This is a genomic window from Yeosuana marina, assembly GCF_011762485.1.
Classification (GTDB): Bacteria; Bacteroidota; Bacteroidia; order Flavobacteriales; family Flavobacteriaceae; genus Yeosuana; species Yeosuana marina.
Genome location: NZ_JAAKGI010000001.1, coordinates 461370 through 519040, shown reverse-complemented (window position 1 = coordinate 519040; position 57671 = coordinate 461370). Strand labels below are relative to the sequence as shown.

At 32.6% G+C, this 57671-nt stretch carries 49 protein-coding genes (2 of these 49 cut by a window edge); 24 read left to right on the top strand and 25 right to left on the bottom strand.

The genetic code is table 11. The annotated features are described in order from the left end of the window. Together G5V56_RS02200 and G5V56_RS02195 are read right to left on the bottom strand one after the other, a co-directional pair. Positions 1-942, bottom strand: partial view of an OmpA family protein gene (locus G5V56_RS02200; protein WP_166960629.1) — the 5' portion only. Its footprint begins 18 nt before the window's first position; only the first 942 of its 960 coding nucleotides appear in the window; its start codon is at positions 940-942; the stop codon falls past the left edge of the window. Positions 943-973: 31 nt separating this feature from the next. Then, entirely contained in the window at positions 974-1738 is a 765-nt protein-coding gene (locus G5V56_RS02195; protein WP_166960626.1) for an exodeoxyribonuclease III, read from the bottom strand. Between the two features lie 177 nt (positions 1739-1915). On the opposite strand from G5V56_RS02195, the gene G5V56_RS02190 reads away from it, so the two are divergent. After that, complete coding sequence (locus G5V56_RS02190) at positions 1916-5326, top strand: DUF2460 domain-containing protein (protein ID WP_166960623.1); 3411 nt, start codon at positions 1916-1918, stop codon at positions 5324-5326. Here the strand turns inward: G5V56_RS02190 and G5V56_RS02185 are convergent. From G5V56_RS02185 to G5V56_RS02170, 4 genes are all read right to left on the bottom strand, one after another. After that, a complete protein-coding gene (locus tag G5V56_RS02185) occupies positions 5323-6261 on the bottom strand; it encodes a M28 family peptidase (protein ID WP_166960620.1) in 939 nt (312 codons plus the stop codon). The genes G5V56_RS02190 and G5V56_RS02185 overlap by 4 nt on opposite strands. Positions 6262-6354: 93 nt before the next feature. Beyond that, positions 6355-7095: a succinate dehydrogenase/fumarate reductase iron-sulfur subunit gene (locus tag G5V56_RS02180; RefSeq protein ID WP_166960617.1), complete on the bottom strand. Its 741-nt coding sequence runs from the start codon at positions 7093-7095 to the stop codon at positions 6355-6357. A 10-nt stretch (positions 7096-7105) separates the two neighbouring features. After that, positions 7106-9103, bottom strand: coding sequence for a fumarate reductase/succinate dehydrogenase flavoprotein subunit (locus tag G5V56_RS02175; protein ID WP_166960614.1), 1998 nt, complete (start codon positions 9101-9103; stop codon positions 7106-7108). 12 nt (positions 9104-9115) lie between these two features. After that, a complete protein-coding gene (locus G5V56_RS02170) occupies positions 9116-9775 on the bottom strand; it encodes a succinate dehydrogenase cytochrome b subunit (protein ID WP_166960611.1) in 660 nt (219 codons plus the stop codon). A gap of 375 nt (positions 9776-10150) precedes the next feature. Here G5V56_RS02170 and G5V56_RS02165 point away from each other — a divergent pair, with 375 nt between their 5' ends. Continuing rightward, positions 10151-11443: an aminopeptidase P family protein gene (locus G5V56_RS02165; protein WP_166960608.1), complete on the top strand. Its 1293-nt coding sequence runs from the start codon at positions 10151-10153 to the stop codon at positions 11441-11443. A 59-nt stretch (positions 11444-11502) separates the two neighbouring features. Here G5V56_RS02165 and G5V56_RS02160 read toward each other — a convergent pair whose 3' ends face one another. Further along, complete coding sequence (locus G5V56_RS02160) at positions 11503-12825, bottom strand: aspartate kinase (protein ID WP_166960605.1); 1323 nt, start codon at positions 12823-12825, stop codon at positions 11503-11505. 98 nt (positions 12826-12923) lie between these two features. Between G5V56_RS02160 and G5V56_RS02155 the strand changes: the two genes are divergently transcribed. Further along, the gene (locus G5V56_RS02155) at positions 12924-13580 is read left to right on the top strand and encodes a hypothetical protein (protein WP_166960602.1); all 657 of its coding nucleotides are present in this window, start codon (positions 12924-12926) and stop codon (positions 13578-13580) included. Between the two features lie 2 nt (positions 13581-13582). On the opposite strand, the gene G5V56_RS02150 is transcribed toward G5V56_RS02155, so the two are convergent. Further along, positions 13583-14833, bottom strand: a complete 1251-nt coding sequence (locus tag G5V56_RS02150; RefSeq protein WP_166960599.1) for an AbiH family protein — start codon at positions 14831-14833, stop codon at positions 13583-13585. A gap of 163 nt (positions 14834-14996) precedes the next feature. After that, positions 14997-16688, bottom strand: coding sequence for an FAD-dependent oxidoreductase (locus tag G5V56_RS02145; protein WP_166960596.1), 1692 nt, complete (start codon positions 16686-16688; stop codon positions 14997-14999). 302 nt (positions 16689-16990) lie between these two features. On the opposite strand from G5V56_RS02145, the gene G5V56_RS02140 reads away from it, so the two are divergent. The 3 genes from G5V56_RS02140 to G5V56_RS02130 all read left to right on the top strand — a co-directional run bounded on the left by G5V56_RS02140 (position 16991) and on the right by G5V56_RS02130 (position 18428). Next, positions 16991-17770, top strand: a complete 780-nt coding sequence (locus G5V56_RS02140; RefSeq protein WP_166960593.1) for an alpha/beta fold hydrolase — start codon at positions 16991-16993, stop codon at positions 17768-17770. A gap of 60 nt (positions 17771-17830) precedes the next feature. Next, positions 17831-18094, top strand: coding sequence for a hypothetical protein (locus G5V56_RS02135; RefSeq protein WP_166960590.1), 264 nt, complete (start codon positions 17831-17833; stop codon positions 18092-18094). 85 nt (positions 18095-18179) lie between these two features. Then, on the top strand, positions 18180-18428 hold the full coding sequence (locus G5V56_RS02130; protein WP_166960587.1) for a hypothetical protein: 249 nt from the start codon (positions 18180-18182) through the stop codon (positions 18426-18428). Here G5V56_RS02130 and thiL read toward each other — a convergent pair. Further along, complete coding sequence (gene thiL / locus G5V56_RS02125; RefSeq protein WP_166960584.1) at positions 18418-19464, bottom strand: thiamine-phosphate kinase; 1047 nt, start codon at positions 19462-19464, stop codon at positions 18418-18420. The genes G5V56_RS02130 and thiL overlap by 11 nt on opposite strands. Positions 19465-19710: 246 nt before the next feature. Here thiL and G5V56_RS02120 point away from each other — a divergent pair, with 246 nt between their 5' ends. The 11 genes from G5V56_RS02120 (at position 19711) to G5V56_RS02070 (ending at position 29181) form a co-directional block, all read left to right on the top strand. After that, positions 19711-20040 carry a HesB/IscA family protein gene (locus G5V56_RS02120; protein WP_166960582.1) on the top strand — a complete coding sequence of 110 codons (330 nt, stop codon included), beginning with the start codon at positions 19711-19713 and terminating at the stop codon, positions 20038-20040. 26 nt (positions 20041-20066) lie between these two features. Then, the gene (gene sufB, locus G5V56_RS02115; RefSeq protein WP_166960579.1) at positions 20067-21515 is read left to right on the top strand and encodes a Fe-S cluster assembly protein SufB; all 1449 of its coding nucleotides are present in this window, start codon (positions 20067-20069) and stop codon (positions 21513-21515) included. A gap of 66 nt (positions 21516-21581) precedes the next feature. Then, on the top strand, positions 21582-22334 hold the full coding sequence (gene sufC / locus G5V56_RS02110) for a Fe-S cluster assembly ATPase SufC (protein ID WP_166960576.1): 753 nt from the start codon (positions 21582-21584) through the stop codon (positions 22332-22334). A 10-nt stretch (positions 22335-22344) separates the two neighbouring features. Further along, positions 22345-23658, top strand: coding sequence for a Fe-S cluster assembly protein SufD (gene sufD, locus G5V56_RS02105; RefSeq protein ID WP_166960572.1), 1314 nt, complete (start codon positions 22345-22347; stop codon positions 23656-23658). A 136-nt stretch (positions 23659-23794) separates the two neighbouring features. Next, entirely contained in the window at positions 23795-25009 is a 1215-nt protein-coding gene (locus G5V56_RS02100) for an aminotransferase class V-fold PLP-dependent enzyme (protein ID WP_166960569.1), read from the top strand. Between the two features lie 45 nt (positions 25010-25054). Continuing rightward, positions 25055-25843, top strand: a complete 789-nt coding sequence (locus G5V56_RS02095; protein ID WP_166960566.1) for an META domain-containing protein — start codon at positions 25055-25057, stop codon at positions 25841-25843. Between the two features lie 38 nt (positions 25844-25881). After that, positions 25882-26304 (top strand): SufE family protein, encoded by a 423-nt coding sequence (locus G5V56_RS02090; RefSeq protein ID WP_166960563.1) that lies wholly within the window; start codon positions 25882-25884, stop codon positions 26302-26304. A 10-nt stretch (positions 26305-26314) separates the two neighbouring features. Next, entirely contained in the window at positions 26315-26641 is a 327-nt protein-coding gene (locus tag G5V56_RS02085) for a DUF59 domain-containing protein (protein WP_166960560.1), read from the top strand. A gap of 15 nt (positions 26642-26656) precedes the next feature. Continuing rightward, positions 26657-27163 carry a DUF2480 family protein gene (locus tag G5V56_RS02080; RefSeq protein WP_166960557.1) on the top strand — a complete coding sequence of 169 codons (507 nt, stop codon included), beginning with the start codon at positions 26657-26659 and terminating at the stop codon, positions 27161-27163. 71 nt (positions 27164-27234) lie between these two features. Next, on the top strand, positions 27235-28176 hold the full coding sequence (locus tag G5V56_RS02075; protein WP_166960554.1) for a DUF3078 domain-containing protein: 942 nt from the start codon (positions 27235-27237) through the stop codon (positions 28174-28176). A gap of 57 nt (positions 28177-28233) precedes the next feature. Further along, on the top strand, positions 28234-29181 hold the full coding sequence (locus tag G5V56_RS02070) for a DUF3078 domain-containing protein (RefSeq protein WP_166960551.1): 948 nt from the start codon (positions 28234-28236) through the stop codon (positions 29179-29181). Positions 29182-29232: 51 nt separating this feature from the next. Here G5V56_RS02070 and hflX read toward each other — a convergent pair whose 3' ends face one another. Further along, positions 29233-30447 carry a GTPase HflX gene (gene hflX / locus G5V56_RS02065; protein WP_166960548.1) on the bottom strand — a complete coding sequence of 405 codons (1215 nt, stop codon included), beginning with the start codon at positions 30445-30447 and terminating at the stop codon, positions 29233-29235. 73 nt (positions 30448-30520) lie between these two features. On the opposite strand from hflX, the gene G5V56_RS02060 reads away from it, so the two are divergent. Then, complete coding sequence (locus G5V56_RS02060; RefSeq protein WP_166960543.1) at positions 30521-31489, top strand: endonuclease/exonuclease/phosphatase family protein; 969 nt, start codon at positions 30521-30523, stop codon at positions 31487-31489. A gap of 104 nt (positions 31490-31593) precedes the next feature. Next, entirely contained in the window at positions 31594-33141 is a 1548-nt protein-coding gene (locus tag G5V56_RS02055; protein ID WP_166960541.1) for a hypothetical protein, read from the top strand. Positions 33142-33155: 14 nt separating this feature from the next. Here G5V56_RS02055 and G5V56_RS02050 read toward each other — a convergent pair whose 3' ends face one another. Further along, positions 33156-34589 carry a DUF5689 domain-containing protein gene (locus tag G5V56_RS02050; RefSeq protein WP_166960538.1) on the bottom strand — a complete coding sequence of 478 codons (1434 nt, stop codon included), beginning with the start codon at positions 34587-34589 and terminating at the stop codon, positions 33156-33158. A gap of 12 nt (positions 34590-34601) precedes the next feature. Then, complete coding sequence (locus tag G5V56_RS02045; RefSeq protein ID WP_166960535.1) at positions 34602-37415, bottom strand: TonB-dependent receptor; 2814 nt, start codon at positions 37413-37415, stop codon at positions 34602-34604. A 136-nt stretch (positions 37416-37551) separates the two neighbouring features. Here G5V56_RS02045 and G5V56_RS02040 point away from each other — a divergent pair, with 136 nt between their 5' ends. Beyond that, positions 37552-38598: an endonuclease/exonuclease/phosphatase family protein gene (locus G5V56_RS02040; protein ID WP_166960532.1), complete on the top strand. Its 1047-nt coding sequence runs from the start codon at positions 37552-37554 to the stop codon at positions 38596-38598. 57 nt (positions 38599-38655) lie between these two features. On the opposite strand, the gene G5V56_RS02035 is transcribed toward G5V56_RS02040, so the two are convergent. The 12 genes from G5V56_RS02035 to uvrC all read right to left on the bottom strand — a co-directional run bounded on the left by G5V56_RS02035 (position 38656) and on the right by uvrC (position 55065). After that, entirely contained in the window at positions 38656-39093 is a 438-nt protein-coding gene (locus G5V56_RS02035) for a hypothetical protein (protein WP_166960529.1), read from the bottom strand. A 142-nt stretch (positions 39094-39235) separates the two neighbouring features. Continuing rightward, entirely contained in the window at positions 39236-41971 is a 2736-nt protein-coding gene (locus G5V56_RS02030; RefSeq protein ID WP_166960526.1) for a TonB-dependent receptor, read from the bottom strand. 170 nt (positions 41972-42141) lie between these two features. Next, positions 42142-43761 carry a glucose-6-phosphate isomerase gene (gene pgi / locus G5V56_RS02025; RefSeq protein WP_166960523.1) on the bottom strand — a complete coding sequence of 540 codons (1620 nt, stop codon included), beginning with the start codon at positions 43759-43761 and terminating at the stop codon, positions 42142-42144. Next, the gene (locus G5V56_RS02020; protein ID WP_166960520.1) at positions 43761-45092 is read right to left on the bottom strand and encodes a M23 family metallopeptidase; all 1332 of its coding nucleotides are present in this window, start codon (positions 45090-45092) and stop codon (positions 43761-43763) included. The genes pgi and G5V56_RS02020 overlap by 1 nt, the downstream gene beginning before the upstream one ends. Then, a complete protein-coding gene (locus G5V56_RS02015; protein ID WP_166960517.1) occupies positions 45050-45967 on the bottom strand; it encodes a tryptophan 2,3-dioxygenase family protein in 918 nt (305 codons plus the stop codon). The genes G5V56_RS02020 and G5V56_RS02015 overlap by 43 nt, the downstream gene beginning before the upstream one ends. Before the next feature lie 6 nt (positions 45968-45973). Continuing rightward, positions 45974-46756: a DUF3108 domain-containing protein gene (locus tag G5V56_RS02010; RefSeq protein WP_166960514.1), complete on the bottom strand. Its 783-nt coding sequence runs from the start codon at positions 46754-46756 to the stop codon at positions 45974-45976. 203 nt (positions 46757-46959) lie between these two features. Further along, positions 46960-48120: a 4-hydroxyphenylpyruvate dioxygenase gene (hppD, locus tag G5V56_RS02005; RefSeq protein WP_166960511.1), complete on the bottom strand. Its 1161-nt coding sequence runs from the start codon at positions 48118-48120 to the stop codon at positions 46960-46962. A 45-nt stretch (positions 48121-48165) separates the two neighbouring features. After that, complete coding sequence (locus G5V56_RS02000) at positions 48166-48525, bottom strand: four helix bundle protein (RefSeq protein WP_166960508.1); 360 nt, start codon at positions 48523-48525, stop codon at positions 48166-48168. Positions 48526-48562: 37 nt separating this feature from the next. Beyond that, a complete protein-coding gene (locus G5V56_RS01995) occupies positions 48563-49720 on the bottom strand; it encodes a homogentisate 1,2-dioxygenase (protein ID WP_166960505.1) in 1158 nt (385 codons plus the stop codon). Positions 49721-49902: 182 nt separating this feature from the next. Next, positions 49903-50949, bottom strand: coding sequence for a glycosyltransferase family 9 protein (locus tag G5V56_RS01990; RefSeq protein ID WP_166960502.1), 1047 nt, complete (start codon positions 50947-50949; stop codon positions 49903-49905). 91 nt (positions 50950-51040) lie between these two features. Beyond that, positions 51041-53275 (bottom strand): patatin-like phospholipase family protein, encoded by a 2235-nt coding sequence (locus G5V56_RS01985; protein ID WP_166960499.1) that lies wholly within the window; start codon positions 53273-53275, stop codon positions 51041-51043. Further along, a complete protein-coding gene (uvrC, locus tag G5V56_RS01980; protein WP_166960496.1) occupies positions 53272-55065 on the bottom strand; it encodes an excinuclease ABC subunit UvrC in 1794 nt (597 codons plus the stop codon). Before uvrC ends, G5V56_RS01985 begins: the two co-directional genes overlap by 4 nt. Before the next feature lie 108 nt (positions 55066-55173). On the opposite strand from uvrC, the gene G5V56_RS01975 reads away from it, so the two are divergent. The 4 genes in view from G5V56_RS01975 to G5V56_RS01960 are tightly spaced (at most 10 nt apart) and all read left to right on the top strand, a layout consistent with a single transcriptional unit that may run on beyond the window. Next, positions 55174-55608 (top strand): ATP-dependent zinc protease family protein, encoded by a 435-nt coding sequence (locus tag G5V56_RS01975; protein WP_166960493.1) that lies wholly within the window; start codon positions 55174-55176, stop codon positions 55606-55608. Continuing rightward, positions 55608-56480 (top strand): 30S ribosomal protein S6--L-glutamate ligase, encoded by an 873-nt coding sequence (rimK, locus tag G5V56_RS01970; RefSeq protein WP_166960489.1) that lies wholly within the window; start codon positions 55608-55610, stop codon positions 56478-56480. The genes G5V56_RS01975 and rimK overlap by 1 nt, the downstream gene beginning before the upstream one ends. A 9-nt stretch (positions 56481-56489) precedes the next feature. Next, the gene (locus G5V56_RS01965) at positions 56490-57464 is read left to right on the top strand and encodes a succinylglutamate desuccinylase/aspartoacylase family protein (RefSeq protein WP_166960486.1); all 975 of its coding nucleotides are present in this window, start codon (positions 56490-56492) and stop codon (positions 57462-57464) included. Positions 57465-57474: 10 nt separating this feature from the next. Continuing rightward, positions 57475-57671: the 5' portion of a 5-formyltetrahydrofolate cyclo-ligase gene (locus tag G5V56_RS01960; protein ID WP_166960483.1), read on the top strand. The gene runs 367 nt beyond the window's last position; 197 of the gene's 564 nt are visible here — the first part of the coding sequence; the start codon lies at positions 57475-57477; the stop codon falls past the right edge of the window.

The following is a 57671-nucleotide window of genomic DNA, read 5'->3' as shown; positions in this document are numbered from 1 at the left end:
TTTAGACAATTCATCTAACTTAGGTGTTAAAATAACTTCAATCCGTCTATTTTTAGCTCTACCCTCAGGAGTATCATTGGTAGCAACAGGAGCAAATTCACCTCGTCCTGCAGCCGTTAAGTTCTCAGGATTAATAGCTGGGTTTTCTTGTAAAATATTAACAATTGCTGTTGCTCTTTTGGTAGATAAATCCCAATTGCCACTTAATTGGGCATTCCCTTGGTATGGCACATTATCGGTATGGCCTTCAATTAAAACCGCTATATCAGGGTTTTGTCCTAATACACTTCCTAATTGTTTTACCGCACGTCTTCCTTCTGTTCCAACAGCCCAACTTCCTGAACTAAATAACAGTTTGTTTTCCATAGAAACATATACTTTACCATCACGTTGCTCAACAGTCAATCCTTTGCCTTCAAAATCTGTTAACGCTCTGGAAATAGCCTCTTTTAAAGCTGTCATTGCCGCATCTTTATCGGCTATTACTTTTTCTAAATCTGCCACACGATTCGATCGATCTTCCAATTCTTTTTTAAGTTTCTCTAGGCGTTGGTTCTCTGCTGCTAAGGCTTGCTCTTTAGCCTCCAACTGTGCTAACAATTCTCTGTTTTTTTGAGAATTGGCTGCAATGGCTGCCGAACTATTTTTTTCTAAAGCATCATAAGAATCCTTCAATGCGTCATAATTAGCTTTGGTGGCATTATAATCACTTTGAAGTTTGTCTCGTTCCGCAACCGCTTTATCATAAGCAGATTGAAGTTGATCTAATTCATTTTCAGCCGCTGTTTTAGCACTTAAAAGCATGTCGTTTTCATCGGAAAGCTTTCTGTTTTCTTGTTTTAAGTTATTATATTTTCCTTCTAACTCTTTATAAATTTTGGGAGATACACATGAACTAAGAAGTACAAATGTTAATACTAGTAATGAGATTTTTTTAATCATTTTAAACGTTCTGTTTTAAGGTTTGCTTTTTTTATTTTTCTATTTCTACTAAAATGGGGCAATGATCGCTATGCACTGCGTTAGATAGTATAACGGCTCTTTTAATGTTTTCTTGTAATGGATTTGCAACCATTGCATAATCTAATCGCCAACCTTTATTATTGGCTCTTGAATTAGCACGATAACTCCACCATGTATAATTATTTGGCTCTTTATTAAGATACCTAAACGAATCAATAAAACCACTATCAATAAAGTCTCCTATCCATTCGCGCTCTACAGGTAAAAAACCAGAAACGTTACTTAGTCCTTTAGGGTTATGGATATCAATTTCTTCATGACAGATATTGTAATCGCCACAAATAATTAAATTAGGTATGTCTTTTTTAAGTTTATTGATATAGTCTTGAAACATATCCATGTATTCCAGTTTATGATCTAAGCGCGCATCATTGGTTCCAGATGGCAAATACAAACTCATTACCGAGACCCCATCAAAATCTGCCCGAAGGTTTCTCCCTTCGAAATCCATTGACTCAATTCCCGTGCCATATTCAACATGATTAGGCTCAATTTTACTTAAAATAGCCACACCACTATACCCTTTTTTTTGAGCGCTGAACCAATAGTTGTATTTGTATCCTGCCTCAACAAAAAGATTTAAATCTAATTGTTCTTTTAAGGCTTTGATTTCTTGCAAGCAAACAACATCTGGATTGGCACTTTTTAACCAATCTAAAAATCCTTTGTTTATGGCTGCTCTGATACCATTGACGTTATATGAGATTATCTTCATTATTTGTAATACATTATTGTGCGTTCCCCCCTTTTATTGGTACAACTCACTTTTTACAAAAAGTGAGTTAATTTCAGCTAAAATAAATAATGCGTTACTTTTACACTATTATTTTAAAGCACTTTTAACGAAAACTATTAACAAAATATTTTAAACGATTTGTAGTTTAAGTATCAGATGAAATTTACCAGCTTCCTTGTTATCTTTTTTATGGGATTTTGTGCATTGGCTCAAAACCATAATTCTAATTATAGAACTAAAAAAGTTGCTGTAAATGATACCATTGCAATTGATAGTGTTAGTATTAACCCCAATTACTTTTCAATTAAAACAACAGATGGTTTATTTATTGATGAATCACATTATAGCGTTGATTTTCCTAAAGCAATTTTAACTTTTAAAAAACCAGTTGCAACAGATTCTATCATCATTAATTATCTTAAATTTCCCGATTTTTTAACCAAAACCTATCAACAGTTAGATGATAAAATTATCGTTAAAAATAATGATAATAGCCAAACACTATACAAACTATCTCAAAGCAATCAAGAATCAAATTTTGTTCCTTTTGATGGGTTGACCACCTCGGGAAGTATTTCGCGAGGAGTTACTATTGGTAATAATCAAAATTCTGTTTTAAATAGTCAATTAGATCTTCAAATTACAGGAAAATTAAATGATAAAGTATCCTTACGCGCCTCCATACAAGACGCTAATATTCCATTACAGGAAAGTGGGTATTCGCAACGTTTGGATGAATTTGACCAGGTGTTTATTGAGTTGTATAGTGACCAGTGGAATGTACGTGCAGGCGATATTGATTTAATAAAAACCAACTCTTATTTTGGCAATTTTTCAAAACGTGTTCAAGGACTTATGGTTAATGTCAATTTGGGAAATGAAGACACTAAAACCAATTTATTTGCTGCTGGAGCCTTGGTAAGAGGACAATTTACTCGAAGTCAGTTTACGGCTCAGGAAGGCAATCAAGGGCCTTACAAACTTCAAGGACAAAATGGCGAATTGTATGTGCTTATTGTTTCGGGAAGTGAAACGGTTTACGTTAATGGCGTTGCGTTAAAACGTGGTGAAGATGAAGATTATATTATTGATTACAATGCAGGTGAAATCATTTTTAATTCGACGTTTCCTATTACGTCTGAAATGCGAATTACAGTCGATTATCAATATAGCGAACGTAATTATTCACGTTTGGTGGCTTACGGCGGTGCCACTTATGAAAGCAATAAAATTGATTTGGGGGTTTCTGTTTATTCAGAAAATGATGCTAAAAACCAACCCTTACAACAAAATCTGTCTCAGGAACAAGTTCAAATACTCGCAAATGCCGGAGATAACACATCATTAATGGTAGCGCCTTCTGAAGTTCAAGAAACATTAAATGACAATCGGATTTTATACAAAAAAGAGCTCATTAATGGTAAAGAAGCCTTTGTGTTTTCTAATAATCCAGATGATGTTTTGTACCGTGTTACCTTTAGTTTGGTTGGTGCCAATCAAGGTAATTACATATTAAGTAGCATCAATGCCATTTCTAATATTTATGATTATATAGAACCTGTTGGAGGGATTCCGCAAGGAAATTACGCACCTATTGTTCAGTTGATTGCGCCAACAAAACTTCAACTTGCGGTGGTAAATGGGAGTTATCATCCAACTGAAAAAACAAGGCTTGATTTTGAAGCTGCAGGAAGCAAAAATGACCTCAACTTATTTTCTAATCTTGACGATGCTAATAACAATGGCTTCGCTGGAAAACTCAAAATAACACAAAGCATTGTAAAAAACGACAGCCTTTGGAACTTAAATGTATTCGCTGATATTGATTATATTCAAAAGAATTTTAAAACGATTGAACGCTTGTACAAGGCAGAATTCAATCGTGATTGGAATATTGAAAACCCTCTTGGAAATCAACAATTATTCACAACCGGGCTATTATTAAATCACTCTAAAAAAGGGAGTGTTTCATATGAATTTGAGCATTTGGGGTATTCGGAAAACTTTAATGGAAACAGGCAGGTTGCTACTATAAATTTACAATTAAACAAATTCAATATTCAATCATTCTCAAGTTTCCTAAAAGCTTCATCAGACATCAATAATTCATCATTTTTGAGATCCTATAACAGAATTACGTATAGTTTCAATAAAAGTTGGTTAGGTACTAAAATAGCTATTGAAGATAATGAACAAAAAAATCTTGTTACTTCGGAATTAACGCCTTTGAGCCAGAAATTTAAATCGTACGACGTCTTTTACGGTATTGGAGACAGCACGAATGTATTTGCTGAAATTGGCTATAAAAACAGAGTGAATGATAGTATAAGAAACAATCAATTACAAAAAGTAAATACCTCCAATACCTTTTATTTAAACTCTAAACTTATAAAGAACAAGAACACCAATCTGTCTATATATATTAATTATAGAACTCTTAATCATGAAGATCCAGATATTGCTGATGAACAATCGTTAAACTCAAGATTACAATACAACCAAAAGTTTTTTAAACAACTCATACAATGGAATACTGTTTTTGAAACCAATTCTGGTGCTCTAGCTCAACAAGATTTTACTTATGTAGAGGTTGAGCCTGGTCAAGGCACTTTCACATGGAATGATTATAACAACAATGGGATTCAAGAATTGGAAGAATTTGAAATAGCTCAATTTCAGGATCAGGGAAAATTTATAAGAGTCTTGTTACCTAATAGAATTTTTATAAAAACACACCAAAACAGGTTGAGTCAAAGTTTAACTATCAATCCTTCTTCATGGTCTGTTAGCAAGAATGTATCCCAGAAATTTTGGTCACACTTTTACAACCAAACCAGTTATTTAATTGATAGAAAAATCAAAAGAGACGGCAATAACTTTAACATTAATCCTTTTAAAACAAATTTAGATAATCAACTTGGACTACAATTAAACTTAAGAAACGTATTGTTTTTTAATAGAGGCAAGCAACATTATACAACATCTTACACCTTTTTATCCAACCAATCTCAAAACGTTCTATCGGTAGGATTTATTAAAAATAGCTTGAAAAGTCACCAATTAAATTTCAATCATAAAATTCAAGAATCTTGGTTGCTTGATCTCTCCGCTTATTTTGACACTAATAAAAGTGTAAGCGAGAACTATTCAAGTAAAAATTATAACTTTAATAAACAGCGTTATAACCCTAAGCTATCCTATTTGTTTAATGATAATAATCGTTTTGACGTGTTTTTTCAATATGCTTCAACCTCGAATACTATAGGTGATTTAGAGTCTTTAAAACAACAAAAATACGGGATGTCTTTCTCCTTTTCTAACAACCAAAAAGTGGCTATTAATGGTGAACTCAATTATTTTTTGAATGATTTTATTGGGAATCCAAATTCTCCTGTCTCGTATCAAATGTTAGAAGGTCTACAACCAGGAAAAAACTTTACGTGGAATTTATTGGCCCAAAAAAAACTCACTAAATTTCTAGATTTAAACTTAAGTTATTTTGGAAGAAAGACTGAAACGAGCAAAACTATTCATACTGGAACCATTCAGTTAAAAGCATACTTTTAAAAATTCAACACATCAATTTGTTTAAAAACTGATATGATATTTTTTACAGATTCTATATAAAATTTAGGTTGAATTCTCTCATAATCATCTGTTGGCATATGATAGTCTTCATGGTCATCAACACCAAAATATATAAAAGGAATTCTTTTTTTATAAAATGATGCATGATCAGATGAATAGGTCCAATTCTCTAAGTTATCTTGACCATCATGACCAGCAATCAGTTTTGCACCATCAGATTGTTTAAAATTTGAAATTAAATATTTAAGTGTTTTATTGTATCGTGTTCCAACGGCATACAATATATGTGTGTCACTTCTGCTAATCATGTCCATGTTTAAATTAACCATGATAGCTTTTAAAGAAATGTTGGGATGATTTACAAAATATTTTGAACCCTGTAAGCCTAATTCCTCTGCATCAAAAGCAGCTAAAATTATAGAGTGTTTTGGCGGGTTTAATTTAAAATATTCGGCAAAACTAAATAAGGCACTTACTCCCGAAGCATCATCATCGGCACCATTATAAATTTCTCCATTTTTTATGCCTTCATGATCATAGTGACCACTAATAACAATATATGTATTAGGATATTCTGTACCCTTTACCAAGCCCAAAATATTAACTCCTTGATAGCTTTTGCCTTTTTCTGAGAATGAGAATGGTTGTTCGTAATTCTCAATAAGGGGCAAAACTCCCAGGTTATTAAATTCATTAATAATATATTTCCTGGCCTTTAAAGCGCCTCTAGTTCCTGTGCGTCTTCCTTCAAACGTATCAGATGATAGTGTTTTAATATGATTTAATAAGGATGCTTCGCTAAATAACTGTCCTGAAACAGAATTTTTATGGGTATGAGAATTATTACTTTGTCCGTAGTTAAAAATAAACGTTAAACTAAATAATATTGTATAAAAGTTAATTTTCAATTGCATTTAAGGCTTGTTAAAAATGGACGGCAAATCTAAATAAAAATCCCATGAAAATACATGGGATTTTTTGATTATTATGTATTTTATAATGAATGCCTAAATACTTGCCTTCATTAATTCTCTGTTCATGCGAGCAATATTCTCTAATGTTATTCCTTTAGGACACTCTACTTCACAAGCTCCAGTATTGGTGCAATTACCAAAACCTTCCAAATCCATTTGAGCTACCATATTACGAACACGATCAGCAGCTTCAATTTGCCCTTGTGGCAACAATGCATATTGAGATACTTTTGCACCAACAAACAACATAGCACTTGAGTTTTTACATGTTGCTACGCAAGCACCACAGCCTATACATGTAGCGGCATCCATAGCCGTATCAGCTGCATGTTTTGAAATTAAAGTACCATTAGCATCTTGAGTATTTCCGGAGGTGTTAACCGATATAAAACCACCAGCTTGTTGTATGCGATCAAATGCGCTTCTATCGACAATTAAATCTTTAATTACAGGGAAAGCGGCAGCACGCCATGGCTCTATATAAATAGTATCTCCATCTTTAAAACTACGCATATGCAGTTGACAAACCGTAATACTTGTATCTGGGCCATGAGCACGTCCGTTGATATACATAGAACACATACCACAAATGCCTTCACGACAGTCGTGATCAAATGCTATAGGCTCTTCATTTTTATCTATAAGATCTTGATTTAATACATCAAGCATTTCAAGAAAAGACATATCTGGAGAAACATCATCAACTTTATAATCAACAATTTTTCCTTTATCGTTAGCGTTTTTTTGACGCCATATTTTTAATGTTAGTTTCATAACTAATCTGTTATTTATAACTTCTTTCTTTTACTTCAATATTTTCGTACTCTAATTCTTCTTTATGGAGAACAGCATCTTTAGGCTCACCTTTGTATTCCCATGCTGATACATACTGAAACTCTTTACGTCTCATAGCTTCTCCCTCTGGTGTTTGATATTCATCTCTAAAATGTCCACCAGCAGATTCTTCTCTTTGTAAAGCATCTTTTGCAAAAAGCTCTCCCAGTTCTAAGAAATCTGCAACTCGGCCAGCTTTAGCCAACTCTTCATTGTATTCATTTGCGCCTCCAGGAATTTTAACATCCTTCCAAAACTCTGCTCTAAGTTCTGCAATTTCTGAAATAGCTTCTTTTAAATCTTTTGCATTTCTTGACATTCCACATTTATTCCACATTATTTTTCCTAATTTCTTGTGGAAATAATCAACTGAATACTTACCGTTATTGTTTATTAACTTATCTAAGTTTGATTTCACTTGATTCTCCGCTTCGTCAAATTCTTTAGAATCTGTTGGTATTGGCCCTGTACGAATGTCATGAGACAAATAATCACCAATGGTGTACGGCAACACAAAATAGCCGTCGGCCAAACCTTGCATTAATGCCGAGGCACCTAGTCTATTAGCGCCGTGATCTGAGAAATTGGCTTCTCCTATAGCATATAATCCAGGAACAGTAGTCATTAAGTTGTAGTCAACCCAAATACCTCCCATTGTATAATGAACTGCAGGATAAATCATCATTGGTGTCTCATATGGGTTCTGATCTACGATTTTTTCATACATCTGGAATAAGTTACCATATTTAGCCTTGATAATATCTTTACCTAATTTAGTAACGACGGCTTTATCATTTTCATCAAGACCTTTAACGTGTGCTTGTTCTTTTCCGTAACGTTCTATAGCCGCTGCAAAATCTAAATACACAGCTTCTCCAGTTTTATTGACACCGTAACCTGCATCACAACGCTCTTTTGCTGCTCTTGATGCTACGTCTCTTGGTACTAAATTACCGAAAGCTGGATAACGACGTTCTAAATAATAATCTCGGTTTTCTTCTGCTATATCAATTGGTTTTAATTTACCTTCTCTAATTGCTAAAACATCCTCCATATTCTTTGGCACCCAAATACGACCATCATTTCTTAAGGATTCAGACATCAATGTTAATTTAGATTGATGATCTCCTGAAACCGGAATACATGTTGGATGAATTTGTGTGAAACATGGGTTTGCGAAAAAAGCACCTTTTTTATGGGCTTTCCACGCAGCTGTTACATTACTACCCATGGCATATGTTGATAAATAAAAGGCATTACCATAACCCCCTGTAGCCAACACAACAGCATGAGCCGAATGACGCTCAATTTCACCAGTTACTAAATTACGTGCTATAATACCTCTTGCTTTTCCATCTACAATAACTACATCTAACATTTCATGGCGACTATACATTTTAATTTTACCACGACCTATTTGACGGTTCATGGCAGAATAAGCACCTAGCAATAATTGTTGACCTGTTTGTCCTTTTGCATAAAACGTTCTGGAAACTAACACCCCTCCAAAAGAACGGTTATCTAATAATCCGCCATAATCACGTGCAAACGGAACACCTTGAGCAACACATTGGTCAATAATATTTGTAGAAACTTCAGCTAATCGATATACGTTGGCTTCGCGAGAACGATAATCGCCACCTTTTACGGTATCATAAAATAATCTATAAGTTGAATCGCCGTCTCCTTGATAATTTTTTGCAGCATTAATTCCACCTTGGGCAGCAATTGAGTGTGCACGTCTTGGAGAATCTTGAAAACAAAATGATTTTACATTATATCCTAACTCAGCTAAGGTTGCAGCAGCTGATCCACCTGCTAATCCAGTTCCAACAATAATAACATCTATAAGTCGTTTATTGGCTGGGTTAACAAGATTAATTTTATCTTTATAAGTTGTCCATTTATCTTTTAGTGGACCTTCTGGTATTCGTGAATTTAAAGCCATGCGTGTTTAAGATTAATGGTTAAAATGATGATAAAGCGCAATAAAAATAAACGCTAATGGAATTATAATTGAATAGACTTTACCAATGGTTTTTAATGTTTTCTTTCTGCCTGCTGTGACACCCATTGATTGAAATGCAGACGTAAATCCATGCCCCAAATGTAAGCCCAATAATATAAATGAAACGACATAAGCAGCAACTCGCCATAGAGGAGTGAACTTATGCTGTAATTCACCAAAGTATCTTGTTGGGTCTTCTGGTAAGACTTCAATATATTTATGATTAATTTCTGGAAACCAGAAATCAATAAAATGTAATAGAATAAATGCTAAAATAACGAGCCCACTGTAAATCATGTTTCTACTCATCCAAGAAGAATTAGCAGCACCATTATTTTTCACATAAGCTATGCCGTTAGATTTTTTATTCCTAAACTCTAGAATAAATCCCATGACAAAATGGAATACGACACCAAAAATTAAAATAGGTTGCATAATAAATTGAACCAACCAGTTTGTTCCCATAAAATGCGACGCTGTATTAAATGCATCTGCACTAAAAACAGATAGTAAATTGATAGAAACATGCATTAATAGGAAAAACATTAGGAAAAAAGCCGATAGCGCCATGGCTACCTTTCTTCCAATCGAAGATTTTAAAAATCCGCTCATTTTTTTTGAAGTTATTTAAATGTACACAAAAATACACTTCAATATTTTTATAGACAAAAACTAAGACACTTAAATAATTATTTAGAATGATTTAAAATAGAGTAAAAATAAAGTCTGATATTATCAAATATATACTGCCTTTAGACCACATATTTAACAAAATAATTACCTAAATAATAAACACATTAATTCTATATTTATTTAACTCAATCAAAAAAGAATAGTTGTAATTTAATCCTTGTGCTTGTTTAAAACCGTGTTATATAGTTTTAAGACGTTAAAAATGAAACAAAATTTATGATTTCTCAAAAAATCATGGAATTACCATGTTGTTCCAATCTCGATTTTATAATTTTATGCTTAAATTAAATATTTATGAAATATCATCCTATAAAACAAAGTCTCTTTGTTGAAAACCGAAAAAATTTTACATCTCAGATGAAGCCAAATAGTTTGGCTGTATTCAATTCAAATGATATTTATCCCATAGGCGCAGATAGTACGATGCCTTTTGAGCAAAGTCGTGATATATTTTATTTAAGTGGTGTTGACCAAGAAGAAAGTATTTTAGTGTTATTTCCAAACTGCCCAAAAGAAAAGCATCGTGAAATTTTATTTCTAAAAGAAACGAACGACCATATTGCTGTTTGGGAAGGAGAAAAACTAACCAAGGAAGCCGCTTTTGAAACGAGTGGCATTAAAACTGTTTATTGGCTTCAAGACATGGAAAAAATCATGTTTGAACTCATGACACAATGTGATACCGTTTATATTAACACCAACGAACATTATCGTGCCAATGTAGAAACCGAAACCCGCGAAGATCGTTATACAAAATGGTTAAAAGCAAAATATCCTGCACATTCTGTAGCTAAAAGTGCTCCTATTTTACAAAGATTACGTTCTGTTAAAAGTCAAATAGAATTAGATTTAATTCAACAAGCCTGCGATATTACAGAAAAAGGCTTTAGACGTGTTTTAAATTTTGTAAAACCTAATGTTTGGGAGTACGAAATAGAAGCCGAATTTATGCACGAATTCTTAAGAAACAGATCGAAAAAATTTGCTTATACGCCTATTATCGCATCAGGAAACAATGCTAATGTATTGCATTACATTGAAAATAATCAACAGTGTAAAGCAGGTGATTTAATTTTGTTAGATGTTGGAGCGGAATACGCTAATTACTCGAGTGATATGACCCGAACTATTCCTGTTTCTGGTAAATTTACCGATAGACAAAAGGAGGTATACAATGCAGTAAAACGCGTTAAAAATGAAGCGACCAAAATGTTGGTTCCAGGTACAGATTGGGCAGAGTACCATGCAGAAGTGGGGAAACTTATGACCTCAGAGTTATTAGGACTAAAACTTCTAGACCAAGCGGATGTTAAAAATGAAAATCCAGACTGGCCTGCGTACAAAAAATACTTTATGCACGGAACCTCACACCATATGGGATTAGATACGCATGATTATGGTATTTTAACAGAACCTATGCAAGAAAACATGGTGTTTACTGTAGAGCCCGCTATTTATATTCCAAAAGAAGGTTTCGGAATTCGTTTAGAAGACGATGTGGTGATTCAAAAAACAGGAGAACCTTTTAACTTAATGCGCAATATTCCTATTGAAATAGAGGAAATTGAAGACATCATGAATTCATAAAAAAGAATAAAGGGTCGTTTTTAAACGACCCTTTTTGCTAACCTGACTAAATTTTAATTTTAAAGAGTGACTAATTCAAATAAATAATGGTTTAGTTTGCCTAGCGTTGTTATTTTATCGTCGGCGTTTATTAATAACGAAATATTATTGTTACTACCTCCGTATGAAATCATTCTTATTTTAACATCTTGTAATATTTGAAATAACTTATAGGTTTCATGATGGTTTACGATAGAATGACCAACCAAACAAACAATAGTCTGTTTTTTATCAACTTCAACCACAGAAAACTTTTCAAGTTCGCGTAAAATTTTATCTAAATTTTTATCATCATCTATAGTCAAAGATATGGCTACCTCAGAGGTTGTAATCATATCGATAGCTGTTTCATAGACTTCAAAAATTTCAAATACTTTTCTAAGAAAACCATGTGCTAATAACATTCTACCCGACTTTATTTTGATGGCTGTAATGTTATCTTTTGCAGCAATAGCTTTTACACCATTTTCAATATGGTTATCATTTATCAACGTTCCAAAAGCCTGAGGATTCATCGTGTTTTTTAAACGAACCGGAATATTATCAGCTCTAACAGGAGTAACCGTTTGCGGATGCAATATTTTAGCCCCAAAATAAGCTAGTTCCGCAGCTTCGTCAAATGATAAATTTGAAATTGGCTTAGTATTCTCAACATATCTTGGGTCGTTGTTATGCATACCGTCAATATCTGTCCAAATTTCAACTTCTTCGGCTTTAATTACAGCCCCTATAATTGTAGCTGTATAATCACTTCCACCACGTTGTAAATTTGAAATATTTCCTTCTTCATCTAAACAAATAAAACCTTGTGTAATATATATATTGGCTTTTGGAGTTTGTTGAAAAACAGACTCAAAATCTTGTTTGATATAAAACAAATCTGGCTCCTTATTTTTATCAATACGCATAAAACTGAGTGCAGGCAATAATGTTGATTTTATGCCTTCTTGTGCCAAATAATTATGAAACATATAGGTAGAAAGCAATTCGCCTTGAGCAACAATTTGATTTTCTAGGTGAAGTGAATACTCTTGATAAGTGCATTCAACTAAAAAGTTGAAAATTTCAGTAACATATTTTTTAACCTCCGCATTTAATGACTCATTATAAAGTAAATTATCTATGGTGCTAAAATAGGTTTCGTGTAATTTATTTATTTTTTCAATGGCCTCATTAGGCTTATCATTTAAAATGTTATTTGCTATTGATACCAAAATATTGGTTGTACCAGACATGGCTGATAAAACCACAATTTTCTTCTTACCATCATTAATTATGTTTTTAACATTACACATGTTTTCAACAGAACCAACAGAAGTGCCTCCAAATTTTAATACTTTCATTTTAATTAATTTATTGAGCGAAAGTATACTACATAACTCAAAATATAATATTTATTAAAAAAAATGATTACTTTTGCACAAATTGTTAAATAATTAACATGAAAACGGTATCTAACTGTGTGGAAGACATTTTAATAGCGCAACCTTACTTAGAAGAAGCGCTTTCCAGAAACATTATAAACTTTAGTGCTTTAGCTATAGAATTAACGGAGCCAATAAGTAAAATGTTAAAAAAGGAGGTTAAACCCGGCGCTATTATGATGGCGTTAAGGCGCTATAATCCGCCTGTTTCTCTAACGAATTCTGTAAAGATGAAAAAGGTGATTCAGAATTTAGGTGACATAACCGTACGATCCAATTTAACGGACTTTACCGTTAAAAATTCTGAAACACTGATTAATAATCACGCTCAAATTTTGGAAAAAATAAATGAAGAGCCTCAATTATTTTACACGTTTACTCGAGGTATTCATGAAAGTAATATTATTGTTTCCAGTAGTTTAAATGACTATATTAACAGTCATTTTCAAAATGAAACATTTATTGCCATACAAGAAGGACTAACGGCCATTAGTATAAACTTACCTGAAGATAACTCTAAAATTGCAGGTTTATATTATCATTTTTTTAAACGATTAGCTTGGGAAGGCGTCGTACTTTATGAGGTTATTTCAACCACTAATGAATTTACTATTTTGGTTGAAGAAGACTATGTTGACAATGCATTTCTAGCCATTAAACGGTTTAAAAACTAGATTTAAGATTCTTTATTTATCATTGGCATTTGCACCTGTTTCATTGGTGAACTTAATGTTTTATTTACAACTCTTTCTCTCATAAGTTGTTTGTCTGTAAAATGTCTAGAAATATTTTTGATTATATCTGTATAGTTATCCTCTTTAGAAGACTCATGATAAAAAACTTTAATAGATCTACAATTTTTATGTTCAAAAAGAGTATTCAAAAGAACTCTATCTGACAATCCGCATGAATGTCCTAGTACACAAATTTGATATCTATTTGAATTAATAAAAGCTAGTAAATAATTATAGTTTGAATTTTGTGAATATTGAAAAGATTTGAAATTCTTTAAATATTCATTATCGTCAATATTTTCGATTAGCTTGTAATCATCATCAATTTCGTCTCCAAAACCAAATATGATTGAATCGCTTTCATTTAAAATACTATTGTGAATATAATTCAATTTAACTTCGATTTTTCCTTCATTCATTATTGAAAAATACACTTGAGCAGTTGGAGTGTAATTGAAACACAAAAAATATGATTGATTAAAGAAAGCCCCTTCCTTTTGATCGTCATACAAGTTCATCAATTCTTGAACATCCTCATCATCAGTGAATTCAAAAAATATCTTTGATTTGTCATCAAGGCTGATTGAAAATGGCATCATAATATCATAATATTCTTTCCAATAGCGACTACCTAAATTATCTGAAAAGTCATATTTATCAATTACCTCATTTTTCATGTATTTAATGAACAAATCTTTTATTTGGCTAAATTCAATGTTAAGTTTTTTAACCAACTTCTTTCTACCTCTCAAAAAATCTTCATCTGATTGACCTAAATTTAATTTAGGTGATTTAGCAATTTTCTTTAATTCATAATAATATAAATTTTCAACATCTACCCAATTGTAAATTGCTTTATGAGTATTTAATTTTTTAAAAAATTCATTTCGAAACTTAAAAATAGGGTGAGATCTCGATCTATCTTTATAATATTGATGATTTATTTTGTCATAAAAATATCCATATTCTTTACAATGTTCTTCAATATTTGCAACAATATTATCAAAAGAATTTATCGAGTTGTAATTTAGAAAGCCTGAATTAATTTCATCTACATATACAATCTTTTTAATATATTCCTCTTCGTAATTTATGGTAATTTTTTTCCAAAAATCATCAACAAAATGATTATAAGAAGTTGGTAATCCGTGAGCTAAATCAAAACCATTGCCAATAATAAATATTTTATTCATCCGTTGTGTTAAAAAAATAGTTGATTTGTTTTTTTAAAATTTTAAATTATCTCTTTCTAAGATACTTTAATTTTAGTAGAAGACAAACACATTTCGATGACTACTTAATTATAACAATTAAACGGTTTAAAAACTAGATTTAAGATTCTTTAGTAAGTCTCTCTTAATATTTAGCCAATACAGGTTCCGGTATTTCTATATGGTCACTATACATTTGCCAAATTTTAAAACCTCCAGCAACATTTAAAACATTGGTCACACCATTGTTTCTAAGAATTAATTCGGCTAAATAACCTCTTAAGCCTTTTTGACAAAAAATGACAACTTTTTTATCTTGACTTTTAATAAAATCAACCTGCTTTCTTATTTGGTCTAGTGGATAATTTATAGCTCCAGGAATGGTTCCTTTTTCGTATTCATCAACCGTTCTTGAATCTATTAGTAAATAATCTTCTTTAGAATGATTGTTAATAAAAGCTTCTAAGTCTTCTACAGAAATTTGCTCGCTTCTATTGTTTAAAATATTCTCTGTTACATAACTTGTCACCACAACGGGGTCTTTGGCTGGTGAAAATGGTGGTGCGTATGCTAAATCTAATTGCGCTAAATCGGTTATTTTTAATTTAGCGTAAATAGCCGTACTTAATACATCTACACGTTTATCTACACCAACTTCTCCAAAGAGTTCTGCTCCTAAAATTTCTTCGGTTTCCGGATTATAATAAATTTCAGTAATTAAATCCTTTTGACCTGGATAATAGCTGGGTGTTGAACCTGCCACAGACAACACTGTTTTAAAAGCAATTCCTTTTTCGGTTAAGGTAGTTGCATTCATTCCTGTTCTTGCTAAGGTATAATCAAACACTTTTACAATGGCTGTTTTGTAAGCGCCTTTAAACGAAATATTCCTTCCAACGGCATTCGCACCTGCAGCTCTACCTGCTTTATTAGAATGTGTTCCTAAAGGAAAATAATCAAATTCGTTAGTTTGTAAATTTTTAATTGATACATTATCGCCTGCAGCATACACATCCTTTAGCGATGTTTCCATAAACTCATTTACTTTTAACGCACCGTTACCAATGGTTTCTGCACCTTCCTGTATTAGTAAATCTGTATTGGGTTTAATACCAACACTTAAAATCACAAAATCGGTTGGAATTTGTCTTCCTTCTTTCGTAACGACCGCTTTTATTTTTCCGTTTTCGTCAATATCAAATTTAGACACTAAACTTTCTGTTAAGACTTCAATACCTTCAGAGGTTAAAACGTTTGCTGCGAAGTTTCCAAATTTTTGTTGCCACATATTAAGAACATGCGTGGAACCTTCAATTAACGTTACTTTTTTACCAGCTTCTTTTAAATTTTCAGCAACTTCAACTCCAATTAAACCAGCACCAATAACTGTTATATGTTTTGATTCTTTGGTTAAGCCTTCTTTTGTGATTTTATCAAAATCGAACATAGAACGACATGTGGACCAATTATTTGCCAATTTTATATTTCCAATAGGCGGCACAATAGAACTGGCCCCAGTTGCGAAAATTAGTTTATCGTATTCATAATCTGAAATATTTGAATACACTACTTTATTTTTGGTATCTATTTTTACAATTTCTTCGTTAAGATGCACATCAATATTAAATCTATTTTGAAGTAATTCTGGTTTCACAACCATTAATTGATCTCTACTTTCTATCACTCCTGAAAACGCATACGGCATACCACAAGTTGCATAACTTATATTAGCTCCTTTTTCAAACAACATAATTTCAGCTTGTTCATTTTCCCTTCTTGCCTTTGCTGCTGCAGATGGTCCTGCCGATAAACCTCCAATGACTATAATTTTTTCCATTTTTTTCTAATTTATACGCAAATTTGAGCTAAATATTTTGATTGGAATGTAATCTTTATCACTATAACGATTGCGCTGTTTTTTTATCATTTGATAGCGATTTTATACTTTCGTATAATTTTGTAGTTAATAAACACCTGAAACATAATAGCCTATAGAATCTCAAAAGATCACAGAATTAAAACACAAATAAAAGAGACTGTTTTAAACTAAAAAATCTTTAAATAACACAAAGATAAATACATAGCTTTGTTTAGTTTTATTGATAACGCAATGATATCTTTGTCCAACACTTTTAAAAAATGATTTTACAACACAAAGGCATAAAGATATTTTACACCGATCATGGACAAGGAATACCCGTTGTTTTACTGCACGGATTTTTAGAGAATACGAGCATGTGGCAACCTTTTATTACGGAACTATCAAAAAAGAATAGGATTATCTGTATTGATTTACTTGGACATGGTAAAACAGAATGTTTAGGTTATGTGCATAGTATGGAATTAATGGCCGAAGCCGTAAAAGCTGTTCTTGACTTTTTGAATATTAAAAACTCTATTTTTATTGGGCACTCCATGGGTGGTTATGTGGCGTTAGCTTTTGCTGAAAAATTTAAAAAACAAGTTCTTGGTTTATGCCTTATGAACTCAACCGCAGAAGATGATACTACTGAACGTAAAAAAAATAGAGATCGTGCTATTCTTGCGGTAAAAGAGAATCATAAATCGTTTATACGGATTGCTATTGTAAATTTATTTAGACCAAAAAACAGAAGACTATTTTCAAAAGAAATTAAACACATCAAAGAAGAAGCTTTAAAAATGCCCGTACAAGGTATTGTAGCTGCTCTTGAAGGCATGAAAGTAAGAAAGAATAGAATAGAAATATTCAGAGATGGCAATTTCAAAAAGCTAATGATAATAAGCAAAAAAGATCCTGTTTTAGATTACGAAGCTTTAAAAAAGCAAAGCGAGAAGTCAACTATTGAAATTGTTGAATTTCCGGATGGGCACATGAGTCACGTAGAAAATAAGAGCTTATTCCTACGTACTATATTGCATTTCGTCGAAAAAATATAACCTTTAAACGTTTTTGTAGTTTTTTTTTCTATATTTATATCCTAAATAAACCAAATGCACATGAAAAAAACTACAAATAAACCAGCATTCATACCAACCATGTATTGCAATCTGTTTGGTCATGATTTTGTAGTATCTAAAAAAGTTACCTACTTTGTTAAAGAATACACTTGTACACATTGCAAAAAACAATTGACAACTAACAGTAATGGCCATCTCACAGAACTTACGCCCAAGTTTAAAGAAATAAATGCCATTTTAGAGCGCATTCATAACTCCAGGCTGGAACGTTCAAAGGAGAAATTGATCACTTCATCGATTTAACAATACACTGCTTTAATCATCAAAAACGTTTTTATAACTTAGGAGCTCTCCAAAAGTTATTAATTTAAAAAGCAAACGTTTTTTTATGAAACACATTCAATGTAAGGTATTTGGTCACGATTATCGTATAACCAGAAATGTCACCTATCATGTCAAAGAGTACACTTGTAAAAATTGTAAAAAACAGTTAACTACTAACGGAAATGGCTCTTTAATTGAACTTTCTCCTAAGTTTAAAGAAATCAATGATGTTTTAGAACGAATTCATAATAAACGTAAAGAAAAATCAAAAGAGAAAATAGTTTTTAATGACTTATTAGTTTTTAGGCACTAAAATTTTTCCATCCTTGGGCCTTAATAGGAATTCTTGTTTCTGCTCTTGTTACAAGATGCAACCCAGCCTCTTTTTCTTTTATAAAACCAATAACTGTTAAATTAGGATTGGCTTTTATTTTAGGGAAATCGTCTTGCGATATAGTAAACAACAATTCATAATCTTCGCCTCCATTTAAAGCAACCGTAGTACTATCAATATTAAATTCCTCACAGGTTGAAATTACAGTAGGATCTAATGGAATTTTTTCTTCAAACAAATCACAACCTACATTGCTTTGCTTACACAAGTGAATAATCTCTGAAGACAAACCATCACTAATGTCAATCATCGACGTTGGTTTTACCTCTAAGTCTTTTAGCAACTTAACAATATCTTTTCTTGCTTCAGGTTTTAATTGACGCTCAATAATATAGGTGTAAGGTTCTAAATCTGGTTGATTATTGGGGTTTACTTTATAAACTTCCTTTTCTCTTTCTAAAACCTGCAAGCCCATGTAAGCTCCTCCCAAATCTCCTGTTACAACCAATAAATCATTTGGTTTAGCACCACTTCTATACACTTCATTGTCATCTTTAACAATACCAATGGCAGTAACTGAAATTAATAAACCTTTTGTTGATGAAGTTGTGTCTCCTCCAACAACGTCAATATTATAAATTGATGCAGCCGTTTCTATACCAGCATACAATTCTTCTAAAGCTTCTAACGGAAATCTATTTGAGACAGCAACTGAGACTGTAATTTGAGTTGGTGTTGCATTCATGGCATAAACATCGGACAAATTAACTATAACTGCTTTATAGCCTAAATGTTTTAAAGGCATATAACTTAAATCAAAGTGTACGCCTTCAACTAACAAATCTGTCGTAACAACAATTTTTTCATTTTTAAAATCTAAAACTGCTGCATCATCACCAATACCTTTGATGGTTGACTTATGATTTATTTTAAAATTCTTAGTTAAATGATCTATAAGTCCAAATTCACCTAAATCACTTAAAGCTGTGCGCTGTTGGTTTTTATCTTCTATCATGCTGCAAAAATAAGAAGCTTATTTGTATAATTTAACAATAATCTTCTCTTTCTAAATCCATAAGAAAAACCTATAAACGCATTTACTAATATAATGTTAGTATATGTGGAAATCCATGACTTATATTGTATATTTGTACTCTATTTAGAAACCTTCTTAATAAAAAAAAGAGGATAATAGTATTGAAAATTTCATTTATCAACCAATAAAAATTAACATTAAAGGGGTGAAACCCACATAATAAATATGATTAAAGTTTCAGATACAGCTAAGAAAAAAGTCATTGAACTTATGCAAGAAGACGGTTATAATCCAGCTTCTGATTATGTACGTGTTGGTGTAAAAAGTGGCGGTTGTTCTGGTTTATCTTACGATTTAAAGTTTGATAAAGAGAATCATGAAGGCGATAAAGTTTTTGTAGATAATGATGTGAAAATTATTGTAGACAAGAAAAGCTTTTTATACCTTATAGGTACCACGCTTGAATATTCAGGTGGACTTAACGGAACGGGGTTTGTTTTTAACAACCCAAATGCAAACAGAACTTGTGGTTGTGGCGAGTCTTTTTCGCTATAAAACAATCATATTGAACAACAAATACAATGAGTAAATATACTGAAGACGATTTAAGAGAAGAACTTAAAACCAAAGAGTACGAATATGGATTTTATACGGATATAGAATCTGATACGTTTCCTATTGGTTTAAATGAAGATATTGTAAGAGCGATTTCTCTCAAAAAAGAAGAACCTCAATGGATGACTGATTGGAGAATTGAATCATTTCGTGCTTGGGAAAAAATGGTTGAGCCAGATTGGGCCAATGTTAAATACGTAAAGCCAGATTTTCAAGCCATATCTTATTACTCGGCTCCAAACAAAAAACCAAAGTACAATAGTCTTGATGAAGTTGATCCTGAATTATTAGCAACCTTTGCTAAACTAGGAATTTCATTGGATGAACAAAAAAAATTGAGTGGGGTTGCTATGGATGTCGTTGTTGATTCGGTTTCTGTTGCTACAACATTTAAAAAAACCTTAGCCGAAAAAGGTATCATATTTTGCTCGATTAGCGAAGCTATCAAAGAACACCCTGAATTAGTAAAAAAATATATTGGAACTGTTGTTCCGCAAAAAGACAACTTTTATGCCGCTTTAAATAGCGCCGTATTTAGTGACGGTTCTTTTTGTTATGTGCCAAAAGGCGTCAAATGCCCAATGGAATTGTCTACGTACTTCAGAATTAATCAAGCAGGAACTGGTCAATTTGAAAGAACCCTTGTTATTGCAGATAAAGGTAGTTATGTAAGCTATCTGGAAGGGTGTACCGCGCCTAGTAGAGATGAAAATCAGTTACACGCAGCCGTTGTAGAATTAATAGCATTAGATGATGCCGAAATAAAATACAGCACCGTTCAAAACTGGTATCCAGGAAATTCTGAAGGTAAAGGTGGTGTCTATAATTTTGTGACTAAACGTGGGTTATGTGAGAAAAATGCAAAAATTTCTTGGACTCAGGTAGAAACAGGAAGTGCCGTTACTTGGAAGTATCCAAGTTGTGTATTAAAAGGCGATAACTCTGTTGGTGAATTCTATTCAATTGCTGTAACCAACAATCACCAACAAGCTGATACAGGTACTAAAATGGTTCACTTAGGTAAAAACACGAGATCTACCATTATTTCAAAAGGTATTTCGGCAGGTAAATCACAAAATAGTTATCGCGGTTTAGTGCAAGTTCATGCACGTGCTAAAAATGCAAGAAACTTTTCGCAATGTGATAGTTTGCTTATGGGTAATGACTGTGGTGCTCACACATTCCCATACATAGAAGCAAAAAACAAAACCGCTAGAATAGAACATGAAGCTACAACCAGTAAAATTGGTGAAGACCAAATTTTTTATTGTAACCAACGTGGTATCGATACAGAAAAGGCCATTGCCTTAATTGTAAATGGTTTTAGTAAAGAAGTTCTTAATAAACTCCCAATGGAGTTTGCTGTAGAAGCTCAAAAATTATTAGAAATAAGTTTAGAAGGGTCTGTTGGATAATAAAGACATCTGTACAACTTTAAAAAACAAAGAATTTAGAATTAGCGTTCATATAAAATAAAAACAATGTTAAAAATTAATAATCTACACGCAAGTGTTGAAGATAAATCGATTTTAAAAGGTATAAATCTGGAAATAAATCCAGGTGAAGTTCATGCTATTATGGGCCCTAACGGCTCTGGAAAAAGCACATTAGCATCGGTTATTGCAGGCAAAGAAGACTATGAAGTTACTAAAGGAACCATTCTTTTTGAAGGTGAAGATATTGAAGAATTAGCTGCCGAAGATCGTGCTCACAAAGGTATCTTTTTGTCCTTTCAATATCCAGTTGAAATACCAGGTGTTTCAGTAACTAATTTTATAAAAACAGCTATCAATGAGTCTCGTAAAGCTAAAGGACTTGAAGACATGCCTGCAAAAGACATGTTGAAACTGATTCGTGAAAAAGCAGAGTTGTTGGAAATGGACAGAAAGTTTTTATCGCGCTCATTAAACGAAGGGTTTTCTGGAGGCGAGAAAAAGCGTAATGAAATATTTCAAATGGCAATGCTAGAACCCAAATTAGCTATCCTTGATGAAACAGATTCTGGTCTTGATATTGATGCGCTACGCATTGTTGCTAATGGTGTTAACAAACTAAAAAGTAAAGACAACGCTGTATTAGTCATTACGCATTACCAACGTTTATTAGATTATATCGTACCAGATTTTGTACATGTATTACATAACGGTAAAATTGTAAAATCCGGAACTAAAGAACTAGCTCATGAGTTAGAAGCAAAAGGATACGATTGGATTAAAGAAGAAGTGAACGCTTAAAAAAAAGCAAATGGATTTAAAAGAAAAACTAATATCATCCTTCTGGGCTTTTGAAAATCATTTAGACGAAGATTCTTATTTACACTCTATTAGAACCAACGCTATTAAAAATTTTCAAGAACAAGGCTTTCCTTCAAAAAAAGAAGAGTCTTGGAAATACACTTCATTAAATAGTCTTTTAAAAAACGACTTTAGTGTATTCCCTAAACAGGAAAATGCTATTGAATATAATGATGTAAAAAAATATTTCATTCATGATATAGATTCTTATAAAATTGTCTTTATCGATGGAAAATATTCATCACACCTATCTCAAACAACACACGATGGTATGGATATTTGTTTGATGTCATCGGCATTATCAAAACCAAAATACCGTATTTTAATTGAAAATTATTTTAATAAGATTGCTAAACAAGAAAGTTTAACATCTTTAAATACAGCGTTTTCAAGTGAAGGTGCCTATATTCATATTCCAAAAAATAAAATGGTGGCTAAGCCTATTCAAATCATCCATTTTTCAACAGGAAATGAATCGGCAATCATGTTACAACCACGTAATTTAATTGTGGTCGATGAGAATTCTCATGTACAAATTATCGAACGTCATCAAAGTTTAAATGATAATCCTGTGCTAACCAATAGCGTTTCAGAACTTTTTATAAACAAACGTGCTATTGTAGATTATTATAAAATTCAAAACGATAATCAAAATGCGTCTTTAATTGATAATACATATATCAAGCAAAAGCAAGAAAGTATTTGTTCGGTTCATACATTCTCATTTGGCGGAAAATTAACTCGAAATAATCTTAATTTCTCGCAACAAGGTGAACGTATTAATTCTACACTAAAAGGAATTACTATTATTGGCGACAAACAGCATGTAGACCACAATACTTTGGTTCACCATATGGAGCCTAACTGTGAAAGTCATCAAGATTACAAAGGTGTTTTTGGCGAAAATTCTACGGGAGTTTTCAACGGTAAAATTATTGTCGATAAAATTGCTCAAAAAACCAATGCTTTTCAATCCAATAAAAACATTTTAGTTAGTGATAAAGCAACCATCAATACGAAGCCTCAACTAGAGATTTTTGCAGACGATGTAAAATGTTCTCACGGTTGTACTATTGGTCAGTTAGATGAAAGTGCCATGTTTTATTTACGTTCGCGCGGAATCCCACAAAAGGAAGCTAAGGCCTTACTTATGTACGCCTTTAGTAACAACGTGTTGAATTCGGTTAAAATACCAGAAATAAAACAACGCATTACCAAAATTATTGCTAACAAACTGGGCGTTAATATCGGATTTGATTTGTAATTCTTGCGCAAGCAGGAATCTCTTAATAAGAACTAAATTTTTATTTTTTTGAAGCTATTTCCCGCTATACGCTTTATCTTTTTTGCCAAAAAAAGCAAAAAAGGATATCGCTGCTATCGGGGCTAAACACAACGCTATGTTCAACGTAGAAACCATTCGAAAAGACTTCCCCATACTTTCTCGAAAAGTCAATGGCAAACCTTTGGTGTATTTTGATAATGCAGCCACCTCGCAAACACCACAACAAGTAATAGATGTTATCGTTGATTATTATTCAAATTACAACGCCAATATTCATCGTGGCGTACACACGTTAAGTCAAGAAGCAACCGACAAATACGAGCAAGCAAGACAAAAAATTCAAGCGCATTTTAACGCTAAGTTTATACATGAAATTATATTCACATCAGGCACAACACACAGTATTAATTTAGTAGCAAACGGTTTTTCTTCCATCTTAAAAAAAGACGATGAAATTATTGTTTCTGCCCTAGAACACCACAGTAATATTGTGCCTTGGCAAATGTTATGCGAACGCACGGGAGCCATTTTAAAAGTGATTCCTATGAACTTAGAAGGCGAATTGATACTTTCTGAATACGACAAACTACTCTCTAAAAATACGAAACTAGTTTTTGTAAATCATGTATCAAACGCTCTTGGAACTATTAATCCTATAAAAACTATCATTGAAAAAGCGCATCACGTTGGTGCAGCCGTTTTAATTGATGGCGCACAGGCTTGCCCGCATATAATCCCAGATGTTCAAGCTTTAGATGCAGATTTTTATGTGGCTTCCGCTCATAAAATGTGTGGTCCAACAGGTGTTGGCATGCTTTACGGAAAAGAAGAATGGCTTAACAAATTACCACCATATCAAGGTGGTGGTGAAATGATTGCTGAGGTGACGTTCGAAAAAACAACCTATGCAGATTTACCTCATAAGTTTGAAGCTGGAACCCCAAATATTTGTGGCGGTATTGCTTTTGGAGCTGCTATAGATTATATGAATGCTATAGGTTTTGAAACGATTGCTGCTTACGAACATGAGCTACTTGCATACGCTACCGAAAAACTTCTTGAGATAGATGGTCTGAAAATTTACGGAACGTCTAAACAGAAAGCATCCGTTATTTCATTTAATCTTGAAGGCATTCATCCCTATGATGTTGGAACCATTTTAGACAAAATGGGAATTGCTGTAAGAACAGGGCATCACTGCACACAACCTATTATGGATTACTTTAAAATACCTGGAACCGTTAGAGCCTCCTTCGCTTTTTATAACACAAAAGAGGAAATTGATTCTTTAGTTACAGCAGTTAAAAAGGCTAATATGATGTTGGCTTAAAATCTTGGCCTTCTTTTTGTAGTTTCTTAATGTAAAAACATGAGTATGAAAATTATTGTAATATTATTAAGTTTCCTTACTTTAAATAATTGTAATAGCACTAAGATTGCATCTAATTTAAATCAGAAACAACAAAATTCACAGGTCATGCTAAATGGCGAATACATTGTAAAAACACTGCGTAATGAAGATGTTACAAAATACAACTTGGAATTAAATTTTATTGACACCTTACAAAAAGTAAATGGTTTCTCTGGTTGCAATCGTTTTTTTGGAAATTACTCATATCATTCATCCAATCTTTCATTTAGTCCTTTAGCAAGTACAAAAATGTTTTGCTCCGAGGACAACAATAAAATTGAATCAAAATTCCTTGAGGTTCTATCAACAATCAATCATATAAAACGCAATGATTCTATTATAGAATTAATTAGTAATTCCGATGTTGTTTTAACAATGGTTAAAACACAAAAAAGCACCAATATTACTTTTGAATATTCTGCCCTTTCAAGAGGTTTTTACAAACTCATAACCATAAATAAAAAAGAAATAACAGTCATTAATAAACGTAATACAAAACCAATTATTAAAACCTGTAGTGACAACGCTTGGGAGAATATTATAAACACTCTTAAAACGGTTGATCTTGAAAACATCCCTAATTTAAAAGCGCCAACTGAAAATCGCTTTTTTGATGGCGCTGCAATTGCAAACTTAAAAATAACAATCGACGGAACCACCTATGAGACAGCAAGTTTCGATCATGGTCATCCGCCCAAAGAAATCGAACCTCTTGTTAAAGAAATCCTATCAATTTCAGAAAATATTGAATAGCAACATTTCTTATTGTATTTTTGTTTAAAATGATGATTATGACTATTGAAGACATACAAAATGAAATTATTGATGAGTTCTCCATGTTTGAGGACTGGGAGGAACGCTATCAATATATGATTGATTTAGGGAAAGATTTACCATTAATTGACGACCAATATAAAACCGATAGTAATATTATAAAAGGTTGCCAAAGTAAAGTTTGGGTACATGCTGAAATGAATGATGACAAAATACAGTTTACAGCCGATAGTGATGCTATTATAACCAAAGGAATTATTGCTATTTTAATTAGAGTATTTTCAAATCAGCATCCTAAAGATATTATTGATGCCGATATGGACTTTATAGAGAAAATAGGATTAAAAGAACATTTATCGCCAACTAGAGCTAATGGTTTAGTAAGTATGATAAAACAGTTAAAAATGTATGCCATAGCATACCAAACACAACTTAAATAAGTTTATAAAGATGAGTGAACCAACAATAAATACCACAGAATTAGGAGAGAAAATAGTAGGCGTTTTAAAAACAATTTATGACCCCGAAATTCCCGTAGACATCTATGAATTAGGATTGATTTATGATGTTTTTGTTAACGAAGATTATGATGTTAAAATCTTAATGACCTTAACAACTCCTAATTGTCCTGTTGCAGAAACTTTACCACTAGAAGTTGAAGAAAAAATCAAATCACTTGACGCTGTAAAAAGTGCCGAAGTAGAAATTACCTTTGATCCGCCTTGGACACATGAGTTGATGAGTGAAGAAGCAAAGCTTGAATTAGGGATGCTTTAATTCATTTTATTTAAAATGCAAGACGAAATCATTAATCGCGTAGCGAATAGCAAATTAATTACTGTCAACCTTGAAGACTATTATCCTGAAGGCAAACGTGTTCTGTTTGATATTAAAGACTGGTTGTTTGAAGGATTTGTGCTGCGTGAGAAGGACTTTAGAAACCAAGTGACGCAATATGACTGGTCTCAATTAAAAGATACTTATGTAGCGCTAACCTGCAGCAGTGATGCCATTATTCCTGCTTGGGCATTTATTTTAATCAGTATTCACTTAGAGCCTTTTGCTAAAAAAATAATTATTGGTAGCCTAGAGCTACTTGAAACCTCAATTTACCAAGATGTTTTAAACCCTTTAGATGTTTCAGAATTCAAAGACAAACCTGTTATTATTAAAGGTTGTTCTAAAAAACCAGTGCCTCAAAATGCTTATATTATGTTAGCCAACAAACTTAAACCAGTGGCTAAATCTATCATGTATGGAGAAGCCTGTTCTTCTGTGCCGTTGTATAAAAACAAGTAATACATTCTTCACTAGTTAATTACTTTTTATGTTTTATCTTTGCGCGTTAAAAAATTAATTTTCATTAACAAATGAATAAGAAATCACTTTTAATTTTAGCATTATTTTTAACTACATCATTAAGTTTTTCTCAAACTTTAGAAGAGCTAAAAGCAACACTTGCTGTACAAAAAGACTCTCTTAAAATCGCTCAAGATCGTGTTAACACAACCCAAGGTAAAATTGATGCCTTTCCAGGCTGGAAAAAAGGAGCTTTTGGAACTGTTGGAGGAAGCGTTTCTAGCTTTAATAACTGGTATGCTCAAAAAGCACCTAACAACAAGTCTGGTAATGTTGGTTTTACCATTAATGCTTTTGCTAATCTTGATACAGAATCCTTCTTTTGGAGAAATGCAGGAAATATGCATTTGTCTTGGGTTAAGTTTGATGATAAAGACAATCCGAATGATAATAAAAGATGGCGCGAAGCTACAGATGTTTTCAATATATCTTCGTTATATGGACAAAAATTAAGTGAAACATTTGCGCTTTCTGGCTTAGGCGAGTACAGAACAACTATTTTAAACAACTTTAATAATCCTGGATATCTCGATGCTGGTATTGGAGCAACTTTAACACCAATTAAAGACCTTGTTATTGTTATTCATCCATTAAACTACAACTTAGTATTTAGTAAATCAGATGCCATTTTTCAATCATCTTATGGTGCAAAAATACTTATAGATTATACCAGACAAATAAAGGAAATTAGTTTCAAAACTAATTTATCTATGTTCCAAAGTTACAAGAGTTCAGATTTATCAAACTGGACTTGGAACAACTCTTTCGGTTACACTTTGTGGAAAATGATAGGAGTTGGTTTTGACTTTGGATTGAGAAGTAACAAACAGGAAGCCTTAAAGTTTAATGCTATTAATTATGATGCAACAAGTGGAGATCCTGAGCCAACGTTTGATACTATTAGTAATAAACTTCAATCATATTGGATTCTTGGCTTAAACTATAAATTTTAATTATTAGACTCTGGAATAAAATTAGAATTTAATTATTTTTGGAAAAAACTTACAAACATGAATAGAAAATTATTTTTTTTAGCCATTTTCCTTTTAGGAATAGTAACGGCAAATGCACAAACTAAAGAAGAGTTACAAGCTCAAAAATCTGAAAAGCAAGCTGCAGCTAATGCTTTACAAGCCGAAGCTAATGCTCTACAAGCGCAAATAGATGCACTTCCAGGCTGGAGAGTTGGTGCCTTTGGAACCATTGGTGGTAACATCTCTAACTTTAATAACTGGTACTCGCAAGGAGCACCAAATAACGCATCTGGAAATATTGGAATTACTTTTAATGGTTATGCTAATTTAATTGAGGAAAAGTTTTTTTGGAGAAACTCATTGACTACCAATTTAAATTGGGTAAAATTAGACAACAAAGATATTACTACCGATGATAAAAGCTTTAAGCCTACAACAGATGTGTTTAACATATCATCGTTGTATGGTAGAAATATTACTAAAGCATTTGCGGTTTCTGGATTAATGGAATACAGAACCACACTATTAAATAATTTTAATGATCCAGGCTATTTAGATCTTGGTGTTGGTGCTACTTGGACACCAATAAAAAATTTAATTGTCGTTATTCATCCATTAAACTACAATTTTGTGTTTAGTAATAATGATACTGTTTTTGAGTCATCATTAGGAGCTAAAATTGTTGCAGATTACACAAGACAAATTGGTGCCATAAACTTTAAAAGTAACTTTTCTACATTCCAAAGTTATAAAAGCAGTGACTTGTCTAACTTTACTTGGACAAACTCCTTTGGATATACCTTATGGAAAATGATTGGTGTAGGTTTTGATTTTGGTTTAAGAAGTAATAAACAAGAAGCTTTAAATTATGCTTTAGGGCAGTTTGACCCGTTAGCAGTTCCTACTCAAACTGAGCCAACGTTTGATAACGTAGATAATAAATTACAAACGTATTACACAGTTGGTTTAAGTTATAAATTTTAATACTACAGTCTATAAATACAAAAAAGCGCTTCCTTGAAAGAAGCGCTTTTTTTATGCTTGATTTTCATCATAATCCGGATACAGAAAATGATTGTATGGAAATCGTGTGATATGAATTTGTCTCACTTCTTCGTACACACGTTTTTTAAAATCCTCTAAATTTTCTTTATTTAATGCCGAAATAAACAAAGCATTATTGCCAAGTTTACTCATCCAAGTTTGTTTCCATTCATCCAATGAATAATGACTCTTTGTTCGCTCAGTTTCTAAATCATCCTCATCTAAAGGCTCTGCTGAATAGGAATCAATTTTATTGAATACCATAATGGTTGGCTTATCAGAGCTTTTTATTTCTCCTAAAATCTTATTGACGGAGTCTATATGCTCTTCAAAGTTAGGATGTGAAATATCAACAATATGAAGTAATAAATCTGCTTCCCTCACTTCATCCAAGGTACTTTTAAAACTTTCAACCAGTTGTGTAGGCAATTTTCTAATAAAACCTACAGTATCAGATAGCAGAAAAGGCAGATTTTTAATCACTACTTTTCTAACCGTGGTATCCAATGTAGCAAACAATTTGTTTTCGGCAAATACCTCACTTTTACTTATCACATTCATTAAGGTAGATTTACCAACATTAGTATAACCAACTAAAGCAACTCTAACCATAGCACCACGATTACCTCGCTGAACAGACATTTGCTTATCAATCGTTTTAATACGTTCCTTAAGCAAAGCTATTTTATCGCGCACAATACGCCTATCGGTTTCAATTTCTGTTTCACCAGGTCCGCGCATTCCAATCCCTCCTTTTTGGCGTTCAAGATGCGTCCACATACCACGTAAACGAGGTAATAAATATTCACATTGCGCCAACTCTACTTGAGTTCTTGCATAACTGGTTTGAGCACGTTGTGCAAAAATATCGAGAATTAAATTGGTTCTGTCTAGCACCTTACAATTAAGAATCTTACTAATATTTCGCTCTTGTGCCGATGACAATTCATCATCAAAAATAGCAGTGCCAATGTCGTTTTCATCAATATATTTCTTGATTTCCTCAATTTTCCCTGTTCCCATAAAGGTTTTAGGATTGGGCATATCCATCTTTTGAGTAAAGCGTTTTACGGCATATCCACCAGCCGTAAATGTTAAAAACTCTAGTTCATCTAAATATTCTTTAGATTTATCTTCATCCTGATCTTTAGTAACAACCCCTATTAAAACGGCTCTTTCTAAAGCAATATCTTTCTTCTCTAACATAAAAAAATTTATATGCAAAGTTACGCAATTGCATCCGTTTTAATTTTTATATTTTTGACGATATTTTTAAATCATGGCTGACTTTTTAGAAAAACCTACAAAAACTTCCAACTTACATACCGTAGCATTTTATAATCTTGAAAACCTGTTTGACCTCCAAGATGATCAACAAACAAATGATAATGACTTTTTACCAACTTCGGTAAAAAAATGGACCCATAAGCGCTATGAAAACAAACTGAGGAAATTAGGTTTTGCCATTTCGAATATAGGATTGCAAGAGACCGGTAAACACCCGGCCATTGTTGGTTTAGCGGAAGTAGAGAATGACACGGTTTTAAAAGATCTGTTAGCATCCAAACATTTAAGTGAGTGCAATTATGGTTTTGTGCATTACGATTCGTTAGACGAACGCGGAATAGACGTTGCGTTGCTTTATGACAGTACCTGTTTTCAAGTAACACATTCTGAAACCTTTAGAATTCATTTGGTTGATGATGATGGAACACCTGATTATACGCGAGATATCTTATTGGTTTCTGGGGTGCTTGAAGACGAAGATATTCATGTGATAGTAAATCATTGGTCGTCCAGACGAGAAGGCGAAAAAGAAACCGAGCCTAAACGCATGGCTTCTTCTAACAAAGTTATTGAGGTAATTAATAGCTTACGATTAGATGACCCTAACGCCAAAATTATTGTTGTGGGTGATTTTAACGATGATCCTTCTAGCAATAGCATTAAACATTTAGTCCACGAATCTAACTTATACAATGCCATGGACACCTTACGGTCTTTTAATAGAGGAACGACTAACTATAACCGCCAATGGAATTTATTTGATCAAATTATCATCTCAACTAATTTTTTTGAAAGTACCCCCGACAAATTAGAATTTGATACGGCCAATATTTTTGACGAAGATTTTTTAAAACTTTTTAATGGTAAATTTAAAGGTACTCCTTTTAGAACCTATGTTGGTAAAAAATACAAAGGCGGTTATAGCGACCATTTTCCCGTGTATGCTATCTTTAAGAAGTAAATTTGTTTTTTTAGCAAAGAATCAAAATAAAAAAATAGATTAACATGTTATTTTTCCTATAAATTAATTAATTTAGTTATTTAATATATAGAACTAGTCTTTTCATGAAAAAAAGCAAAATAATAATTTTGGTAATTACATTATTAACCATTTTTAATTTTCATGGACAAACATATTCGTCTTCTTTTGAAAAAGACATTTTTAATTCGTACAAAAAAGATTCTTTAAATTATAGTTTTTTAGAAAGCTTATTTGCTATTGATTCATCGATGAATCATGAAACCGTTAAAAAATATAAACAAGAAATATTATCTCTAATTAAAACTTTTCCATTAAAAGAAGATAAAGCTAAAAAAGAAAAAAGAAGAGTCAAAGAAATATATGACGAAATACATAGTAGGTTTTTTAAGAAATATGTTTTAGATTCCTATTTTACTGATATTTTCAATAATGGAACATACAACTGTGTAACAGCTTCCGCACTATATGCTTTTACCTTTGATGAGTTAGATATCCCTTATCATGTAAAAGAAACCCCTTCACACGTTTTTTTAATTGCCTATCCAGATACCTATAAAATATATTTAGAGACTACTGTTCCTGGTGCTTATGGTTTTACAATTCCTAAAGAGTCTGAAGTGAAAAAAATTATAGATGAGTTAATTGCCTATAAACTAGTGACCCTAGAAGAAGTGCTCGATAAGGGTTATATAAAATTTTATGAAGATTATTATTACGGGAAGGAGTTTATTGATAAAAAAGCTTTAATAGGCATGCAATATTACAACAATGGATTAACTAAATTAAACGATTCAGATTACGACAATGCTTTGAATAATTTAAGAAAATCTAAAGTTTTCTATTCATCACCTCTTATTAAACCCATCCTCAAGAGTATAATGTTTACAAAAGTCAATGAATTAGAATTTAATAAGATAGATGACATAGACTATTTAATTGAATTGCTAGCCATTTCAAATTATCCCGAAGATTATAGCATTAGTAATGTAAAATCTTTACTTTTTAAAATGATTGAACATGATGACACTAATAATGTGTTTATTGAGCAAGCAATAGAGAAATTTAAAACTATTCAAACTGAAAAAGTAAAAAACGAAACAATAGAATTTTTATATGATTACTTAGCTAGAGCTGCAGCTACCGATGAAGAATTAGATAAAGCATTGGATTATTGTGATGAAATTTTACTTTTAAATCCAAAAAGCAAAACAGCAGAACAAGTTATAGAATATGCTTGCTTCAAAAAGGTTATGCTTTCTATGTATGATTTGAGTTCTTTGGAATCTTTTCTTGAAATGAGTGAAAAGTATACATTTTTAAAATCCAATAACCGCTATAATATAAGCTTAGCACACTTTTATGGTAACATTGCTTTAATAAATTTCCAAAGTAAAAAAATTGAAACGGGTACAGATTACTTAAAAAAATTTGAATCTCTTGTGGATGACAATAATTTAGTTGATAACGTCAATAAGGTTTTAATTGCCGATTTATATCTTAAAGCCGGTAATTATTACTATTACAAAAATAAATATCAATCTTCTTATAGAATATATACAAAAGGGCTCTCTTATATTCCTAACCACCCTGATTTAGCAAAAAGAGCTCAATGGTCTAAAGAAGAACTTTAACCATTAAAAAAACATTAAGGCACATAATCAATACTAATATCATCCAATTCATAAACGCCATCAAAATTATCTTGTCCGCTACCCGTATATTTAAAGGCTATATACATAGTGCCTGAAGCACAGGATAAATCGACACTACCAGAGTTAAACCAAGGCACAAAAGAATCGGTATCTTTTACCACATAAGCCGCAGAAAGCACGCCCCATGTTGCAGATGTTATGTTGGCTTCAGTACCATCCCAATCAAGCGAATATAAAACCTCCATAAAACTACTATCGGCTAAACTATTAGAAGTTTTAAAACGCAATGTTACACCTTGATGAGTATCTAAATCAATTGCTGGTGTTATGAGCCAACCTATGTTACTTTCATCACCAGAACTTGCCGATTGAAATCGAGCCGACCGCCCTAACGATGCATTAGATGATGTTGACGAATAGGCTTCCCATGCTTCGCTTCCTGCTTCAATATAATTGGTCCAACCATCAATTTCTATGGGCTTATTATTTTTTTGAGATTCAAAATCTTCCGTTAGCAAATTCGCTGAACCTAATGTCGTGGCTAACCCACAATTTAATTCCATAGGGTCACAGCGTTCATTACTTTCAAAATTTATATCTGCTGCACTATTGATGATGAACACATTAAAATCATCACCAAAATCTCTACTAAATATACCTGTAACACTACCCTTCCCTTGTGGTACAATGAGTGATTTAAAATCTGCATACGTACTAGTCTGCAAAAAAATAGAAATACCCGAATCGCAATTTTCCAACAGTCTAAAACCATCAAATTCATCAAAGGATTCACTGGCATAGGTTGCGCCAAGCTCAAATCTATTAAGTTGCATATTGTTTAATTGAATTAACGTGTTTTGGTCTGCTTCAGTTAAATCCATCAAAGAGGCTACTTTGGGTTTAATTTCAACAACTTCGGAAGTTCTAATAAGTATCTTTCTGTATTCAAATTCCTGTATTTGTTCTAAATTTTGGTCTTCGCCTTTGGCAAGCGTTAACACACCATTAGATTCACCTATGGTTAAGCCATTCAATTTTATATACACTTTTCTTCCAAACTCATAGGTATCAGATAAACTTCCTACATTAACATCTACTCGTATACCAAATCTTGGGTCGTCGTCCGGATTGCTATCATCTACTTTATTTTGAATGATGAGTTCTTTAAAAAAATTACCTGCTTGATCGCTGGATATCACATACCCTTCAACATATAAATCTTCCTCTTCATCAATAATAGCTATCGCATTACCATTTGCAACTGCTTGCGCATATCTTGAATATAAGGTTTTAAAGGTGGTTAATTGATTTGCTGGAATTGTTATGTTATCTCCATCTTTTGGAGTTGGTATGCTGTAATCGTCGTCATTCACGCAAGACAACATAAACACGATACTAACCAAAATACTTAAAAATCTAGCCTTCATATTTTCTAATTCTTAAAATCTAACATATACATTCATAAAATAATTAGTCCCTCTACCGTACCAATATTTAGAACCAAAAACAGGTTTATCTAAAGCTTGATCGTCTCTTAATTGTCTGTAATTCGCATTTCTTCCTTGTTCAAATCCGCCTGTTTTATAAACTTCATCTAACAGGTTATTCACACTTGCAAAAAGCCCAATATAGTATTGCTTTATTTTCCAAGATTTTCCACCAATTAAATTAACCACCATATAATCATCAAAGCGTTCTTGTTTTAATAATGCTTTGGCTAAATTTTCATCATAATCAATAAAAGGTAAGCCATCAACATCCGTATAAAAATTATTAGTTCGTGTTAGCGGACTTATGTCCACATACGTATTCTTGAAAAAATTTACCGTAGCACCAAACCACCAATAGTCGGGGTCTCTATATTCAAACCCTACTGAATATGCTTGCTGTGGACCCGCAGCCAGTTTGTAATTCTTTAAATAGGATTTCCCTAAATACACATTCTCAAATCTATCGGAAGACAGATACAAATCGGGATTATTAGCATAAGTGTATTGCCCAAAAGATCCTGCTCCTTTTAGCTTTATTGTGGGTGTCACCTGAAATTCCACACCAAACTCAGCCCCTAAATGGTTTTTATTGATGCCTTGCAAAATTTCTTGAATAAATTCGGTGTCATCAGTTCCCGATTGTTGTGTTCCTGAATCGGCGATAATATTACCAATTCCATCAGCAAAGAAAAATGAAATTTCATTGGCATTTTTTAGTTGCGTATAAAAGCCTGTAAGTTTTGCTTTAATAGTCGGCGATCTAAAAATATAATTAACATCAACCGTGCTTATTTTTTCTTCTAAAATATTAGGAACAATATTATGATTTGACCTCGAGTTCGTATAACTATTTCTTATAGATGGCGCTTTGGTAATATAGCCTGCATTCACATTAAATACGTGTTTTCCTGTTAGTTTATACGTGAAGCCCGCTTTGGTGGCTATCCCTAAAAAAGATAGTTTTTCGCCTTTTCCAAAAGAATTATCCGCAAAAGTTTCAGTTTGAAATAATCCTTCGCGTTGGTATTGAGTATTGGTTAAACTTGTTGAAACATAAAAATCGGTTTTATTGTAGTTGAATTGCATTTGAGCGAATGCAGAAAGCACATTAGCCAACATATTATAATGATATCCGTATGTATCTCCTTCACCAGCAATAGTATTTGGGTTTTTTAAATTGAACTGAACGCCGTCAAAACTATCTACATTTAAAAACCCTGTTCCCCCCAAAAGATCTAAAACCTCTGCAAAATTTTCAGACTTTAGTTTCTTATAATTTATGGATGCATCAACTAATATATGCTCATTCCATTCAGCATTTAAGATAGAATTTATGGTTAACTGTTTATCATCTACCCTATCTTCATATAGCATATAGGTCGAATTTTTCCCTTGAGTCGCATTAATCATATTGGCATCATACATACTTTGCCAATTAATTTGTCCATCATTTAAAAAAGCTTGTTGGGCACCGTAAGCAAATTCTAAATCATCAGGGAAATTACGTTCAAAATAACTCGGTAGTTTTTGATAATATGAAGGACTTGGATTTCGTCCGCCACTTTCAAACGATTCCTGACCGTCAGCAGTTACAATACGAGTTGCTCCTCCATAGGCTAATCGACTATTTCCAAATTTCCCAAACTGATAACCGATATTGGTATTTAAAGTTGTTTTACTATTTATAGTCCAATAATGGTTTAACATTAAAATAGGTTCAACCACTTCTTTAATACGTGAGTTTCGTTTGTTACCCTCTTGCCAACCCCAATATTCATTATATTTTATTCCTTTTAAATCATAAACCTCTTGCGTATTAGGAGACGACTTTCCTCTTCGGTTAGGCGCGTATATGCCTGTAAAATTCAAACTATGGGTATCATTAAAAACTTTTTCAACAGAAACAAATAACGAATTGGCCTCATATAACGTTGCTTCCTGATATCCTTCGTTACCCCAGCGCCTGCCAAGAGACACCGTATACGCCCAATCTGATTTCAATAACCCAGAAGCATATGTTGCCATAAATCTATTGGCATAACTTCTATTACTATTTGAATACGTGACACGTCCTCCAGGAGACATTTTTGATGCTCTTACATTGATATTGTTTGTGCCTAAAATACCTCCAAATTGATAACTGGATGGCTGTAATCCAAAAGTAAGATCCTGATTTCGTAAGACATCATTCAATCCACCCCAATTACTCCATTGCGGACGACCATTATAAATTTTGTTCATGTCTATACCATTAATCAAAATGGAACTATTTTCAGAATCTAACCCTCGTATTTTAAAAAAAGACGAACTAAACTCAAAAGCTGCAGTACGTTGAAAAACATCAAGAGACGCCTGCAATAAACCAGAAATATTACCTAATCCATTTTCGTCATTATCCAATTCATCATCCGATAATGTAATAGTAAATAAGTTTTGCGCCGCAACATTATCATATTCCAAAGTCATATCGGTAATATTTACCGTTTTAAATTCATTAACCGTTATAGGATATCTTTTACTAATAAATCCGTCTTTGTCTATCCTTAAAACTTGTTCGCCTAATGGAATATTAGAAGAAAACAAAAACTCTCCTAAAGCATTGGTTTTAGTAGTCTGTTCAGTACCTTCAATAGTAACAGTAACATCTTGAAGAGGTTCAAAAGAAATAGCATCTTTTACACTCCCTTTTATTAGTGTTTCTTGTGCAAAAGTTGCACCCGTAAATAAAGTAACCCACAAAAAAATAAACAACCTACTTTTCATGTTTAATTTTGTATTTACACCCCTTATTCTTGTTAAAAAGATTTTTTATATGTCACAAATTAACATTTTTATTACAAATTATATTATTTTTAATTATATTTTGTAATAAAAATAGTGTTAATCTTATCCGCTATTCATGAAACTATTAAAGTGTATTATGGTTCTCCTTTTGCTAAGTTCTTTATCTCCAATAAAAGCTCAAGCCAAAAAAACCTATAAAATACATACAGTAGCATTCTATAATTTGGAAAACTTGTTCGATACTATTAATGACCCTACTAAGTTTGATGAGTCTAGTCCTATTATGGAACTTAAAACCAATCGTTCTAAAGTTTATAAAGAGAAGATTCACAATATGGCAAAAGTGATTGCTGATATTGGTTTTACAGACACCCATAATACGCCTGCCCTTATTGGAGTCTCAGAAGTTGAGAACAGAGAAGTTTTAGAAACTCTTATAAATGATTCTTTGTTATATAAAAAGGATTATGGGATTATTCAATATCCGTCACCTGATATTCGTGGTATTGATGTCGCTCTGTTATACCAAAAAAATCTTTTTATTCCAATTTCCTCAAGTAGTCATGAATTAAAGATTTATGATGATAACAGAAAACGTGTTTTTACTAGAGATCAGTTATTAGTGAGTGGACAATTAGATGGAGATCTTATTCATATTATTGTTAACCATTGGCCTTCAAGACGCGGAGGCATCAACAGTAATCCTAAACGGATTGCAGCAGCAAAGCTTACTAAGCATTTGGTTGATTCACTTCAAATTATAGATCCGTATGCTAAGGTTTTTATCATGGGCGATTTAAATGATGACCCAACAAGTCCGAGCGTCAAAGATGTATTAAAAACCAAAAGAAAGAAGACTAAAGTACGATTTAAAGGACTATATAACCCCTATGAGAATTTCTATAGAAATGGCTTGGGAACAACTGCTTACAGAGATTCATGGAGTTTATTTGACCAAATAATGATGACAGAACCGTGGGTCGATAAAGACTTTTCTACCTACAAGTTTTTTAAAGCAGGCATTTTTAACGCATCCTATTTAACTCAAAAAAGTGGACAATACAAAGGATATCCTTATAGAAGTTGGGGATATGAAGGATTTACAGGAGGCTATAGCGACCATTTTCCTGTGTATGTTTATGTAATTAAAGAAATTAAATAGGCCTACCAGAATTTAAACTTCTGATAGGCCATACTATAAATTTTAATCTTTTAACTATTATCCCATCCAAGTGCTCCAAGGAATACGCGATAAAAATAACACCAACGCTATGGTATAAAAAATAGCTATTATTTTCAATTTAGATTGTGAAGTTAACTTCTTTTTATGTTTTGAATAACCAATAGTTATTAAAGTAACAGCAATAATATTTACAAAAGGATGCTCTACAAGGTATAACCTTGCTAATGAATTACTCATTACTTTTCCTCCTAACTCGCTCCACAAATCAAATCTTGGAGACACAAAATACAGTACAAAACCAATAAGCAATTGAATATGCGATACGATTAAAGTAAACAGTGAAATTCTAAAATCTCTAGCTTCGTATTCTTTACCTGCAACGCTTTTGTATATGGCATTTATTACAGCTATTAGTAAAACTATAAGGACTACATAGGCCCAATAGGAATGAATTGTTATGACAGTATTATACATCGAATAATTTTTTTAATTTTTATTGAATTACAAATGTAGTAATTAAATAAATACTCATCTATTTTAAATTGTGAAGCAATATGTATATATAAAAAAACCGCTTCAAATGAAGCGGTTTTTAAAATTTTAAATAAAGACTATATTAGAAATTATATCTTAAAGAGAAATTCCATGTAGTTCCAAATCCAAACCAAACAGAGTTTCTAACATCAATACCTTTGTAAGTTGGGTTAGATCCATCTGCATGAATGTTAGTATTTGATTCTGCAATATATTCTTCATTAAATAAGTTATTGATATTTAATCTAGCTGAAGCATTATTTCCAAATAAATTGAAACGGTAAGTAGCACCTAAATCAATTAAATTATAAGCAGGAAGTTTCAATGCACCTTTATTATCAGGTTGCGTAAAATCAGAATCTAGAATACTGTAATCAGCATATAGGTTATTAACATTTCTCCAACCTAAATCAAAGGCTAAATGATCACTAACACTATAATCTGCTTGCATGAAAGCAACAAACTGAGCAGCATCACCTATTTTAGCATCTTTAGTGTATAGGGTTCCTGTTCCAATTTGTGTATTGGTATCATCAAACAATGTTGATGTAAAATCTTTAGTATATTTCCAATCTCCTATAGATAACATTCCTTTTAACTTCAAATTAGAGGTTGGTGTATAGTTTGCTTCTAATTCAAATCCGTTGTGTAATTCTTCAATGTTTTTAAACTGAGCTGTACCTGTAGCACCACCATCAATTGTAAAACTTCTAGAAATAAAACGGTTACCCCATTTTGTTGTATATAAGTTTATATTCATTGTAAATGATGGTAATCTCAATCCGTAACCTATTTCAAAAGAAGTGATTTTTTCGTTTTGAAGATCTGGATTAATGTCATTTGCAAAACCAGGGAATACTGCATCAAAGTTTGGTTGACGACTAATATAACCAGCATTAAAAAATACATTATTAGCATCATTAAGGTTATAATTGGCACCACCTTTTATGTAGCCACCACCAACATTTTTCTTTTTACTTAAAGGATTGGTAGGCTGATCAAATAAATCTTCTCTTTGGAATGACTGATTTGATAATCCACCTTGTAATACAGCAGTAAATGAATCACCAGAGTATTCTGCTAACCCGTTAAAACCTTGCCATCCTACATAACCAATGTTATAATAATCAATTTTTGGTCCTTTTAAACCAGTTTTCTTGAAAGGAGATGCATCGATAGTCGTTTCAATAATTTCGCCTGCACTATTTTGGTTACCGGTAGAATAGTAAGCATCTAAGCCCATTAGGTTCTCTAAAGCACGGTAGTGATAACCTGTATAATCACGTAAATCAACACCAACACTATATCTCATTTTACCTGTTTTGATATCTAAATTAGAAATCATTCCAACCCAGTCATGAGAGTTCATTGAAGCTCTTCTAACAAGTACAGCTCTGTTAACACCATCATCTCTAAATCCATTAGATCCAATTAAAAGACCGTTATAGCCGCTTATTGCTCCAGAGTATGGGGTTGTAGTAGTTCTGTTTACATTAACTACATTATCAAAATTGATTGATCCGTCAGGGTTTCTTGAGGCTGCACCATTACCTCTATTATTTAAGTGCTCCGTTAAGTCGATATTAAAAGGATATAAGTCGATATCACTATTACGGAAATTATTACCTCTTGGACCAGTACCTCCACCACGACCGGCAGAACCGTATAATGACGTTGCTAATTTAATGTTATCAGTTATTTCATAATCCCAGTTAAAGGTAGCTAAAGGTTTGTTGTAAAAGTTTCTTCTCATGTTGAACTCTTCACCATTTAAAAATCCAGCGTCAGTGTTCCATTTTCTGTCGATTCCACTATCACCAAAGTTTTGGTAATCACGGATAGATACCCAAGAAGAACGTTGGTGATGCCATTGTCCAGCACCTAAGAAAGAGAAGTTAAATTCGTGCTTAGACCCTTCTGGAGCATATCCAACCGCTGCAAAATAAGTCCATCCTGATCCTTTGGTGCCATTTACATAACCATCACCAGACCATTTAGATAATAAGAAACTACTAGACCAACCTTTATCATTTTGACCTGTACTGTAAGATGCTGTTGTTTTAGTGTAAGCATCATTACCAATAACTTGAGCTACAGAACCTCCTTGAGTACGCTCTGAAGCTTTAGTGAAAATAGATATTGTACCACCAACTGAAGGTACCGCCAATCTTGATGCTCCAACACCTCTCTGAATCTGAATTCCAGAAGCCACATCTGTAAGACCTTGCCAGTTTGACCAATAAACCGATCCGTTTTCCATATCATTAACGGGCTGACCATTAATCAAAATTGATGTATTCGTCTGATCAAAACCTCTTAAACTTATCCTTGAGTCACCGTATCCTCCTCCTGTTTTTGTAGCATAAACACCAGGTGTGCTGTTCATAATTTCAGGAAATTCCATGTTTCCTACTTTTAAAGCAATTTCTGATGCTTTAATCGAAGAAACAGCGATAGGTGTTTTTCTATCTACTGCAACATCTGCAATTCCTACAATTACTATCTCACCCAAAGAATTATCAGCTGATAAAGTAATCTGACCTAGATCTTGACTTCCATTAAAAGATAAAGTAACAGATCCGTAACCAACATAAGATACTACAATCTGTCCTGAAGTAGCTTTAGTTGTTAAAGTAAACTTACCATCAAAGTCTGAAGAAACACCGTTTGTAGTTCCCTTTTCTATGATGTTTGCACCAGGAAGTGGTGCATTAACCTCAGCATCAATTACAGTACCTGTAATAGTACTTTGTGCCATGGCAACTGTAGAAAAAACAAGAGCTACAGTTAACAATAAAAATTGAGTAGTTTTTTTCATAATTTTAATAAATATTAAATACTTGAATTAGTGAAGCAAAAATAAGCATAATATTATTTTTAATATTACCCTTATGTTAATAAATATTAACAATTGTGTATATAATAATTAACGCAATCTTAACACTATTTAAATTAGAAAAAAACCGATTTAGCAAGCTATTAATGCGGTTATGATAAGTTCTTGTAATAATTTAACAAATTGGTGGTTGAAGAATCATGTTTATTAACCGTTGAATTGTTAAATTCTTTTAAAATTTTACTCGCTAATTGCTTTCCTAATTCAACACCAAACTGATCGTAACTAAAAATATTCCAAATAACACCCTGCACAAATATTTTATGCTCATACATGGCTATAAGTTTTCCTAAACTTTCTGGAGTTAGTTTATTAATAAAAATCGTGTTGGTTGGTTTATTACCTGCAAATACTTTAAACGGTAACAACGTCTCACTAGCTCCTTCGGCTTTTACTTCAGCACTAGTTTTTCCATTTAACAAGGCTTCTGTTTGTGCTAAAAAGTTTGATATTAACTTGTCTTGATGGTCTTGATTACCATGCAACGATTTTGTAAACCCAATAAAATCAGCAGGAATTAATTTGGTTCCTTGGTGTATTAACTGAAAAAACGCATGTTGAGAGTTTGTTCCTGGCTCTCCCCAAATAATAGTACCTGTTTGATAGTCTACAGGATTGCCATTTCTATCTACACTTTTACCATTACTTTCCATAATACCTTGTTGCAAATAAGTTGCGAACTGATTCAGGTATTGAGAATACGGAATAATTGCTTCACTTTCAGCGCTAAAGAAATTATTATACCAAACACTTATCAAGGCTAAAATTACCGGAATATTAGTTTTGAAGTCTTCATTTTTAAAATGAGTATCCATTTTATGAGCGCCTTCAAGTAAACTATCAAAATTAGAATAGCCTACAGCCAAGCTTATTGATAATCCAACCGCACTCCAAAGAGAAAAACGACCTCCAACCCAATCCCACATAGGGAACACGTTGTTTTCATCAATTCCAAAAGACTTAACATGCTCAATATTGGTTGAAACGGCTACGAAATGTTTTGCGATAGCATCTTCTGGAGCAGTTTTTAAAAACCACTCCTTAATGGTGTTCGCATTAGACAACGTTTCTTGTGTTGTAAATGTTTTTGAAACAATAACAAAAAGCGTCGTTTCTGGGTTTAATGTTTTTATAACTTCATTTACATGATCCCCATCCACATTACTAACAAAATGAGTGGTTAAGTGATTTTTATAAAATTGTAATGCTTCAACTACCATTGCGGGTCCTAGATCAGAACCTCCTATACCAATATTTACAACATCGGTAAAACATTTTCCTGTAAATCCTTTTCTATCTCCATTAACAACTTCATTCGTAAAGGTTTCAATTTTTTGTTTTACCTGATAAATTTCTGGCATTACATTAACTCCATCAACTTCAAAATTAGCCGTTTTTGGTGCTCGCAATGCAGTGTGTAAAACTGCTCTTCCCTCTGTTTGATTTATAAGTTCTCCTGAAAACTGACTCTGAATGGCTTCTTTTAATTTAACATCTTCAGCTAACTGCAATAAATGGCTTAATGTTTCTTCAGTGATTCTATTTTTTGAAAAATCAACATAAAAATCATCCCATTTAATGGTGAATTTATCTGCTCTATTTTTGTCTTCATAAAACAAATCTTTCATTTGAACATCTTGCATGTCTTTGAAATGTTTTTGAAGATGTTTCCATGAATTAGTTTCTGTTGGGTTTATATTAGGAAATGCCATTATTTTATCTGTGAAATTAAATTATTCTCAAGGTTTTTATCTTCTAATCTTTCCTCTTTTATCTCTTTAAAAGGAATGCTGTCTAACTGTTTTTTTATAGGTTTTATAAAATCAAAAAACTTTGCTTTAAGTGACTCTGAAATCGGTTCAGCCTCAGGTAGTTTTTCTCTTAACGGGTCGACTTGTCTTCCGTTTTTCCAAAACCGGTAACATACATGAGGACCTGCTGTATTCCCTGTCATACCAACCCAACCAATAACATCACCTTGCTTTACAAACTGCCCTACTTTAACTTTTCGTTTTTGCATGTGGAGGTACTGTGTTTCATAAGTTGCATTATGCCTTATTTTCACATAATTACCATTACCACTTGTATAACTTGCCTTTGTTACAGTACCATTAGCAGTTGCCATGATTGGTGTTCCAACTGGGGCTGCAAAATCAGTTCCTTTATGTGGTCTGATTTTATTTCCGTAATAAGCAATACGTCTTCTTAAATTATATCGAGATGATATTCTGCTAAATTGAACAGGCGCCTTTAAAAAAGCACGTCGGAGGTTTTTTGCGTCTTCACTAAAATAATCCTTTATATGTTTTAAACTATCTGTTTCAAATTGAAACGCATAAAAGGGTTCGTTGTTATGTAAAAAATAAGCGGCTTTAACATTATAAACCCCAGCATAAATAGAATCATCAATATACTTATCTGTGTAAATAACTTTGAATTTATCTCCTTTTTGAAGTCTATTGAAATCAATAGTCCATGCATAAATTTCATCGGCCATTTTATAAGCTAAACGTAAACTTAACCCTTGCTCGTCTAGAGCTTCAGAAATATTTGTTTTAATCACTCCTGTAGCCGTTTTTTCAATATAAGTAATTGGTTTCCTGCTAGTATAAGCATGTATGGAATCTTGAAAGTTAATCACCACATATTCCTCAAGAGTTGGCTGGTAAATAAAACATTTTGGTTCTTGTAATGAGTCTTTAGAGCAAAGCAAAGTATAGGGCTTTCCTACTTGTAACCCTCTGGCAATATCAAAAGTATCTTTAGCTTTTTGGACAATATTAAAAATTTTAGGATATCCTAATTTATTGCGCTCTAAAATGTCCCCAAAGGTATCACCGTTTCTTACAGTATCTCGTTTAACTACATAATCATTTAAATTAAACCCAAACTCGTGAACTTCCTCTGGCTCAACAACGGCCAAATCGTCGGGTTCGTTTTTTAAATTTTGTTGTTCTTTTTCTTTACAATTAAAAAAAGATATTGCTATTAAAATTAGTATTAAACTTCTGTTCCCCAATCCCGTAATTCTTGGTCTGTCCATAAATCTGGAAAAAATATTCTTTTTTGATATTTTGGATGCATATACTTTACCCATTCACTTCCTCCTGTTGCTTCGGTGGTTTGCCCACCAATATTTAAATAATGATTTGCTGTATTATAATGTGCCATAACCCATTTTATATTGACCGTATAGTCATAATGTCGCATGGCTTTTATTAATTCTTTATTCTCTTTTTCTTCTTGTGGCAAAGACTTAAACTTAGTCCACAAATTATGTGTGTTATAAAATTTTGTAAATCTAATAAATTCCTCTTTGTATTTCTGTTCAAAAACTGTTAATGTATAACTTTTTTTTCCTGTTTTATAATCTTTCCCAGCTGCCTGCCAATACAAATGTTCAAAAGCATTTTCGTAGGATGAATTTCTATCTATGGTTTCTCTAAAACGGTTATCAATAAGGTTAATAAGTTCGGTTGACGCAAACTCAATTTTTCTGTACTGAGCACTTTGGAAACCACTTGCAGGCGTTAAGGTGGTTCTGAATTTGTTGTATTGCTCAACATCCATTCCATCTTTCATAATACTAAAAGATGAAGTAAGCATATCAAAATAACGACTGATGCGCATCATTTTTGACGAAAACAATACGGCACTTACCTCTTCTGTTTTTGCCACCTGCTCAATTTCGCTAAGAATCATTTTAAACAATAGCTCATTAATTTGATGATACATGATGAAAACATTTTCATCGGGCAAAGTCGTACGCGTTATTTGAAGATTTAAAAGTGCGTCTGTTTGAATATAATCCCAATAGGTAATGGGTTTGCTATATAACAATCCTTCTAAATGAACATCTAAGTCTTGTTCTATTTTATTATATTTCTCTCTAAGTTGATCAGTTGTTTTTGTTTTCAAATTCTTTTAATTATCAACAACTACCTTGAAAGAGTGTTGCAATCCTTTAAAAGCTTCCAAATCAGCCCTTAAAGACCCTACTGCTAAATCTGCTCTGATTCGTAAAGGTAATTTATTTTTATCTCTGGAAACCCAAAGGGTTAAACTTTCTTCTTCTTTAAAAACCCGTCCTGCCATTACATAAGGTCTAAATTTCAAACATTCTATATTTCCAAAATCTGTATTAATGGTTTCTTCTCCTAAATACTTTAATTTAAAACCATAGTTTTCTTTATCAAAAAACATATCTGTTCTAATCTCATCACCAATTTTCAAATCTTTTGGATTTATAGTATTACGCAAATAGTAATAGGTTGACACCATGTCTTGAATATTTGGTGTGGTAGCATATACAGTTTTGGTATTGTTTTTTTTATCTGTTACATAGGCTTTGTTTTCTCTGTGGTCAAAATCAATTTCCAAATCTTTTGTGTAACCTCCTTCATCTATATTTCTTATGAATTTGTAAGGCAATAAGGTTTCTCTGTCGAAATAGCTTTCATATCTATCTTTTACTTTAAAAAACCATTTAATCATACCAGTTGTCCAACCCTTTCCTGTTACATGATAAACATCTTTATCATTAAGTTTTGTTTCTTTAACTGAAAGAGTTGCATTTCCTGCTTTTAAGAATCCACTATAACTCATCCTAAATTTAAACCATTCACCATCACCAAATGAAGATTCTTGTTGAGAAAACGACAACTGCATCGTAAATATTGCGGCAATTATAAGTAGTGTTTTTTTCATTTGTTATTGGGTCATTGATAATATAATTTCTTTACAATTATATTTGTTTCAAATAAAGAAATTACAATTACTGTTCCAAAAATATAAAAATTACTTTAACGGTTTATCATTATAAGAAGAGCTTAACGTTAATTTGTTACAAAAAACAGCATACGCTACCAGTAATTGATAGCGTATGTTGAAAATTTTGATCTGTATATTTACTAAAGCGTTCCTCGATTGGCTTGCTCTCTTTCAATAGACTCAAAAAGTGCTTTAAAATTTCCTGCTCCAAAACCTTTAGCTCCCATGCGTTGAATAATTTCAAAAAACAATGTTGGTCTGTCCTCAACTGGTTTTGTAAAAATTTGAAGTAAATAACCTTCTTCATCGGCATCTACCATGATAGATAAGTTTTGAAGCTCTTTCAAGTCTTCTGTCATCATGTCTTTATGCTCTCCTAATCTGCGTGGAATATCATCATAATAGGCTTGTGGTGGTGGTGGTAAAAAATCAACACCTCTTGCTTTTAATTGAGACACGGTAGCAATAATATCGTCTGTTGAAACTGCTATATGTTGTACTCCTGCACTTTCGTAAAAATCTAAATATTCTTCTATTTGAGAACGTTTTTTACCTTTTGCAGGTTCGTTTATGGGGAATTTTATACGTCCGTTACCATTACTCATCACTTTACTCATGAGGGCAGAATATTCGGTATGAATTTGTTTGTCATCAAAGGATAAGAAATTTTCAAAACCCATCACCTCTTCATACCACTTCACCCAAGTATTCATTTGTCCCCAACCCACATTGCCTACCATGTGGTCAATATATTTTAAACCCACTGGTGTTGGATTATAATCTGATTCCCATTTTCTGAAACCTGGCAAAAACGTTCCGTTATAATTTTTGCGTTCTACGAACATATGCACTGTTTCTCCGTAGGTATAAATACCAGCACGAACCACTTCGCCATGTTCATCTTTTTCTACCACAGGCTCCATATATGATTTTGCACCTCGTTTGGTGGTTTCTTCATAAGCTTTTTTAGCATCTTCAACCCAAAGCGCAATAACCTTAACACCATCACCATGTTTTACAATATGATCATTGATTGGTGATTTACTGCTTAAAGGTGTTGTTAATACTAATGTGATTTTATCTTGTTTTAATACATAACTTACAGAGTCATTCGAGCCTGTTTCTAAACCTCTATACGCATAGGATTGAAAGCCAAAAGCAGTTTTGTAAAAATGTGCCGATTGTTTAGCATTACCGACATAGAACTCGACATAATCGGTTCCTAAAAGTGGTAAAAAATCTTGTGCCCCTTCAAATATTTTTTCTAAACCGTAGTTTACTGATTTTACTTGTTTACTCATTAGTTTAATTTAGAATAGAGAAGATAGAATAGAGAGAAAAGACTTTTAGAGTTTGTTTTGAAAGCTCATTGTCATTTTTTGGAACTCTGCTATTTTTTCTTCTAATGTTTTTAATTGTTCTTCTGAAATAAATTCTCTTTTATTCGCTATAATTAATTGTGTTTCAAGTTCAAATGATGAACCCAAAGAAATATCTAAGAAATGTGAAAAAGATTTGTCTGTTCTAGATGAACCCTCAGCTATATTACTTGGAATTGAGACAGAACATCTGTTGATTTGTGAAACCAATCCAAACTTCTCTTCTTTTGGAAAACTATCAGTAATTTTAAAAATATCATCTACAATTTCAATTCCTATATTCCAAATTTTAAGGTTCTTATAGTTATGTCTTTTTCTATTACTCAACTTCTCTTTTCTTTTTTCTTGATTCTCTTTTCATTTTTTACTCCAACCAAGACTTATGATAGTTTTCATCGGCAATTTTCATTGCCTCCTCTGTGACCATTAATGGTTTAAAAGTATCTATCATAACGGCTAATTCTTCTGTTTTTGTTTTACCTATGCTTCGCTCGGTTGCTCCAGGATGTGGACCATGAGGTATGCCTGCAGGGTGCAAGGAAATATGACCTGCAGCAATATCATTTCTGCTCATAAAATCGCCATCTACGTAATACAACACCTCATCACTATCTATATTACTATGATTATAAGGGGCTGGAATAGACTGCGGATGATAATCGTACAATCTAGGAACAAAACTACATACTACAAAGGCATCGGTTTCAAAGGTTTGATGTACTGGAGGCGGTTGGTGAATTCTTCCTGTTATGGGTTCAAAATCATGAATTGAAAACGCATAGGGATAATTAAACCCATCATAACCAACAACATCAAACGGATGTGATGCATACACCATATCAAAAATGTCATTCTGCTTTTTAACTTTTATTAAAAAGTCTCCCGATTCGTTATACGTTTCAAGTTCTTGTGGTTGACGAATATCACGCTCGCAAAACGGAGCATGCTCTAATAATTGTCCAAACCAATTTCTGTAACGTTTTGGTGTGTAAATAGGACGATGCGACTCAACCATGAAGAGTCTGTTATCTTCGGTATCGAAATCAATTTTATAAATAACACCTCTTGGAATTAATAGATAGTCACCATATTTAAAATCGATATTTCCTAAATGTGTTCGTAATTTTCCTGTTCCTTTATGGATAAAAATTAATTCATCGGCATCTGTATTTTTATAGAAATAATCTTTAGTAGATTGCTTTGGTGCTGCCAAAATGATGGAACAGTCACTATTGGTCAAGATTGCTTTTCTACTATCTAGAAAATCGTCTTCTGGCTTTACCTGAAAACCAACAAATCTGTAAGACTGTATATGATTTGCTTTTGCAATTTTTGGCGCTACACTATATTGCCCTTTAATTTCTTTGACCTGAGTTGGACGCTGCTCATGGTAGCTATTGGTTGACATACCATCAAAACCAATAGTGCCAAAGAGCTGCTCATAATACAGACTCCCATCTGGTTTTCTAAATTGGGTGTGTCGCTTGGGCGGAATTTTTCCTAATTTATGATAAAATGGCATTTTATTACATTTTTAAGATTAAAAAATCAACGTTTAAAACTTAAGTTGTTAAACTTTAAAAAGATACGTAAAATTATAATTAAAGCCTTCTTATTCAGGATTTCTCTTGATAAGGTAGTGTAAAAATTGCAGTAAATCTTTCCAAAAAAGTGCCATACACTAACAAATATCGTAAAAAATAATTAACCTAATATATTGCTAATGCCTTTTAACCAATCATTAAGATTTGTCTCATTAGTATTAAATGCTATACTCTTATTTCCATAGGGTTGATACTTTTCAAGCTTAGTCACTTTAAAAAATCCAACAACAGGTATTTGAGCCGCACTTGCTAAATGCATCACGCCATTATCTGGAGCTATAAAAATAGCTGTATTAGCTAAAAGTCCACACATCTCTCTAACATCTTCGCTATAATGATTAGGTGCTTTGAAATTAATCTTAGAAATATTTTCAATCGGTAATAATTCCATAATATTATAATTTGGAAAATCACTTTTTAAACGATTGTAAAAAATAGCCCACCAATCTTCATCGTAAATTTTATCTCCTGTAGCATTGGTATAAATACAAATTGTTGGCTTATCATTTTTAACAACCTCTTTCAATGTGGCTTTCCCTTTACTAATTTCATCATCACTCAACTTAATATTTATGGTAGGAATGGGTTTTTTGCTTTCTGAATAACCTAAAAGATTTAGATATTTCCTTAAATGATAAACAGGATACTTGGCAATATGGTCATAATCATCGAACATTTTTTCAAGTTCTTCATCTGTTTCACCAAACACTTTATACGGTGCTTTTACGATTTGAGTAGACAGTCGGCCTGAAGATGAGTTTTTATCACCATTAATTACCAAGTCATATCTATACTTTTTTAGCTTAAACCAACATTTTATATACTTTATTAACTCATTAAATGGCTTTCTTGGAAGTTGTATGATGGTATCTACATGCTCGTAATTTTGAAAAACAAGATTAGCTACTCCTCCTTTAACAAACAAATCAATTTTACAATTTGGAAATGTATTTATGACTTCTTGCACTAAAGGTGTTAACAATAATTGATTGCCTAATCTGTGGTTCGGTCTTGAAATTAAAACTCGATTAATCGTTGGCTTTTCACCTGGAGACAACATGGTTTCTTTGTGTGAATTCCCAATGTTTTTAGTCAATTGATGCATGATGCGCATCCTTATCTTATTTATTCTTTTAGATACTTTCATTCGAGCTCTCTGTCATAAAAAATTTGTTATGCAAAAGTACTTTTTTACTACTTTTTAGCCTAATAAGAATCAATTGAATTATTTTTTAGTATTAAAACCAAAATCCAACATTAACATACCAAATACTTTGTCCTTGTTCTGGCGAGTAACTATATTTTAATTGAATAGGACCTATCAAAGTATCAATAGCATACCCCAAAGCATAACCTCTGTAGTCCGGAAGCGTAAACCATTCGCCCGTTTCAAAAATATTATCATCAACATTTGCCCAGTTGCCTTCTAACGTGATATGTTGCTTTTTAAAAATCTCATAATCGGCACCCAAATAGGCTTTCACATAACTGTTCCCTACAAGTGATATAAAATCATATCCCAAAAACGGAATTAGATTATTAATTAAATCATTACCATAACCACCTAAAGCAAAATCTAATGTGTTGGTTGACGTATCTCCCAATCTGAATCCACCACTTGTTTGAACATTAAAAGCTAATTTATCTGAAACACTAAAAGCAGAACCAATATTTGCCTTTGCTATTGAAAAATTTTTAAAATCGGAGTTGAAACTTGAAGCATAAAAATAGTTTTGTAATGATCCGTTAAAATAGACACCTTTTTTAGGGAAATATTTGTTGTCATACGTGTCTAATTTAATGTTTCCAAAAAGACTTAAATAATCTGTTTTTTCAAAAACAAACTCCCTTGATGATGGATTTATGCTAAACGTTTCTGATTTTATTTCTAAGCGTTTATGCTCCAAGCCAAGACTTAAAGCAAAATCTTTTCTAAAAAGAGTTTGTAAATAAAATTGATTGGTTTGATCTTGTAATTCTGCATCTACTTTATTTAATCCAGTAATACTTATCTGATCATCTTGTAATAACAATTGGGCATTTACGTTTTTGTTAAATTGATCATATCTAGACCTCACACCAATACTCCAATAAAAGCCTTTATCAATAAAATATTCAAAATTATATCTTACATTATCTCCTAAAATTATATCTAAAGAAGCAATATCGTTTTTAGCTAATAATCTCTTTTTTGTAAGATTTATAAGGGCTGCACTTTTGTATAACTTATCGTAGTGAATCCCCAATTTTAAATAAGCACTAATTTTAGTTTCAGTTAATTGAGCATTTAAATCATACCCATCGCTATCCTTAGATTTATTAAACTCATATTGAAAATAATCAAAGTTATTTGTTGCTATTAAATTATTGACTCCCTTATTAAACTTTTTATAACTTACTTTTTCGTTTCCTTTAAGTTTTAACTTTCCTAAAACGTAGGCTCTTGAATATTTCTTGTTACCCTCAATGTTAATAGACTTGATACTAATGCTATCATAATTAGGTCTTTTTATTTCTAATTTAGGTTTTTTGTATTGTTCTTTAGCAAGTAGTTTTAAAGAATCACTCTTTGAAATAGCTGCTTCGATTCCTGTTTGTATGATTTTAGCCCCTTCGCTAAAAGAAACTACTGAATAATCTTTGATGTCTGGCTTGATATAAATGTCGGTTTTTTTAACCTTCTTTTTCATATCGTTAACCGTTCTATAATTATTAACTTGTAATAAGACATCGGTTGCAGAAGTTAACTCTTTACGCGTTGCTAGGCCATCTTGAACGTCAACCCCTATAATAACGTCAACTCCTTTTGCTCTTAATTCATCAATAGGATAATTATTTATAACACCGCCATCTATAAGCATTTGATTATTAATTATAACCGGTTGAAATAATGAAGGCAAAGCCCCACTTGCCATAACAGATTGTGCCAAATTACCTTTATCAAGAACGACTTGTTTTCCCGTTTCAGCATCAGTTGCAATACAAAAAAACGGGATTGGTAATTTGCTGAAATCCTTAATATCACAAACACTCAATGTTAATTTTGAAATTAATCCATAAACATTTTGTCCTCTAGAAATAGCTGATGGTAATTTAATTTTAAAATTATCAAAAGGCAACGTTACAGCGTAGCGTTCCGAATTATTCTTTTCATAGAAAGCCTTAGAAGCTCTCGGTAAATCGTCGCTAATTAGAGTACTAAAATCTACCAATTTAAAAACAGAATCAAGCTCTTTACCAGAATATCCTGAAGCATATAGCGCTCCAATAATAGCACCCATACTAGTGCCAGCAACATAATCTACTTGTATTCCTAAACTATCAATAACCTTTAAAACGCCAATGTGTGCCAACCCTTTGGCTCCTCCTCCACTTAAAACCAAGCCTACTTTAACATCATGTTTAGTTGTCTCTTGGGAAAACCCTTGAAAACAAGAAATAAAAAACAATAATAGTAGCAAGTAACGTTTCATGAATTATGATAATAATTATAAATTTTTTCAGCTCTAGCCCCCCCAACAACAGATTCTAACTCATCTAACTTGGCATTCGAAACACGCTTTACCGATTTAAACTGTTTTAACAATTCAACAATAGTTTTTTCTCCTATTCCTGGAATGGTTTCTAATTCGGTATTTAACGCACCTTTACTTCGTCTGTTACGGTGATGTTCTATACCGAAACGGTGTGCTTCATTTCGCAACTGTTGAATCACTTTTAGCGTTTCACTTTTCTTATCTAAATATAAGGGAATTGAATCATTTGGATAGAATAATTCTTCTAAACGTTTTGCAATTCCGATAATGGCAATTTTTCCTCTTAGCTTTAAGTCGTCTAAAGCATTTAAAGCTGACGACAATTGTCCTTTTCCGCCATCAATAATTATAAGTTGCGGTAAGGATTGATTTTCATCCAACAAACGTTTGTAACGTCTGTACACAACTTCTTCCATAGACGCAAAATCATTAGCGCCTTCAACCGTTTTTATATTAAAATGTCTGTAATCTTTTTTACTCGGCTTCCCGTTTTTAAAAACCACACACGCTGCCACCGGATTGGTCCCTTGAATATTTGAATTATCAAAACACTCTATATGTCTTGGCTCTACAGACAATCGCAAATCAGTTTTCATTTGCGCCATAATTCTTTTAACATGCCGGTCTGGGTCGGTAATTTTTATTTGCTTAAACCGTTCCATCCTGTAGTATTTAGCGTTGCGGAGCGATAGGTCTAAAATATGTTTTTTATCACCTAACTTGGGGATAGTAACCTTTATATCGTCACCCAAATCGACTTGAAATGGCACATAAATTTCTTTAGAATTTGAATTGAATCGTTGCCTGATTTCTGTAATCGCGAGTTCTAAAAGTGTTTTATCGGTTTCGTCGAGTTTCTTTTTAATTTCGAGCGTATGAGACCTAATGATTGAACCATATGATACTTGTAAAAAATTAATGTAGCCATAACTTTCATCACTCATAATAGAAAACACATCGACATTGCTGATTTTAGGATTTACAATGGTTGATTTTGCTTGATAATTTTCAAGGATTTCAATTTTCTCTTTAATATTTTGTGCTTCTTCGAAATGAAGATTTTCTGCACACGCTTTCATTTGAGTTTTAAATTGCGACAACGAATCTTTAAAATTTCCTTTTAAAATTTCCTTTATAGCAATGATGTTTTGGCTGTATTCTTCCTCGGTTTCATAACCTTCGCAAGCACCTTTACAATTTCCCAGATGATACTCTAAGCATACCGAATATTTGCCGTTATTGATTTTTTCTTCAGACAAATCATAATTACAATTACGCAATTTATACAAGCCTTTTATTAAATCTAATAAGGTTGAAACCGTTTTCATACTGGTATAAGGACCGAAATATTCACTGCCATCTTTAAAAACACGCCGTGTAGAAAATACTCTAGGAAACCGTTCTTTTTTAATACAAATCCAAGGATACGACTTATCGTCCTTAAGCAATACATTATACCGTGGTTGATACTTTTTTATTAAATTATTTTCTAATAAAAGCGCATCTGTTTCAGTATCGACAACGATATGTTTAATGCTTGCTATTTTTTTTACTAGCACACGAGTCTTACCATTATCATGGGTTTTTGTAAAATAAGAAGATACCCGTTTTTTTAAATCTTTAGCTTTTCCCACGTAAATTATGGTTCCTTCAGAATCAAAATACTGATACACGCCTGGTTGATGCGGTAAAGTTTGTAGTTGAATGTCTAAAGCAGGCTGACTCATAAATCCAAAGATAGTATATATCCAAAAACATTTCAATAATAACGCTTTTTTGAGTATAATTTAACATCCTTTTTTTTGTTACCTTGCGTCACATTATTAAATTTAAAAATGCCTAAAAAAGTTATCGGTCGAATAGATAAAGCAGACTTTCCGTTGCTTGGTTTATTTGATATTGATGTAAAAATTGACACAGGTGCTTATACCTCTTCTATACATTGCCACAAGGTACATGTTGAAGATGGTATGCTAAAATGCACGTTTTACGACAAGGATCATCCGCTTTATAATGGTAAAGAAATTATTTTTAAAACCTACACCATTGCAAAAGTTAAAAGTAGTAATGGTATAGTACAACAGCGTTATAAGGTTAAAACAACCATTTTAATATTTAATAAAAAGTATAAAATAAATTTAACCTTAAGCACCAGAGACGACATGAAATACCCTATTTTAATTGGGAGACGCTTTTTAAATAAAAAGTTTATTGTCGATGTCAGCTTAAAAAACCTATCTTTTAAAACTAAAGAACAAAACAATCCCTAATGAATATTGTAATATTATCAAGAAATCCTCATTTATATTCTACACAAAGACTTGTTGAAGCAGCTGTAAAACGCAAACATCATGTAGAAATAATTGATCCCTTAAAATGTGAGATTATTATTGAAAAAAAGAATCCCGCTATTTTGTATAAAGGAAGACATTTAGAACATGTTGATGCTATTATTCCTAGAATTGGTGCCAGTGTTACTTTTTATGGAACTGCTGTTGTAAGACAATTTGAAATGATGAAAGTGTTTTCAACTGTAGAATCGCAAGCACTCGTTAGATCGCGTGATAAACTAAGAAGTTTACAAGTGTTATCTCGTGCTGGTTTAGGCATGCCAAAAACAGTTTTTTCAAATTATACCAAAGACGTTGCCGAAATTATAAATTATGTTGGTGGTGCGCCTTTAGTAATTAAATTACTGGAAGGTACTCAGGGTTTAGGGGTTGTTTTAGCGGAAACCAATAATGCTGCCGAGTCTGTTTTAGAGGCCTTTAATGGGTTGCAAGCACGTGTTATTGTTCAAGAATTCATCAAAGAGTCGAAAGGCGCCGATATTAGAGCGTTTGTAGTTGACGGTAATGTGGTTGGAGCCATGAAACGCCAAGGTAAAGAAGGTGAATTTAGATCAAACTTACACCGAGGTGGAAGTGCCCAAATAATAGAATTATCGGATGAAGAAGAAAATGCCGCCTTAAAAGCAGCAAAATCTCTTGGATTAGGTATTTGTGGTGTTGATATGTTGCAATCGTCTCGCGGACCATTAATTTTAGAAGTGAACTCGTCTCCAGGATTAGAAGGTATTGAACAAGCCACTAAAAAAGACATTGCAAAATCAATTATTAGGTATATAGAACGTAACGTGTAATTTATTTTTATGACTAAAAATTACAAGAAAATCATTTCTATTTTAGGTCATGACATTCCTTTAGGAACCTCCAAAGAAATCAATTTTAATATCGCCAAACTTCATACGGCCACAAGTATTGAAGTGCCCGTTATTATTGAACGTTCCAAAAAACCAGGGCCAACCATTTTATTCACCGCTGGTATTCATGGCGATGAAATTAATGGTGTTGATATTGTGCGCCAAATCATTGCAAAAAACATTAACAAACCCAAACGAGGCACTATTATTTGTATGCCTATTCTAAATGTTTTTGGATTTTTAAATAGTTCCAGAAGTTTTCCTGATGGCCGAGATTTAAACCGTGTTTTTCCTGGCTATGCTAATGGGTCTTTGGCGAGTCGCGTAGCCAATAGATTGATGACAGACATTATTCCAGATGTCGATTTAGTAATTGACTTTCATACGGGTGGCGCCAGCAGATTTAACGCCGCACAAATTAGAATAGGAAAAGACAAACCTCAACTAGAAACTTTAGCTTCGGTCTTTGGTGCTCCATTCACGCTATACTCCAATATCATAGGAAAATCATTCAGAAATGCATGCTATCAATTAGACAAACCTATCTTATTGTTTGAAGGAGGTAAATCCTTTTTTGTTGATGATACCATTTCTAAAATTGGTATTGAAGGTATTAAGCGTATTTTAAATCATTTTGATATGCTAAATGCAAAGAAAAAAGTGAGTCCACCAAAAGAGCCTACCGTATTTGTTGACGAAAGTAAATGGGTTAGAGCCAAACATTCTGGTATGTTTAAATCTAAAATTAGCATCAATACCAAGGTGAAAGTTAATGATGTTTTAGGTCAAATTACCGATCCTTACGGAAAAGAACATTACGAGGTGAAATCTAAAATTGATGGCTATATTATTAATGTAAACGAGGCTTCGTTGGTGTATCAAGGTGATGCTTTATTTCATATTACTACAAAATTAAAAGGATAGAAATTCGGTTATGACAAAATCTGAATTACGAAAAAAATATAAAACCCTTCGTGAAGATTTGTCTATAAATCAGGTAGAAGATTTAAGTTTGTCTATTGCCAATCAATTATTAAAACTGCCTATTTGGGAATCTACATTTTATCATCTTTTTTTAACTATCGAAGAACAAAAAGAAGTAAACACCGATTATATTTTGAATATTTTATC

Coding starts and splice junctions, on each gene's coding strand:
- G5V56_RS02140 (WP_166960593.1), top strand. CDS start 16,991: ATGATTTTACAACACAAAGGCATAAAGATATTTTACACCGATCATGGA.
- sufD (WP_166960572.1), top strand. CDS start 22,345: ATGGATTTAAAAGAAAAACTAATATCATCCTTCTGGGCTTTTGAAAAT.
- G5V56_RS02145 (WP_166960596.1), bottom strand. CDS start 16,688: ATGGAAAAAATTATAGTCATTGGAGGTTTATCGGCAGGACCATCTGCA.
- G5V56_RS02160 (WP_166960605.1), bottom strand. CDS start 12,825: ATGAAAGTATTAAAATTTGGAGGCACTTCTGTTGGTTCTGTTGAAAAC.
- G5V56_RS01975 (WP_166960493.1), top strand. CDS start 55,174: ATGCCTAAAAAAGTTATCGGTCGAATAGATAAAGCAGACTTTCCGTTG.
- sufB (WP_166960579.1), top strand. CDS start 20,067: ATGAGTAAATATACTGAAGACGATTTAAGAGAAGAACTTAAAACCAAA.
- G5V56_RS02090 (WP_166960563.1), top strand. CDS start 25,882: ATGACTATTGAAGACATACAAAATGAAATTATTGATGAGTTCTCCATG.
- G5V56_RS02085 (WP_166960560.1), top strand. CDS start 26,315: ATGAGTGAACCAACAATAAATACCACAGAATTAGGAGAGAAAATAGTA.
- G5V56_RS02050 (WP_166960538.1), bottom strand. CDS start 34,589: ATGAAGGCTAGATTTTTAAGTATTTTGGTTAGTATCGTGTTTATGTTG.
- G5V56_RS02130 (WP_166960587.1), top strand. CDS start 18,180: ATGAAACACATTCAATGTAAGGTATTTGGTCACGATTATCGTATAACC.
- G5V56_RS02135 (WP_166960590.1), top strand. CDS start 17,831: ATGAAAAAAACTACAAATAAACCAGCATTCATACCAACCATGTATTGC.
- G5V56_RS01985 (WP_166960499.1), bottom strand. CDS start 53,275: ATGAAACGTTACTTGCTACTATTATTGTTTTTTATTTCTTGTTTTCAA.
- G5V56_RS02080 (WP_166960557.1), top strand. CDS start 26,657: ATGCAAGACGAAATCATTAATCGCGTAGCGAATAGCAAATTAATTACT.
- G5V56_RS02190 (WP_166960623.1), top strand. CDS start 1,916: ATGAAATTTACCAGCTTCCTTGTTATCTTTTTTATGGGATTTTGTGCA.
- G5V56_RS02155 (WP_166960602.1), top strand. CDS start 12,924: ATGAAAACGGTATCTAACTGTGTGGAAGACATTTTAATAGCGCAACCT.
- G5V56_RS02100 (WP_166960569.1), top strand. CDS start 23,795: ATGTTCAACGTAGAAACCATTCGAAAAGACTTCCCCATACTTTCTCGA.
- G5V56_RS02195 (WP_166960626.1), bottom strand. CDS start 1,738: ATGAAGATAATCTCATATAACGTCAATGGTATCAGAGCAGCCATAAAC.
- sufC (WP_166960576.1), top strand. CDS start 21,582: ATGTTAAAAATTAATAATCTACACGCAAGTGTTGAAGATAAATCGATT.
- G5V56_RS02165 (WP_166960608.1), top strand. CDS start 10,151: ATGAAATATCATCCTATAAAACAAAGTCTCTTTGTTGAAAACCGAAAA.
- G5V56_RS02035 (WP_166960529.1), bottom strand. CDS start 39,093: ATGTATAATACTGTCATAACAATTCATTCCTATTGGGCCTATGTAGTC.
- G5V56_RS01990 (WP_166960502.1), bottom strand. CDS start 50,949: ATGAAAGTATCTAAAAGAATAAATAAGATAAGGATGCGCATCATGCAT.
- G5V56_RS02175 (WP_166960614.1), bottom strand. CDS start 9,103: ATGGCTTTAAATTCACGAATACCAGAAGGTCCACTAAAAGATAAATGG.
- G5V56_RS02060 (WP_166960543.1), top strand. CDS start 30,521: ATGGCTGACTTTTTAGAAAAACCTACAAAAACTTCCAACTTACATACC.
- G5V56_RS02030 (WP_166960526.1), bottom strand. CDS start 41,971: ATGAAAAAAACTACTCAATTTTTATTGTTAACTGTAGCTCTTGTTTTT.
- G5V56_RS02095 (WP_166960566.1), top strand. CDS start 25,055: ATGAAAATTATTGTAATATTATTAAGTTTCCTTACTTTAAATAATTGT.
- G5V56_RS01995 (WP_166960505.1), bottom strand. CDS start 49,720: ATGCCATTTTATCATAAATTAGGAAAAATTCCGCCCAAGCGACACACC.
- G5V56_RS02120 (WP_166960582.1), top strand. CDS start 19,711: ATGATTAAAGTTTCAGATACAGCTAAGAAAAAAGTCATTGAACTTATG.
- G5V56_RS02010 (WP_166960514.1), bottom strand. CDS start 46,756: ATGAAAAAAACACTACTTATAATTGCCGCAATATTTACGATGCAGTTG.
- uvrC (WP_166960496.1), bottom strand. CDS start 55,065: ATGAGTCAGCCTGCTTTAGACATTCAACTACAAACTTTACCGCATCAA.
- G5V56_RS02045 (WP_166960535.1), bottom strand. CDS start 37,415: ATGAAAAGTAGGTTGTTTATTTTTTTGTGGGTTACTTTATTTACGGGT.
- hppD (WP_166960511.1), bottom strand. CDS start 48,120: ATGAGTAAACAAGTAAAATCAGTAAACTACGGTTTAGAAAAAATATTT.
- rimK (WP_166960489.1), top strand. CDS start 55,608: ATGAATATTGTAATATTATCAAGAAATCCTCATTTATATTCTACACAA.
- G5V56_RS02040 (WP_166960532.1), top strand. CDS start 37,552: ATGAAACTATTAAAGTGTATTATGGTTCTCCTTTTGCTAAGTTCTTTA.
- pgi (WP_166960523.1), bottom strand. CDS start 43,761: ATGGCATTTCCTAATATAAACCCAACAGAAACTAATTCATGGAAACAT.
- G5V56_RS02070 (WP_166960551.1), top strand. CDS start 28,234: ATGAATAGAAAATTATTTTTTTTAGCCATTTTCCTTTTAGGAATAGTA.
- G5V56_RS02150 (WP_166960599.1), bottom strand. CDS start 14,833: ATGAATAAAATATTTATTATTGGCAATGGTTTTGATTTAGCTCACGGA.
- thiL (WP_166960584.1), bottom strand. CDS start 19,464: ATGATAGAAGATAAAAACCAACAGCGCACAGCTTTAAGTGATTTAGGT.
- G5V56_RS02170 (WP_166960611.1), bottom strand. CDS start 9,775: ATGAGCGGATTTTTAAAATCTTCGATTGGAAGAAAGGTAGCCATGGCG.
- G5V56_RS02075 (WP_166960554.1), top strand. CDS start 27,235: ATGAATAAGAAATCACTTTTAATTTTAGCATTATTTTTAACTACATCA.
- G5V56_RS02020 (WP_166960520.1), bottom strand. CDS start 45,092: ATGGACAGACCAAGAATTACGGGATTGGGGAACAGAAGTTTAATACTA.
- G5V56_RS02055 (WP_166960541.1), top strand. CDS start 31,594: ATGAAAAAAAGCAAAATAATAATTTTGGTAATTACATTATTAACCATT.
- hflX (WP_166960548.1), bottom strand. CDS start 30,447: ATGTTAGAGAAGAAAGATATTGCTTTAGAAAGAGCCGTTTTAATAGGG.
- G5V56_RS02185 (WP_166960620.1), bottom strand. CDS start 6,261: ATGCAATTGAAAATTAACTTTTATACAATATTATTTAGTTTAACGTTT.
- G5V56_RS01965 (WP_166960486.1), top strand. CDS start 56,490: ATGACTAAAAATTACAAGAAAATCATTTCTATTTTAGGTCATGACATT.
- G5V56_RS02180 (WP_166960617.1), bottom strand. CDS start 7,095: ATGAAACTAACATTAAAAATATGGCGTCAAAAAAACGCTAACGATAAA.